This window comes from Actimicrobium sp. CCC2.4 (assembly GCF_034347385.1).
Taxonomy (GTDB): domain Bacteria; phylum Pseudomonadota; class Gammaproteobacteria; order Burkholderiales; family Burkholderiaceae_D; genus Actimicrobium.
Map to the genome: position 1 here is coordinate 3,678,019 of NZ_CP133777.1, position 57,671 is coordinate 3,735,689.

Consider the following 57,671-nt stretch of genomic DNA (forward strand, 5'->3'; position numbering starts at 1 on the left):
ATCCGGCCGGCCGGCAGCGATGCGCAAGTCCGCATGCCAGCGTCCGGTCTGCATCCAGAGTACCGTCGTCGTCGTGTCATGCACGCCCGGCGCTACCAGCAAGGACCGTTGCCATACTCCACGGTAGCGTTCCGGTACCGGTGCGCTGATTACCATCAGGCGCACCAGTCCGGAAACGCCGGCAGGCTGCGATAAAACGCAAAGTCATGATTCGGCCAGACCTGTGCGCCCTCGCTGGCGCCAAGCCGCTTGAGCTTGCGGATGCTGGCAATGGCCTGGTCATAATTGCCTTGCCAGCAGCCGCCGGGAGCGACTTCGTCATCGAGGTTTTCCATCAGGTCGGCGGCGTCGCCGGCCAATAGCACCGGCGGTCCTTTCGGCAGTTCGATCCACATCGACATGTGGCCGGCAGTGTGACCCGGCGTGCTGATGGCGCGCACGCCGTCGCACAGGTCGTATTCGCCCTCGGTCACTTTGAGCGGACCGTGACCGACAAAATCATCGGCAAAACACGCGACGTCCTTGCCGGTCATCGCGGCCGCCAGTTCATCTTTCTGGACATGCACTTCGGCACCGCAGCCGCAGCGTTTGAGTTCACCCAGCCCGCCCGCATGATCAAAATGCAGATGCCCGAGGAAGACCACATCGATATCGGCCGCCGACAAACCCAAGCGCGCGAGGTAGGCCGGGATGCGCTGCTCCCCGGTCATCACCGGTGCGCCGAACTGGAAGGTGTCGGGGTTGTAGTACTGCGCGCACAGCGCCGGATCATTGATCTTGCTGTGGTCGCAACCGACGTCGTACAGGATGCGGCCATTGCTGGTTTCGATCAGGTAGGCAAGGATGGGCGCGTCGATCAGCTGGCCGGCACCGCGGCCGTGCGTCGAGATCGTTTTGTCGTAGCGATGCGTGGCCGTCAGCAGCGGCCAGAGCTTGTTGACGCGGGTCATGCGCCCTCTCCGGCTGGTGTCATGAACTCGGCCCGCACCGCCGCGGCGATGCGGGTGGCGACGTCGTCGGCCATCAGCTTGCCCTTGCCGGCGGTCGCACCACGCGCCGACGACAGCACACCCGAACCCGGCACCCAGTGCGTATGGGTCGGGTACATGTCGTACGGCGGAAAGTCGGCCGGCGGCTCGTCGGGCAATTTATCCAACTGCACCAACTGCGGAAAGTAGTGCAGCATCATCGAGGTTTCCATCACCGCCGCATGTTCGAGCGCGAAGCCTGGAAAGCCATCCGGGAAGACGCCGGCCAGTGTCGCCTCGGTCAGGAAATCCCAGTACTCCAGCCGCATGATGTTCAGTGTCGAGGCCGGGCCGAGCCGGCGACGTGCCAGGTCGATGCCTTCGATCAGGAACCACTGGTTTTCGTAATGACCGGACATGACCACCACGTTGCGCACGCCATGCCGGCCCAGCTCGGCCAGCAAGTCGCAGGTGATCGCCGACAGCGTGCTGCCATCAAGGCTGGTGGTGCCCGGAAAATGCTGGCCGCCGCCGCACTTCGGCTGCGACTTGTAACCGTAATTGATGGTCGGCGCGACGATGCCGCCGACTTGCTCTGCGACGCTGTGCGCAACCGCCGCAGCCAGCAAGGCATCGGTGCCCAGTGGCAGATGCGGTCCGTGCTGCTCGAGTGCGCCGACCGGCAGAAATACGACCGCGTGCGGATCGCGCAGGCGTTCTTCGTAGGCGATCCAGCTTAGGTGATCCATTTGTACGTGTGACATGCGTGATTTTCTCCGTGTCGGTTGACGTCCGTGTGTCCCTTTAATTCGTCGCTTCCATCAGCGTGGCCGCGATGATCATCGCGCCGCCCAGGCATTCTTTCTGGCTCAGTGATTCGCCGCCCAGCCAGAGTGCCGACAGTACCGCCACCAGCAGTTCGGTCACCTGCAGGATCGCGGCGCGGCTGGCCTGCACGTGCGTCACGCCGTAGCTAGTCATCAGCGTGCCGCCTAGCAGCCAGCCAAACGCGAACAGCACCAGCCAGCCCCACACCGGCCACGCGACATCCGGCACTTCAGGCACTGAAAACAGCAGTGCCACGACCGATACCAGCGCACAACCGACGAACGACACCAGCGCCCGACTGGCCAGCGGAATCCGCCGCGCCTTGCGGTTGGCGATGCCGGCGGCGGTGTAGGCAAAGCCGGCTACCAGCGCCATGATGTCGGCAATCGACAGCGCCTGCCGGAACGCCTCGGCCCCGCCGACGATGACGAACACGCCACCCAGCGACAGCGCCACCGCCAGCAGCCGGCGCGGACCGAGCCGCTCTTTCAGAAACAGCGCGCCGCCGATCGCACCCCATGCCGGCAACAGGTAAAACAGCAGCATCGCGCGCACCACCGAACCCATCGTCAGCGCCGCCGTGAAGGCCATGTTGGCCACGCCAAAACACAGTCCGATCAGCAGCAACCAGCGCAGCTCGCCGCGCCAGTGCGCGCGCTCGCGCCAGATCACCGGCAAGGCCACCAACCCGACCAGCGCATACGCGGTCAGGCCGATCAGATGCGCACCGATGCCGACGCCGGCAAAAAAATGCAGCGGCCACCAGGCCAGTCCCCAGATCAATCCGCTCGCCATCAGCGCCGCAACGGCCCCCGGTGCATCGCGCTGTGCGCTGATCGGCAGCGTCGTCATAGCATCAGGGCTCCACCATTCGGACTGAGCATCTGGCCGTAATAAAAGCGCGCAAAATCACTCGCCAGAAAGACCGCGGTCGCCGCGATTTCGTCGGCTCCGGCGGCGCGTGCGGCCGGGATCGCCAGCTCCTTGGCGCGCCACTCCGCACTGATCTGGTCCAGCGACAGCATCGCCGTATCGGTCGGTCCCGGCGCAATGCCATTGACGCGGATGGCCGGCGCGAATTCACGCGCCAGCGATTTGGTCAGGCCGACCACGCCGGCCTTGGCCGCGCAGTAGGCAGTGAACCCGGCGCGACCGAGATAGGCCAGCTCGGACGCCACATTGATGATGCAACCGCGACCGCGCGGCTGCATGTTGCGCAAGACCGCCTGGCTACACAAGAAGACCGATTTCAGGTCAACCGCGATGACGTGGTCCCATTCATAGTCGGCGATATCAAGGAAGGGTTTTTCGAGCAGGATGCCGGCGTTGTTGACCAGGATATCGATAGGCCCGAGCTGCCACTCGACCGCTGCGACCATGCGCTGTACCGCGGCGCCATCGGTGACATCGGCGTCAAAGGCGCGCGCATCCCCGCCGAGGCTGTCGAGCACGTCGGCCATCAGCGCGCCCTGGCCGAAGTGATTCAGTGCGACGCGTGCGCCGCTGGCCGACAGCGCTTCGGCAATCGCGCGGCCGATGCCGGTCGCGCTGCCGGTGACCAGCGCGACCTTGCCGGCGAGGTCTATCTTCATACGGCGGTCAGGAAGGACACGCCGGCCGCACCCAGAAAGCCATCGGCACGCCCGCTCACGTCGACCGGCAAGACCTGCCCGCAATCGTCAGCCAGAATGCGGCGCACCCGGTTCACATGAAAACTGCGCAACAGCAGCGGCACCGGAATGACTTGCGCATAGCGCACGTCATACAGTTCGCGGTGTAGTTGCGGCAAGCGGTGCCACGGCGCGATCGGCTTGTCGTGATGCGCGTTGTGATAGCCAAAATTGAGCCAGATCAGGTTGAGCAAGCGGTTGTCGAGACCGACGATATTGCTGAAGGTATTGGCTTGCTCGTAGGCCTTGTCGCGCAATTTATCGTTCGGCACCGGCGTGTCACCAAGGATCGGATAGGCATCGTAGGTGTGCTGAAAACAGTCACCGAAACGCAGCACGATCACGAACAGCAAATAGGCCGCGGCATACAGCGCCAGCGCGCTAGGCGAGTACCAGCCGAGGGCAATGAAGGCAGCAGCGCGCACCACAAAAATCGCGACAATGCGGGCGCGATCCTTGCCGCTTTTGTCAGCACCCTGACGAAACGGCAGCGCCATCACAAAGCCGCGCACTAAAAATTCAACCGCCGGAATATGCAGCCATTCCAGCGTCAGCACCAGCCCGCGTACCGGTGCCGATGCGCCCAGCAAATAGGCTTTCACATCAAAGGTGACGACATCGGCGCGCTCGACATGGTGGCGCATGTGCTTGCGGCGCAGGTTATCAAACCGGGCATAGCAGGCACCATTGATCCAGCTCATGCCGGTGCCCCAACGCATGTTGGTGCTGGCGACCTTGAAGATGGTCAGGTGCGCGAATTCGTGGATGAAGTAGGCCGACCAGATCAGCGACTGCGTGGTCAGCAGGAAGCCGATGCTCTTGAGCAGCCAGCCGGGTTGCGTCAGCAACAGGATGCCCAGCGGGTAGCCGAGCAGCGTGAATGACAGCGCGGCGGTGTTGGGTAGCACACCGTCCGGGTAACGAAAAATCATGGAGGATCTCCTTGAGGGGATGGAGGCGCGGGCGCACGCAAAAGCACACGCTCGCGCGGCAAACAATTACTTCGCCTGCAGGCTTGTCACGAACTGCGCATCCATCGTCGCTTCGGTCGCCGGGATCTTGTCGATCTGGGCCTTGGCTTTCAGGATGCCGCCGATGATCTCGGCACTGGCGAAATACGAGGTGGTCTCTTTTGACTTGATGAAGGCTTTCGGCATTTCAGCGAGCGGGATGTTGTAGACGCCCGGCAGCTGTTCCTTGACTTCCTTGGCCGAGACGCCCATGAACTTGCCGATGATTTTGGCTGCGTCGTCCGGCTTGGCTTTCATGTAAGCCATACCTTCGAGGTAAGCCTTCATGATGCCGGTGATGTCCTTCGGGCTGGCCTTGATGAACTTGTCATCGAACACCAGCACGTCGGCAATCAGGCCCGGTGCATTTTTGGACGAATAGACCACATGGTATTTCTTGCCGCCGCCCTGCTTCAGGATTTGCGACAGGCTGGGCTCGTAGGTCACGCCGATCGGCATCTGGCTCGACACCATCGCCGCCGGCACCGACTCCGGCGTCATGTTGACCGGGGTGATGTCATTCATGCTCAGGCCATTGCTGGTCAGCGCGTACGACAGCAGGAAGTCCGATGGCGACAGCGGATTGAAGCCGACTTTCTTGCCCTTGAAGTCACTGACCTTGGTAATCGCCATCGACGCCACGATCGCATCGCCGCCGTTCGAATAATCGATCGGCATCACGACTTTTTGCGGCATGCCTTTGGCGACCTGGCCGATCACCTGGTCATAGGTCATCATCGCGCCCTGTACCGATCCGCCGGCCAGTGCGGCCGGAATCAATGCTGGATCCGAGAACACCTGCAGCTTGACTGACAAGCCCTGCTTCTTGTAGAGGTCGAGCGCTTCGGCAATATAGAACGGGCCGTAGCCGATCCACACGACGGTGGCAACATTGAGCGTGGCCGGAGCAGCGAAAGACAGGCTGGAGGTGGCGGCGAGTACGGCAGAAACGGCAAACGGCAAAAGGGTACGGGTCGCTAAACGCATGGAAGACTCCTGGTCGGTGGATGGGCGTACGGAGAGAACGATGTTCCAATGTTCTCCCGGGCTTTTATCCCTCCGTGGAGCCGCGTCAATTCGACAGGGCCGGAGCGCTCTCGGACCAGACACCGTTGCCATCACTGGCAAGGCCGGAACCCTAGCACTCCTGAGTCAGGTGATCTGCCATCGTTGTCGATGGCAGCTCGCTCTTCCCGCATGATTTCTATAGCAAGAGTGGTGCCAGTTAAAAAGACGGTGTAACTGCCGGATTAACGGGATTTTCACACCGGGATGGCGCATCGGGCACACGGCATCGTGACGGGTGCCCTGTTATCGACCGCCGGATGCACTGTCATCGCGCCGCGAGATACGCCAGCCACCCCCCATGCGCGCTGATATCGGCGGCCCCGGCAATCGCCTGCCCCTCGCAAACAAAGCCCTTGACCCAGCGTCCGCCGGCCAGTTCCAGCGAACCGATCGCCAGCGGTGCCGGCACGTCGGCGACAAATTCGCCGAAGCGGCGCAGCGGCAGTTCCCACACTTCGATCGCAATTGCGACGCCGTCCGCGCAGCGCTGCAGACCCGGTTTCGGTGGCGTCGTATTCGGCAATGCATACAGCCGGTACTGCGCGGCGGTCTGCGTGCTGGCGATGCGGCGGGCACCGCGTTCGGTCAGCTGCCAGTTCAGCGGCTGGCCCTGCAAATGCGCGCCGACCACGGCAAGCTGTATCGTCGGCTCGTTGAACGGCAATGGTGTGATCAGCGCGTCGGACGCATCCGGCAGCAGCCGTTGCGCGGCAGCCGCCAGCAACTGGTCCGAGCCACACGGGCCGACCAGCGTGATGCCGGCCGGCAGCCCATCAGCGCGCGCCACGGCCGGCACCGACAGTGCGGCCATGTCGAAGAAATTAACGAAGTTGGTGTAATACCCGAGTTCGGAATTGCGCAGCACCGGTTCGCGCTCAAGGTCGGCCAGCGTCGGCATCGTCGGCGTGGTCGGCAGCAGCAGGAAATCGTACGGGGCCAGCGCGGTTTCGGCGGCGCGGCGCAGGTCGGCCAGCCGGTACTGGCCATTGAAAGCATCGACCGCGCTGTAGTTCGCGCCCTGGCCGATGATGCCGGCTACCACCGGATTCATCTGATCCTTGTGTTCGGTAAAAAAGTCCCCGACGGCGGCCAGCCGCTCGGCCACCCACGGTCCGTAATACAGCAGCGCGGCGGCTTCCTTGAACGGCGTGTAATCGACCGTACCGAAGGTGCAACCGGGCAGCGCGCGCAGTTGTGCCAGCGTTGCCTCGAACGCCTGCCCGGCGGCGCTGTCACCAAAAAATTCCAGCACCGCCGGCAGCGCGATGCGCAGGCCGCGCTGCCGGATGCCGGTCATCGGCACGGCGCGCGAATAGCTGTCTTCGGCATCGAGGCCGGCAGCGACCTGCGTGACCTGCCACGCATCGGCCACGGTGTGGGCAAAAATCGACACGCAATCGAGCGTGCGGCAGGCCGGAAACACGCCGCGTGTGCTCAACAATCCACGGCTGGGCTTGAGCCCGACGATGCCGTTCAGGCCGGCCGGCACGCGGCCCGAACCGGCGGTGTCAGTCCCCAATGAAAAGCCGACCAGCCCGAGCGCAACCGCCACCGCCGAACCGGAACTGGAGCCGCCCGACACGTACGCCGGGTCGATCGCATTGCGCACCGCGCCGTACGGCGAACGGGTGCCGACCAGGCCGGTGGCGAACTGGTCGAGGTTGGTCTTGCCGATCAATAAGGCACCGGCCGCTTGCAGTTTTTCGACCACGGTGGCCGAACGCTGCGGCGTGAAACTGAATTCGGTGCAGCCCGCGGTGGTCGGCAAACCCAGCGCGTCGATATTGTCCTTGATCGCAAATGGCACGCCGAATAGCGGCATGCGCGCGAGCACTGCCGCGCCCTCTTCCTGCAACAGCGCATCCAGCGCGCGCGCCTGCGCCAGCAAGGCCTCATCAGCGACGCGGCTGATCCAGATTTCCGGCCGCTCGACCGTGGCGATGCGGGCCAGCACGCGTTCGATGCACTGGCTCGGCAGCAGCTTGTGCTGCGCGTACGCGGTGTGCAAATCAGCCAGGGTAATGGCAGGAAGAAGGGTGTCGGTGGTCATGGGCAGCTCTCGCAAATTCGGTAGAAAAATGGTCCGGCACAGACCGGACCACGGGGCATTGCACGTGCTTTTAGAAACCGTAGCTGAGCGAACCGAGCAGCTGGTTCTTTTGCTTCACGCCGAACCGGTTTTCACCGGCGACGATGCCTTGCAGGCCCCAGGTCACGCCGGTGGCAGCGATCGGCTGGGTGATGCTGACGGTCAGATGACGGAAAGCCCCTGAACTGGGTGCGCCACCGCCGAAGCAGCCATTGACCGAGAAGCTCTGGCCGGCCGGGCAACCGGTGTTGGACAGCGTGTCGACGGAGCCAAGGTACTTGCCCTGCTTTTTGTACGAGTAATAGCCCAGCGAACTGTTGAGCGTGATCTCGTAAGGCAGCACCTTGATGTAGTTCAGGGTCCAGTAGGTGTCGCCCTTGTTGCCCCAGACAACATCATTGAGCAGCGTTTGCGCGGCCACGCTGAAGTCGCCGTAGCTCAGGGCCAGTTTGGTTTCGAGCGCGTTGGCGTTCTTGCCGTTGAAGTAGACGTAACCGGTGCCGCCGACGGTGTAGCCGAACTCGCCGATCTTGCCGTTGTAGCCGCCGTAGATATCGTTCTCGATCGATTTGCCGGACTGGAAATTGGTGATCGCGCGGTTGGTGTACGACTCGCCCAGTTTTTTGTACGAGTAGTTGATCATCGACCCGAAATAGCCGGCATACAGGCCCGACGGATCGGACCAGTCGGCACCCCATTGCAGCACCGGCTTGTCGGACTCGGGCGCATCGGCACCTTCATTGCCGAAACCCGGCTTGCTCGGGCCGTAGGTGCTGGTGGCACCGCGCAGCACGTATTTGCTAACCAGGTCGATGTGGCCGGTCAATGGCGATGGTTCCGGCGCATCGGCGGCGAAGGCGACGCCGGCGAACAGGCTTGAACAGGCGATGGCGAGTGCCAGCGGACGATGGAGCGATGTGGTGCGTGACATGGTGATTCCTTTTTTTGAGTATTAGACCAACGTGGATTCCCTGCTATTTCACTACCGGTGCTGCTTTGTAAAACTGTTCTGCTACCTACCAAAATTCAAGATCCTGCAACCTGCGGCACTCCGTGGGCCGTTCACGGGGTCAGAGTAATTTTCGCGATACTGCCTGCGAAAAAAAACTCTGACCCCATGAACTCTGCTGGTGCGGTCGCGCTGCAGTGCGCTTCGAAATCACCTCAAGTCGTAGGGTGCAATAACCGCAGGGCATTGCACCAAATGCCCCGGCTCGGCATGCCGATTCCGGCCACCTCAAGCCGCCTCCCGCAACACAGCAATGTGCTGCCCTGCGCCCACCGGCGTGCCCTCCCCGACCAGCCATTCGCCAAGCACGCCTGCGCGGGTGGCGGTCAGCGGGATCTCCATCTTCATCGACTCGAGGATCGCCACCGTGTCGCCGGCCGCCAGCATCGCGCCCGGCTGCGCGACGATCTTCCAGACGCTGCCCGGCACCACCGCACTGAGGTAATGACACCCTGCCGGTAGCTCGCCCTGCTCGGCCGCACCGGCCAGCGCTTCTTCGCTGACCCAGTTGGACTGGCCGCTGCTGCGCCAGCGCTCGCGCTCGTCCTCGAACGCGGCCTGCTGCTTCTGCTTGAACGCGCCTATCGATACCTGCTCGTCGACCAGGAAGCGGTTGTAATCGGCCAGCGAAAAGGTGGTCTCTTCGATCTTCACGTCGAAGCGCCCGAGTGGAAAATCGCGCCGGTGCTCCAGCAGCTGCGCTTCGCTGACTTCATAAAACTTGATCTGGTCAAAAATGCGCAGCAGCCACGGCTTGCCATCGCGGAAGCTGTCGGTCTGGCGGTAGCGGTTCCACATCTGCACGGTGCGGCCGACGAACTGATAGCCGCCCGGTCCTTCCATGCCATACACGCACAGATACGCGCCGCCGATGCCGACCGCGTTTTCCGGAGTCCAGGTACGGGCCGGGTTGTACTTGGTCGTCACCAGCCGGTGGCGCGGATCGATGGGCGTAGCCACCGGCGCACCGAGGTACACATCGCCCAGACCCAGCACCATGTAGCTGGCCTTGAAGACGACGTCATAGACCTCGCACACGGCCTCCAGGCCGTTGATGCGCTGGATGAAATCGATATTGCTCGGGCACCACGGCGCGCCGGGGCGCACGGTGGTTTCATATTTGCGGATCGCCAGTTGCGTCTGGCTGTCGTTCCAGGCCAGCGGCAAATGGACGATGCGCGAACGCACCACCATGTCCTCGACCGACGGCAACGCGGCGATCAGTGCATCGAGCAGCACGACCAGCCGGCTGACCGGCAACTGACGGTGATCGAAATGCACTTGCAGCGAGCGGATGCCCGGCGTCAGGTCGATCACGCCGGCCAGCTGCGCCAGCTCGATCGACTGCATCAGCGCATGGACCCGGAAACGCAGATTGATATCGAGTACCGCATCGCCGAATTCGATCAGCAGGTAGTCATCACCGGCACGGCGAAACACCAGCGTCGTGCCGTCCGGCAGTGCACCGGTGCGCAGGATGGCTGGCAACTGACTGCCGGCTTCGCTGTGCGGCGGCACAAACACCGGTGCCGGTACCGACACCGCATCAAACACGCTCTCCTGCGCGACCCGCAGCGCGGCCGCGTCGACATCCGACACCCGCACGAAGCGCACCGTATCGCCCGGCTTGAACTGGCCGATCTTCCACAGATCAGCCGAGACGATTACCGCCGGACAGACAAAGCCGCCCAGGCTCGGACCATCCGGGCCGAGGATCACCGGCATGTCGCCGGTGAAGTCGATAGACCCGATCGCATACGCGTTATCGTGGATGTTCGACGGATGCAGGCCGGCTTCGCCGCCATCGGTGCGGGCCCAGCGCGGCTTCGGTCCGATCAGGCGTACGCCGGTGCGGCTGGAATTGAAATGCACTTGCCAGTCGGTGCCGAAGAACACCGTCACGTCGTCATCGGTAAAGAAATCCGGCGCGCCATGCGGACCGTAATGGACCGCGACTTCCCATGCCGAACCGTAGACCGGCACGGCCGTTGCGGGCAGCACATTCTGTACAGGCTCCGCCGCAAACAGCTTCAGCACATCGCCACTACGCAGCGCCCGGCCGCCGTGGCCACCGAACTGGCCGAGCGTGAAGGTGGCGCGACTGCCGATGTATTGCGGTGTATCGATACCACCGGCGAAGGCCAGATAGCCGCGCACGCCGGCACCTTCGACGGTGCCGCAGCGCAGTGTTTCGCCGGCACGCAGCGGATGCGCCTGCCAGTTGGCCAGCGCGCGCGTGCCATCGGGACCGCTCGCGCTCGCGCCCATGTCGGCACCGGCCAGCGCAATCAGGCAATCGCTATTAAAGGCCAGCGTCGCGCCTTGCAGCGTCATCTCGAGCGTGGCCGCGGTGCCGTCATTGCCGAGCAAATGGTTGGCAAACCGATGCGCATACGCATCCATCGGACCCGACGGCGGAATCCCGACCGCCCACAAACCAAGCCGCCCCGGATAATCCTGCACCGTGGTCTGAATGCCGCCCTCGATGACATCGACAGTGCGCGGGTGATACGGCATCGCGGCCAGCATGCCGGTGGTCTGTTCGCCATCCCGGAACACCGGATAGCCGAGGATATTGGCGAGGTAGTCGAGGTTGGTCTGGATGCCATCGATGCGGCTGTCCTGCAAACCGGCGACGAGCGCGGCAATCGAGCCAGCACGCGTGTCGGTTCGAATAATCAGCTTGCCCAGCAACGGGTCGTAATACGGGCTGACCGTGATGCCGCGTTCGATCCAGGTATCAACCCGCAGCGTATCGGCGAACACGACGCCGGTCAGCACGCCCGACGAGGGCTGGAAATTTTTGGCCGGGTCTTCGGCGTAGACACGCAACTGCATCGCATGGCCGGACGATTGCAGCGTGTGCTGGGCCGGCAGCACGAAGTCATCGGTGGCAGCGCGGATCATCCATTCGACCAGGTCGACACCGAACACTTCTTCGGTGACGCCATGTTCGACCTGCAGACGGGTGTTCACTTCCAGAAAATAAAACGCGCCGCTGTCAGCATCGAGCACGTATTCGACGGTGCCGGCGGAGCGGTACGACAGCGATGCGGTGAGGCGCACGGCGGTCTCGGCCAGCGCCGTGCGGGTGGCGTCGGACAGGCCCGGCGCGGGTGTTTCCTCGATCACTTTCTGGTGGCGTCGCTGCACCGAGCAATCGCGCTCGCCGAGCGACACCACACCGCCGCGACCATCGCCAAAAATCTGCACTTCGACATGGCGCGCATGCTCGACGAATTTTTCGAGGTAGATGCCGCCGTTCTTGAAATTGTTTTCCGACAGGTGCTTGACCGAGGTGTAGGCCGCTTCCAGTTCCTGCGCATCGCGGCACAGCCGCATGCCGATGCCGCCCCCGCCGGCGGTACTTTTCAGCATGACCGGATAGCCGATCTGCGTGGCCGAGCTCAACGCCTGCGAGACGTCATCAAGCAAACCGGTGCCGGGCAGCAGCGGCACGTTGGCTTGCTGCGCCAGTTCACGGGCTGTGTGCTTGAGGCCGAAGGCGCGCAGTTGATGCGGAGTCGGGCCGATGAAGACCACGCCGGCAGCGGCGCAGGCTTCGGCAAATGCCGCGTTCTCACTCAGGAAACCGTAGCCCGGATGGATCGCTTCGGCACCGCTGGCGGTGGCGGCAGCGAGCACCTTGCCGGCATCGAGGTAGCTTTGCGCCGCCGGTGCCGGACCGATGCAGATGGCTTCGTCGGCCAGCCGCACATGCAGCGATTCGACATCGGCTTCCGAATAAATGGCGACCGACAAAATACCCATGCTGCGGGCGGTGCGGATGATGCGGCAGGCGATTTCGCCGCGATTGGCAATGAGGATTTTTTTGAACATGGCGAAGTCAGTCCTGTGCATCCCAGATGACAAAGCGCACCGGGGTCGGGTTGTAGGCGTTGCAAGGATTGTTCAGTTGCGGGCAGTTCGACACCAGCACCAGCACATCGGCATCGGCGCGCAGTTCGACATATTTGCCGGGTGCCGACACGCCATCTTCGAAGGTCAGGCCGCCCTCGGCGGTGACCGGTACATTCATGAAGAAATTGATGTTCGGGACGATGTCGCGCTTGCCCATGCCGATGTCGGCATGCGCCAGCGCCAGCAGGTAATTGTCGCGACAGCTGTGCATGAATTTTTTCTGCGCCGCATAACGCACGGTGTTGCTCTCGGCCGCGCAGGCACCGCCTAGCGTGTCGTGGCGACCGCAGGTATCGGCCACGATGGTCAGCAAAGGCCGGCCACGGTTCGACATCAGCACGGTGCCGGTGCTCAGGTAAATGCCACCTTGCGCCTGCATCGTGTCGGTCATGCTGTAGCGCTCGGCGGTGTCGCTGGCGTTATAAAAAATCGTGTCGACGGCCTGGTTGCCTTCGAGGTCGATGATGCGCAGGACCTGGCCGCGCTGCATCGCCTGCAGCCACGGTTCGCCGGCGGGTTGATAGACATCGAGGATGGCGGTGGTGGTGTCGCGCGGGCTTTCGCACAGGGTTGTCATGGTCATCTCCTTAGCGGGTCGTCAGTTCGGTATTGGTGTAGCCGCGGCCGTTTTCGGGACACGACAGGCGGCACGGATCGTCGGCACCGGCGGGGCCGGAAGTGTAGGCGACGACGCTTATCTTGCGCGGCGCGTAATCGGGATTCGGGTCCAGCGGATGGGGTGCGCTCGACAGCGCGACCAGCGTGTCCATCTCGAAGCGCAGCTCGACCAGATCGCCGGCTTTGCTGTTATCGGGTACGAACACAAAGCGGCCATCGGCATCGACTGCGACCTTTGAAAACAGATTGATGTTCGGCACCAGATCACGCAAACCCAGCCCCCATTTGCCGATCTCGACCAGCAGGCTGTCCTGGCCGTTGCGGTACATCGCATTGCGGTGTTCCTGGTAGCGATGCGCGCCAAACTTTGCGAGTACCGAGGCGGCTGTCGAGACACCGCACAGCGGGTCGTGCCAGCCGACCGTGTCCAGCGGAATCGACGCGAGGATATTGCCCATGTCCGAATACAGCACATGGCCGGCCGTCAGGTGCGCGGTGTGCTGGGCTTTCAGCGTATCGGGCACGTTCAGGCGTTCGAGGCGTTCATCGGCGCGGTACAGCAGCACCGCCATGTTGGCACCACCGTCGAGGTCGGTGAAACGCAGCGTGGTGCCGCGCTTGACCTTGTACGACCAGTGGCCGCCGCCGGGGAAGGTTTCGTTCCAGAGGATGTTTGATGCTTGCAGGTCGTGGGTCATGACAGGTCTCCGGTGAGCGATGTGGTCTCGGCAATACGGGTGAGTTTTTCGAGCTGGCCGAAATCGGTCTTGATGCCCGAGGTCTCGCGGATGCGCGCCAGGATCTGGCGCTTCAGTGCGACGAATTCCGGTGCGAGCTTCAGGTCTTGCTGGCGATCCAGGCCGAATGGCACGTCGATGATCGAATCGATGCGGCCCGGCCGTGGCGCCATCACGACCACGCGCTGGCCGAGGTACAGCGCTTCCTCGGCATCGTGGGTGACGAAGATGACGGTGGTTTTTTCGAGCAGGTACACATGGCGGATCAGGTCGTGCATCACTTCGCGGGTCTGCGCATCGAGCGCGCCGAACGGCTCGTCCATCAGCAGCACGTCGGGCCGGACCATCAGTGCGCGGGCAATCGCGACGCGCTGCTGCATGCCGCCCGACAGTTCGGCCGGGTAGGACCCGGCGACGTGGCCCAATCCCATCAGCGCGATGAGCGCATCGGCGCGACCGCTGGCGACTTCGACATCGTTCGAGCTGGCGTTCTTGCAGTGAAATTTCAGGCGACGGCAGAACTTGATGTTTTCGAGGACGGTCAGCCACGGGTACAGGCTGTAACTCTGGAACACCATCGCGCGGTCGGGACCGGCACCGTCGACGTCATGGCCGTTGCAGAGGATGTCGCCATCGGCATATTCTTCAAGGCCGCCTATGGTACGCAACAGCGTCGACTTGCCGCAGCCGGAAGCGCCGACCAGCGTGACGAATTCGCCGGCGGCGATGTCGAGGTCGATGTGCTGCAAGGCGTGGGTCAGCCGGTCGCCGGCACCATAGAACTTGTCGAGACCGCGGATACGGATTTTTGGAGGAGTGGTGTCAGTCATGGCGTCATTTCCCGATGTAGTGCCAGCCAAAGCAGCGGCGATGCAACCAGCGGAAGGTTTGGTCGGTCAGCAGGCCGATCAGGCCGATGAGCAGGATGCCGGCAAAAATCTTGTCGGTCTGCAGGAAGCGCTGGGCTTTCAGGATCGAGAAACCGAGGCCGGAATTGGCAGCCACCAGTTCAGCCACGACCAGATAGGTCCAGGCCAGTCCCATGGTCTGGCGCAGCGTGTCGAGCATGGCCGGACGGGCTGCCGGAATCAGCACCAGGCGCACGATTTCGCTATTGGTCGCGCCCATCGTGCGGGCCGCTTCGACCGGCTGGTTCGGTACCCGTGCGATGTCCTCGGCCAGCATCAGTACCATCTGGAAAAAGGTGCCGACGAAGATCACGGTCAGCTTGGCGCTCTCGTCGATGCCGACCCACAGCATGATCAGCGGGATAAAAGCGACCGCCGGCAGGTAGCGGCTGAAGTCGGTCAGCGGTTCCAGCAGCGCGCGCACCGGCGCATACGTACCGATCATCACGCCAATCGGAATGGCCAGGATCGCCGACAACAGAAAGCCGCCGAACACGCGGCCGATGCTGATGCCGACATCGCTCATCAGGTCGTCATTGAGCAGCCAGTCAAGGCAGCGCCGCAGCACCAGTTCGGGCGTCGGCAGGAACACCGGATCGATGCGCCCGCTGGTCGACAGGATCAGCCAGAACAGAAAGGGCAGCAGGAATCCGGTGATCGCCAGTGCCACGACAATACGGTGCGGCAGCTGGCCGCGCACGGCCCAGCTGGAACGGCGGTTACGGATGTGCTTTTTGGCGGGGAGCTCAGGCATGCGCACCCCGCTGAAGGATAAGGCGGGCGCGGCACAGGGCGGGCAAAGAAAAAAAGAAGGGCATCGTGCAGCTCCAGGAGTCAGAAAAAAGTCGGAGAGGCGAGCGATCAAGATCGAACGCAGTTCGACTGTGATGGCCTCCCGGGCTTTTATCCCTCCGTGTAGCCGCTGCGGTTCGCTTGCACGATGTCGCACCGGCCGGCTGCTCTCGGACCAGACATGTCGTCGTTGACACTGACGACACCGGAACCCTAGCGTCCATGCTCGAGTTGCAGTGTTGGCTGCTTCTCTCGTTGCATTGGTACTAGCAACTATGGTGCCAGCTGTTTTGGCGGTGCGATCGGGACGATGGATGACGCTGCGTCGCAGATCGGACCTGCCTTGGTGCACGGAGGGCAAGAAGCGCACCGTTTGCGCGCCTTTGCACCGTCGGCGACACCACCCGCAACATAGTTGCTTAATTGAATTAAAAACACTATTGGCGCGCGTTTATCTGTTACCTTGACCTGTGTATTTCCCCAAAGCACGAAGGCGGCAGGGGCAGCCAGGGCTACCGAGCAAACGACTTCATGCGACATCTCCAGATTCATTTCAGTGCTTCATTGTCCGCGAGGTCGTGCATCCGTTTTGCCCGCACGCTTGCCGGCGTCATGCTGTTCCTGATATTGCCCGTCCTGCTGCCGGCCACCGTCAACGCCGGCACCCCTCTGATCGTCGATAGCGAACAGGACTACCCGCCTTTTTCTACCGGCATGACCGATGACACGGCCGGCGGTTTCACGGTCGATCTGTGGAAAGCCGTGGCCGACGAAGCCGGCTTGCCGTACATCCTGCATGTCCAGCCGTTTCATCAGGTGCTGAGCGAATTTCGTGCGGGCAAGGCCGATGTACTGATCAACCTGGCCATCTCCGACGAGCGCCGCCGCTTTGCCGATTTCACGGTGCCGCATGTGATCGTCAACGGCGCGGTTTTTGTGCGCAAGAACACCAGGGGGATCAGCAGCGAAGACGACCTCGCCGGCAAATCCGTCATCGTCGTCAACGGTGATCTGGCACACGACTATGCGGTCACGCGCGGCTGGGAAAAGCAGCTGGTGCTGGTCAATACCGCTGCGGCCGGCCTGCAACTGCTGGCCTCGGGCAAGCATGATGCGATGTTGCTGAGCAAACTGACCGGCATGCAGACACTGCACACCCGGCGGCTGAGTAATCTCGAAGCCCTGAAATTCCCGGCCGGCTTTGCGCAGCGTTTTGCCTTTGCGGTCCACAAGGGCGAGCCGGAATTGCTGGGCCGGCTCAATGAAGCGCTGGCCGTCACCAAATCCAACGGCATCTACGATGCGCTGTACCTGAAGTGGTTTGGCGTCTATGAAGTGCGCGAGCTGCGCCTCACCGATTACCTTGGCACTCTCATTACAACGCTCACGCTGCTGGTGCTGGGAGGCGGCATCCTGTTCCATCGCCGGCAACTCGAACGCGCGCGCGCCAAGAACAAATACCGCGACCTGTATGACCAGTCGCCCGACATGTTCGTGACGGCCGATCCGATCACTGGCAATGTCATCGACTGCAACCAGACGCTGCTCGACATGACCGGGTACAGGCGGCACAGTATCGTCGGGCAGAGCGCGCTGAAGCTGTGCAACACCGGCAGTCGCGCACTGGCCCGCAGGACGTTCGAACAATTCCTTGCCACCGATGACATGCCGTATCTCGAACTGCAATTGCGCTGCCGCGATGACCGCATTATTGCTGTCGTGGTGTCGGCATCGACCGCCTTCGATGACGCGGTAGTGGCGGTCACGCAGCACCGCTTGCTGCATCTGGTCCTGCATGACATCACCGATCGCAAGCACGCCGACGAAGACCGGCGCATTGCCGCTACCGCCTTCCATTCGCACGAAGCGATGATGATCACGGATGCGCATTTCGTGATCCTGCGGGTCAATTGGGCCTTTACCGAAATGACCGGCTACAGTGACGCCGACATCCTCGGCAAGACGCCATCCATCCTGAAATCAGGACGCCATGACGCGGCGTTTTTTGCAGCGATGCACGACAGCATCCTGCGCGACGGCACGTGGCGCGGCGAGCTCTGGAACCGGCGCAAGAATGGCGAACTCTATCCGGCGTGGATGAGCATCACCGGCGTGCGCGGCACCGACGGCAGGATCACTCACTACGTCAGTGCGCAAAGCGATATCACGCTGCGCAAGGCCGCCGAAGAAGAAATCAGCCACCTGGCGTTTTTTGATGCGCTCACCGAATTGCCGAACCGGCGCTTGCTGATGGAACGTTTGCGGCGCGCGCTGGCGACCAGCTTACGCAGCACGCGTGAGGGCGCGCTGATGTTTATCGATCTCGACAACTTCAAGCTGCTCAATGACAGCCTCGGCCATGACAAGGGCGATCTGCTGCTGCAGCAAGTCGCCCGTCGGCTGTCGGGCTGCCTGCGCGACAGCGATACCGTGGCACGCATAGGCGGCGACGAATTCATCGTGCTGCTCGAAGAACTCAGCGAACAGTCCGTCGCCGCTGCCCTGCAAGCCGAAGGGATCGGCGAAAAAATCCTCGCTACGCTGAACGCGCCCTATGACCTGGATGGCCATGTGCATCACAGCACGCCAAGCATCGGCGTGACGCTCTTCGGCGAGCACAAGGACAACGCCGCCGAACTCCTGAAACGCGCCGACCTCGCCATGTACCAGGCTAAGGCGGCCGGCCGCAATACGCTGCGCTTCTTTGATCCGAAGATCCAGGAGCAGGTGACTGCCCATGCGAAGCTGGAAGCCGAACTGGGCCAGGCCTTGCTGCAGGACGAATTTGTGCTGTATTACCAGGCCCAGGTGGACCGCGACCGCCGCCTGATCGGCGCCGAAGTGCTGGTGCGCTGGCAGCATCCCCATCGCGGTATCGTGCCGCCGGTCGAGTTCATTCCACTGGCCGAACAGACCGGCCTGATCCAGCAGCTCGGACAATGGGTGCTCGAGACCGCCTGCCGCCAGCTGATCGCGTGGGCCGGCCATCCGGCCATGGCGTCCTTGACGATCGCAGTCAATGTCAGCGCCTGCCAGTTCCAGCGGCCCGATTTTGTTGCGCAGGTGCTCGCAGTGGTCGCGCGCACCGGTGCCAATCCACAGTTGCTGAAGCTCGAAATCACCGAGAGCCTGCTACTCACCGACGTCGAAGACATCATCAACAAAATGACCGCGCTGCAGGCCCATGGCTTGAGTTTTTCGCTGGATGATTTTGGCACCGGTTATTCATCGCTGTCATACCTGAAGCGGCTGCCGCTCGACCAGCTAAAAATAGACCGCTCATTCGTGCGCGACGTGCTGAGCGATCCGAACGACGCCGCCATCGTGCGTACCATCCTCGCGCTGGGCCACAGCCTCGGGCTGTCGGTGATTGCCGAAGGGGTGGAAACCGAAGCCCAATGCGATTTTCTGGCCGCACTGGATTGCCACGCCTATCAGGGATTCCTGTTCAGCCGGCCACTGCCGCTGGGGCAATTCGAGGCGCTGGCGGCGCGCCAGGAAGCCGGCGTGGCGGCGCTCGAATGAACCTGGCGTGACGGGCAATGGTGGCATCGGTGGTACTTGCGGTTGCCGCAACGGCGTTATGCGCTTTGCGCTTATGATACGCACCGGCCGCGCCCGCAGCCCCTTAATCTCACGAATCCTGCCTCATGTTCCAGCTCCCGAAAACCGCTACCGCCCCATTCTGTCCCTCCGAAGTCGCCGGTACGGTCTTCGTCGCCAGCACCGACTCGTTCTGGAAAAAAATCTCCCGCTTCGCCGGTCCCGGCCTGCTGATTTCGGTCGGCTACATGGATCCCGGCAACTGGGCCACGGCCATCAATGCCGGCTCGGTGTACGGTTACAGCCTGCTGTTCGTGGTGGTGCTGTCGAGTCTGGCGGCAATCGTGCTGCAATGCCTGAGCCTGCGACTGGGCATCGCCAGCGGCAAAGACCTGGCGGTGCTGTGCCGCGAACACTATTCGCCGCCGGTCGCCTTTGTGCTGTGGATACTGGCCGAGATCGCCATCATCGCCTGCGATCTGGCCGAGGTACTCGGCTGCGCGCTGGCGTTCAAGCTGTTGATCAATGTGTCGCTGCCGGTCGGGGTCTTGCTGACGGCCTTCGACACACTGCTGATCCTCGGCCTCAAGGGCAAGGGATTCCGCCAGGTTGAAGCCATCGTGCTGGCGCTGATCCTGACGATTGCCGGTTGCCTGTTCACGCAGCTGGTGTTCATCAATCCCGACTGGCAAGCGGTGCTGCACGGCGCCATCCCGTCGATCGATGCGCTGTCGACCAGCGATGCGCTGTACCTCGCCATCGGCATCCTCGGTGCCACCGTGATGCCGCACAACCTGTATCTGCATTCATCGATCGTACAGACCCGGCGCGTCGCCAAGGACCACGAGAGCCAGCGCCAGGCAATCCGTTTTGCCAGCCTCGACACGGTGGTGTCACTGATGCTGGCGCTGCTGGTCAATGGCGCGATCCTGGTGCTGGCCGCGGCCGCCTTCCATGCCACCGGCAATACGTCAGTGACCGAAATCGACCAGGCCTATCATTTGCTCGATCCGATTGCCGGTACCGCAGCGGCCGGTATCCTGTTCGGTTTGGGCCTGCTGGCAGCGGGCCAGAGTTCGACCTTCACCGGCACGATTGCCGGCCAGGTCATCATGGAAGGCTTCCTGAAACTCAAGATCGCCTGCTGGAAACGGCGCGTCATCACCCGCGGCCTGGCGCTGGTGCCGGCCTTCATCGGCGTGATCGTGCTGGGCGAGAACTCGGTCGGACGCTTGCTGGTGCTGAGTCAGGTGGTGCTCAGCATGCAGCTGCCGTTCGTAATGTATCCGCTGCTGCGGCTCACCGGCCGGGTAGACGTAATGGGAAAATTCGTCAATGCGACGTGGCTGAAAGTGCTGGCGTGGTCGCTCTTTACGGTGATCTCGGCGGCCAATGTGTGGCTGGTGCTGCAGGCGTTCGGGGTGGGCTGACGGCGGTGCTCCGGAGGATGGTGCAATGCCCTGCGGTTATTGCACCCTACGGTCCTGCAGTTATTGCACCGAATGCCACGCTCGCGTAGGGTGCAATAACCAACGGGCATTGCACCAGATGCACCGGAAACCACTGCCAACACCGCCGACGCCTAAACCCGCTCGATAATCAGCGCAATCCCCTGCCCGACCCCGATACACATCGTGCACAACGCGTACCGCCCCTGCGTCTGATGCAACTGATTGATCGCCGTCGTGACCAGCCGCGCACCGGACGCACCGAGCGGATGGCCGAGCGCGATCGCACCACCATTCGGATTGACGCGCGGGTCGTCATCCTGCAAGCCGAGGTCGCGCATGACCGCCAACCCCTGCGCGGCAAAGGCTTCGTTCAATTCGATCACATCCATCTGGTCCAACGTCATGCCGGCCTGCACCAGCACCTTGCGCGTGGCCGGTGCCGGGCCGATGCCCATGATGCGCGGCGGCACGCCGGCGGTGGCCATCGCGATCACGCGGGCTTTCGGCACCAAGCCGTTTTTCAGCGCGGTACGCTCGTCGGCCAGCAACAGCGCGCACGCACCATCATTGATGCCGGAGGCGTTACCGGCGGTGACGGTGCCGTCCGGACGGACGATGGGCTTGAGCTTGGCCAGCGCTTCGGCGGTGGTGGCGCGCGGGTGTTCATCCTGCGTGATGATGAGCGGTTCGCCATTGCGTTGCGCCAGCGTGACCGGCGTGATTTCGGCATCAAAAAAGCCCGAGAACTGCGCCGCCAGTGCCTTGCGTTGCGAGTTCAGTGCCATCCGGTCTTGCGCGGCGCGGTCGATACCGAATTCGGTCGCGACATGTTCGGCGGTCTCTGGCATCGAATCGACGCCGTACTGGGTTTTCATCAGCTTGTTGATGAAACGCCAGCCGATGGTGGTGTCGAACAATTGCGTGTCGCGGGCGAACGCGCTGCCGGCCTTGCCCATCACGAACGGTGCGCGGCTCATCGATTCGACGCCACCGGCGATCATCATGCCGGCCTCGCCGGAGCGGATCGCGCGGGCGGCGGTGCCGATCGCATCGAGACCCGAACCGCACAGCCGGTTGATCGTCGCACCCGATACGCCCACCGGCAAGCCGGCCAGCAGGGATGCCATGCGCGCGACGTTGCGGTTATCTTCGCCGGCCTGGTTGGCACAACCGAAGAGCACGTCATTGACTTGCTCCCAATCGACCGATGGATTGCGCACCATCAGCGCGGCCAGCGGGATGGCGCCGAGGTCGTCGGTACGGATCGTGGAGAGGCCGCCGCCGTAGCGGCCGAAGGGGGTGCGAATCGCATCGCAGATGAAGGCTTGAGTGAACATGATTATCCCTGGAGAAATACCGTGAATCGAAGTGCCGGCGGCGTCGCCACCGCACATCGCCCCACCGTACCAGAACCCGTCGCTTAAAGCTGAATGAAATGTTCGCGGTAGTAGCGCAGCTCTTCGATCGATTCAATGATGTCGGCCAGCGCCGTGTGCTTCTGGTGCTTCTTGAAACCACTGGCCAGTTCCGGCTTCCAGCGCTTGCACAGTTCCTTGAGCGTGGACACATCGAGGTTGCGGTAGTGGAAAAACGCTTCGAGTTTCGGCATGCCGCGCGCCATGAAGCGGCGATCCTGACAGATCGAGTTGCCGCACATCGGCGATTTACCAGCCGGCACGTAGTCTTTCAGAAAGGCGATCAGTGCAGCTTCGGCATCAGCTTCGGTGACGGTCGAGGCCTTGACCCGTTCGATCAGCCCTGAACGGCCATGCGTCCCCTTGTTCCAGTTATCCATGCCATCGAGGGCGGCGTCGGACTGATGGATCGCAAACACCGGACCCTGTCCAAGGATATTGAGGTTGGAATCGGTCACGACCACAGCGACTTCGATGATGCGGTCGGTCTCCGGATCCAGACCGGTCATTTCCATGTCGAGCCAGACCAGGTTGAATTCATTGGTGCGCAGTGGCGTTGCTATTTCCGGTGCCGTTTGCGGCTCAGTCGGTTGTGACATAATCGTTTCCCTTCGCGTTGGCATTTTTCAGCGGGCCATTTTCTCACAGGAAAAGCATGGGTTCATTCGGGTTTTCAATTTTGTTTGTCTGCGTTTTACTGCTCACGGTGGCGCTGCGCTTCTGGCTCGCGACACGCCAGATCCGGCATGTCGCGCGCCACCGCAACACGGTGCCGGAACAGTTCGCCGCCCGCATCCCGCTGGCCTCGCACCAAAAGGCGGCCGACTACACGATTGCCAAGACGCGCTTCGGTCTGCTGACGTTAATGGTCAGCAGCACCGTGCTGATCTGCTTCACGCTGATGGGTGGCCTGCAATTGCTGTCAGTGCTGGTGGTGCAGGCAACCGGTCCGGGCATGCTGTACCAGATCGTGTTGCTGGCCGCCTTCGCACTTATTGCCGGCTTGATCGACCTACCGCTCGATTACTACAAACAGTTCGTGCTGGAACAGCGCTTCGGTTTCAACAAGATGACGCCCGGTCTGTTTTTTGCCGACATGGTCAAGGGCGGTCTGCTCGGCGCGGCCATCGGCCTGCCGCTGGTGTGGGTGATCCTGATGCTGATGGAACAATCAGGCGCACTGTGGTGGTTGTATGCGTGGCTGGTCTGGAGCGGCTTCCAGCTGTTGATGCTGGTGCTGTATCCGACCGTCATCGCACCGCTGTTCAACAAGTTCACGCCGCTGGCCGACGAGAGCCTGAAGACCCGCATCGAAGGCCTGATGCAGCGCGTCGGTTTTGCCTCGCAAGGCTTGTTCGTGATGGATGGCTCGAAGCGCAGCGCGCATGGCAATGCGTATTTCTCGGGCTTCGGCGCGGCCAAGCGCATCGTCTTTTTTGATACCTTGCTGTCGCGTCTGGCACCTCCGGAAATCGAAGCGGTGCTGGCGCATGAACTGGGCCACTTCAAGCTCAAGCACATCATCAAGCGCATCGCGATGATGTTTGCGCTGTCGCTGGCTTTCCTGGCGCTGCTCGGCTACCTGAAAAACCAGGTCTGGTTCTACAACGGCCTGGGTGTCGAGCCTAGCCTGTTCATCAGCAATGATGCGATGGCACTGATCCTGTTCATGCTGGTGCTGCCGGTCTTCACGTTCGTGTTCGGGCCGCTGACCTCGATCAGTTCGCGCAAGCACGAGTTCGAAGCCGACGCCTTCGCCGCTACCCACACCGACGGGCGCGACCTGGTCTCGGCGCTGGTCAAGCTGTACGAAGACAATGCGTCGACGCTCACGCCGGACCCGCTGCATTCCGCGTTTTATGACTCCCATCCGTCCGCCACCATGCGGATCAACAAGCTGCTCGCCGGCTCAACAAGGTGAACCCTATGACTCTGACTGACCTGCTCGAAAAAAAATGCCTGCCTGGCGTGACCGCCCTGCCTCCTGCCGAGGTCGATACGCTGCTCGCCCTGATCGATACCTGGCACCTTGCCGATGGCAAGATCGTGCGCGCTTTCGACTGCAAGAATTACTACGACACGCTGTCCTTCATCAATGCAATCGCCTACGTGATCCATGCCGAAGACCATCATCCGGAACTGGTCGTGACCTACAACCGCTGCATCGTCAAGTTCGACACCCACTCGGTCAATGATGGTCGTGGCGGTTTGTCGATCAACGACTTCGTTTGCGCGGCCAAGATCGATGCGATTTTCCAGCAATCGTTTTCCTGACCGATGGCCAAACTGCCTGAACTGACCGCGCTGATTGACGCCACCATCATCGCGGCCCATGGCCGTCACTATCTGGCGCACGCCGATGGCATCAAGCTGCAATGCGTCACACGCGGCAAGAAAAGCGATGTCGCCGTCGGCGATGTCGTGCGCGTGGCACTGACGTCGCCCAACCAGGGCGTGATCGAATCAATCACCGAACGCAAGTCGCTGCTGTACCGTTCGGACCAGTACAAGTCCAAGCTGCTGGCGGCTAACGTCACGCAATTATTCATTGTGGTGGCGACCGAACCGGGTTTTTCGGACGATCTGGTATCGCGCTCGCTGGTCGCCGCTGAAGCCGCCGGCGTGCAAGCACACCTGATCCTCAACAAAATTGACGTTACCGAATCGCTGCCGAAGACCCGCACGCGGCTGGCGCAATATGCGCGGCTCGGTTATCCGGTCCATGAAGTCTCGGCACGCGCCGCACCGGACGCCGCGGTGGCCACGCTGGGGCCGCTGCTGCAGGGCCAGTCGACGATTTTGATCGGCCAGTCCGGCATGGGCAAGTCATCGCTGATCAACCTGCTGGTGCCGGATGCCGACATCGCCGTGCGCGAGATTTCTGCCGCGCTCGATACCGGCAAGCACACGACAACCTTCACGCGGCTCTACAACATCGGCGACACGTCGACCGCGATCATCGATTCGCCGGGCTTCCAGGAATTCGGTTTGTACCATCTGTCGGAGGGCATGCTGGAGCGCGCCTTCCCGGAATTCGAACCGTTGCTGGGAAAGTGCAAGTACTACAACTGCCATCATCTGACGGAGCCTAGCTGTACGGTACTGGCGGCGCTAGCTGCCGGCGAGATCCTGCCTTACCGGCACGCGCTGTATGCGCAATTACTGCATGAGTCGTCGCAGACCTTGTATTGAGCTGCAGCTGCTCGGTTGAGAATAGTCAAAGGCGCACAAGACGGTGCGCCTTTAACAAGCTCAGGCCGATCGGTTGCCTGATTGCCGCCCGGACCGGACCGTTTCCCGGTTACTCGTCAGCAGCCCATCGAAACGGCTTCTCCCCGCCCCTATCCTTTATAATTCACGATTCCCTTTTCGGCACCCGGCAGCGTTCCATCGTCGTTTTCAACTATGACCATCAAACATTTCCTGCAGTTTTCCGACTTCACGCTCGCCGAGTTCGAGTACATCATCGAGCGCACCCGCTTCATCAAACACAAGTTCAAGAAATACGAGCCCTACCATCCGCTGCTGGACCGCACGCTGGTGATGGTCTTTGAAAAGAACTCAACCCGTACCCGCCTGTCCTTCGAAGCCGGCATGCACCAGCTCGGCGGCGCAGCGATTTATCTGAACACGCGCGACAGCCAGCTCGGGCGCGGCGAACCGGTCGAGGATGCGGCGCAAGTCATGTCGCGCATGTGCGATGTGATCATGGTGCGGACCTTCGGCCAGGACATCATCGAACGCTTCGCGGCCAATTCGCGTGTGCCGGTGATCAACGGCCTGACCAATGAATACCATCCGTGCCAGGTGCTGGCTGATGTGTTTACGTTCATCGAACAGCGTGGCTCGATTGCCGGCAAGACCGTGGCCTGGATCGGCGATGCCAATAACATGCTGTATTCGTGGCTGCAGGCGGCCGACGTATTTGGCTTCCATGTCAACGTTTCCACGCCGGCCGGCTACGATATCGATCCGGCGCTGGTCGCCGACAACAACACCCATTACACGCTGTTTGCCAAGCCGGCCGATGCCTGCGACGGCGCGCATCTGGTGACGACCGATGTCTGGACCAGCATGGGTTACGAAGAAGAAAACAACGCCCGCCTGAAAGCCTTCGATGGCTGGATCGTCGACGCCGCCAAGATGCAGCGCGCGCAGCCCGATGCACTATTCATGCATTGCCTGCCCGCGCATCGCGGCGAAGAGGTCAGCGCTGACGTCATCGACGGCCCGCAATCGGTGGTCTGGGACGAAGCCGAAAACCGGCTGCATGTGCAGAAAGCCTTGCTCGAATATCTGGTCGTCGGCCGCGTCTGAACCGGCCCGAAAGCGACCGCAGCAGCACCACCAACCAACATTGTTGATCCAAGGAAGAGAAAAAAATGAGCGATATCAAAAAAGTCGTGCTGGCCTATTCCGGCGGCCTGGACACCTCGGTCATCCTGAAATGGCTGCAGGATAACTACCAGTGCGAAATCGTCACCTTCACCGCCGACCTCGGCCAGGGCGAAGAACTCGAACCGGCGCGCCAGAAGGCACTGAAGTTCGGCATCAAACCCGAGAACATCCACATCGATGATGTGCGTGAAGAATTCGTGCGCGACTTCGTCTTCCCGATGTTTCGCGCCAATACCGTCTACGAAGGCGAGTACCTGCTCGGCACCTCGATCGCGCGTCCGCTGATCGCCAAGCGCCTGATCGAAATCGCCCGCGAAAGCGGCGCCGACACGATCTCGCACGGTGCCACCGGCAAGGGCAATGACCAGGTCCGTTTCGAACTCGGCGCGTATGCGCTGATGCCGAACGTGAAGATCATCGCGCCATGGCGCGAATGGGATTTGCTGTCACGCGAGAAGCTGCTGAAGTACGCCGAAGACGCCGGTATCGCCGTCGACATGAAACACAAGAATGGTGGCGCGCCGTACTCGATGGATGCCAACCTGCTGCACATCAGCTTTGAAGGCCGTCACCTCGAAAACCCGAGCGCCGAAGCCGAAGAAGCCATGTGGCGCTGGACCGTCAGCCCGGAAGCGGCACCGGACCAGGCCGAGTACCTCGACGTCGAATACGAAAAAGGCGACATCGTTGCCTTGAACGGCGTACGCATGACGCCAGCCGTCGTGCTGACCGAACTCAACCGCGTCGGTGGCAAGCACGGCATCGGCCGTCTTGACCTGGTCGAAAACCGCTACGTCGGCATGAAGTCACGTGGCTGCTACGAAACTCCGGGCGGCACCATCATGCTGCGCGCGCACCGCGCGATCGAATCAATCACGCTGGACCGCGAAGTCGCGCATCTGAAGGATGACCTGATGCCGCGTTATGCCTCGATGATTTACAACGGTTACTGGTGGTCGCCCGAGCGCGTAGCCCTGCAGACACTGATCGACCACACGCAGCAATGCGTCAATGGCTGGGTCCGCCTGAAGCTGTACAAGGGCAACGTCATCGTCGTCGCGCGCGACTCGAAGACCGACTCGCTGTTTGACATGCAGATCTCGACCTTCGACGAAGACGGCGGCGCCTATAACCAGGCCGATGCCGGCGGCTTCATCAAGCTCAACGCCTTGCGCATGCGCATCGCGGCGATTGCACGCGAAAAACGCGGCGCCTAAAAACCCCCGCCAAACAAAGCGGCCTGCGGGCCGCTTTTTTCTCATCCACATTTTGAAAGCGCCACCATGTCCGACCAATTCGAGAACGTCACTGTCAACAAACAAGCCAACCTGTACTTCGATGGCAAGTGCGTTTCGCACACCATCATCTTTGCTGATGGCACCAAGAAAACCCTGGGCGTGATTTTCCCGTCGACGCTGACCTTCAACACCGGCGCGCCGGAAATCATGGAAATCAACGCCGGCAAATGTCGCATCAAGCTGGCAGGTCAAAGCGAATGGCAAACCTTCGAAGGCGGCCAGCGTTTTGACGTGGCCGGCAATTCCAGCTTTGAGATCGAGACGATCGAGACGCTGGATTACGTCTGTCATTTCGGTTAGGGGTCTGCCTGGCGGCCGTGCTGCGCGACATCGCCATACATCAATCTGTCCGATTGATTAGACAAGATCGCTTTGTTTGTCTGACTAATCGGACATCAATACTTTGTCCTCCCTCCAGCACGTTCATCCACCATCCGGGTTGATCAAACTTCCGTCGTCTAATACGCCGCCGTATAAATCGCCAACGCATCCGCCTCAGTCATCGCCCGCGGATTATTCGCCAGCAGCCGCTGCTGCTGCATCGCATCGGCCGCCAGCATCGGCAAGTCTGCGAGTGCGACACCGACATCACGCAAACGCCGCGTGACATGGGTGGCGATGGCGATGCGATCCAGATGGGCGATCAGCGCAGCGGTTTTGGTATCGGCATCGGCACCTGCCGCCATCGGTTCGGTGACGATCCAGTCAGCGATGTCGGCATACAAATGCGCGGCAACCGGCGCATTGAAGCGCAGCACATGCGGCAGCACCAGCGCATTCGACAAGCCATGCGGCACATGAAAATGTCCACCCAGCGGATACGCCAGTGCATGCACCGCCGCCACCGGCGCGTTCGAAAAGGCCTGTCCCGCCAGCGTCGCACCGAGCAGCATCGCTTCACGCGCAACGCGGTTGCTGCCATCGGTGCAGGCGGTGACGATGTGGGCTGACAGCAGCGTCAGCGCCTTTTGCGCCAGCATGTCCGACAGCGGATTTTTCAGGCGCGCGCTGGTGTAGGCTTCGATCGCATGGACCATCGCATCGATGCCGGTAGCGGCAGTAGCGGCCGGCGGCAAGCCCAGCGTCAGTTCGGCATCGAGCACCGCGAGGTCGGCAATGAGCAAGGGTGACACGACCCCGCTCTTGGTGGTGGCGCCGGTCGTCACAATCGAAATCGCGGTCACTTCGGAACCGGTGCCGGCCGTGGTCGGCACCTGTACCAGCGGCAGGCGTGGACCGGCGACGTTGCCGATGCCGTACATGGCGTCCAGCGGCTGGGTCGAGGCCACCAGCACCGCGATCAGCTTGGCCACATCCATCGACGAGCCGCCGCCCAGCCCGACCACCAGCTCGGCACTACCGTCACGCGCACGCTGCGCGGCAGCCAGCACGACATGGTCCGGCGGATCGGCGACAACGTCGTCGATCACCTGCACCGCAAAACCGGCCGCAGCAAGGCTGGCCAGCGTCGGTGCGAGCAAGCCGCTGCGATGCAGGAAGCCGTCGGTGACCAGGCACAGACGGGTCGCGGAAAAACGCTTGCGCAGCAGTTCGCCAAGCTTGCGGGCCGCACCGAATTCGACGATCAGTGCGGGGACGGTGGTGAATTCAAAGGCAATGCTCATGCAGTTATCCTGGTAATTGTTCTGGAACGCGGGGTCAGGCGCGGATCGGATGACGACGTCAACCTGCAGCAACGAATGACTATCGAGGCAAAAGAGAAAGCGACCCCCATTGTCAGCTGCAACGCCGCCCTTGGCAACGCCGCCCTCACCCTGTTTCCAGCATCCCCGCCATCACCTCGGCCCGCACGCCCGGACTGAACAGAAACCCCTGCATCTGGTCGCAGCCCATCTGCGTCAACTGGTCACGTTGCACCGCCGTCTCGACACCTTCGGCAACCACGTGCAATTTCAGCGCATGGGCTAGCGAAATGATGGTCGTGACGATAGCCAGGTGCTCGGCGCTGGTGGTCATCGCGTTAATGAACGAGCGATCAATTTTGAGCGTATCAATCGGCAGGCGCGCCAGATAACCGAGTGACGAATAGCCGGTGCCGAAGTCATCGATGGCGACCGTCATCCCGGCCTCGCGCAAAGCCACCAGCTTGTCGCGCGCGAGATGCGAACCGGCGTCGTCCATGAACAGACTTTCGGTGATTTCGATCTCGAGTTGCGGACACGGGTGTAGTACCTGGATGGCCAGCACGCGGGCGACAAAGTCTTTTTCGCGGATCTGCAGTTGCGAAACATTGACTGCGATGCGCGGTACCACCAGCCCTTGCTCCTGCCAGCGCACGCATTGCCGGTGTGCTTCGGCGATGACCCAGATGCCGACTTCGACAATCAGGCCGGTATCTTCCAGCACCTGGATGAACTGGAATGGCGAGACCAGCCCGACGCCCGGTTCGTCCCAGCGGATCAGCGCTTCCATGCCGGCGATGCGACCGCTGCGCAGATCAACCTTGGGCTGGTAGTGCAGCACGAACTGCTGCTCGGCCAGCGCGCGGCGCAGGCGATTTTCGAGCGATAGTTTTTCAGCGGTACGGGCATTCATTTCGGTGGTGTAGAACAGGTAGCGCACCTTGGCCGCGCGCGCATCCTTCATCGCCGCTTCGGCATTGCGCAGCAAGCTGTCGCTGTCGCTGCCATCGTTCGGGAACAGCGCAATACCGGCGCGTACCGACAAGCTGATCGACTTGTCGGCCATGTGCAGCGGCTCGCCCAGCGCGCTGGCAAGATCGCCTTCGAGCAGGTGTACGACGTCGGTTTCGCTGCGGTAGTCCTTGAGGACAAAGGCAAACGAATCGGCACCGATGCGCGCCAGGTAACCGGCATCGGGCAGATGGTCACGCAGACGTTGCGCCACTAAGCGCAAGACCTCGTCACCGGCAGCGCGGCCGTAAGTGTCATTGATATGGTGAAAGCGCTCGACGTCGATCAGCACCAGCGCGATACGTTCGGCCGCGACCGAGGCATCGTACGGCAGCAGCAGCGCAACGCGGTCAAGAAACAGCGCCCGGTTGGGCAGACCGGTGAGCGCATCAAAATACGCCAGATAGTTGATCTGCTCTTCCTTGTCGATGACGGCATGCGAAAACGAAATATCGGCCGCCAGTTCGGCCAGCAGATGCTGTTCTTCCTCATTGAAGGCATCACGCTCGCAGGACAGCAGGGCCAGTACGCCAAAGGCTTGCTGGCCGATCATCAGCGGCACCACGAAGGCGGCGCGATACCCGCGTTGCAGGAATTCGTCACGCATGGGCGCAGCAGGATCGTCGTGTTGCAGATCGTTGCTGACCACACCGCGTTTGCTGCGCAGCGCCCGGCCAACCAGCCCCTGGCCATTGAGTAACGTCTCATCGGCACTGAAATCGAGGATCTCGAGAAACGCCGGGTCGACACCCGCCCAGGCTACCGGCTTTACTGCCAGCGTGACCGGATCGAGCAGACCGACAATGGCGCTGGCGAAGCGACCCTGCTCGTGCGCGATGCGGCAGGCAGCGTCGAGCAGCATCTGCTTGTCGTGCACCCGCAGGATGACCGAATTGATGCTGCCCAAAATGGTCCGGATACGCGTCATCCGCGCCAGCCGTTCTTCCTGCGCCTTGCGCTCCGACAGGTCGCGTATCACGCTCGATATGCAACGACCTTCGACGGTCTGCAAGGGGCTGAGACTGACTTCGGCAGGAAAGCAGCTACCGTCGCCACGCCGGGCAATCACTTCGAAGCTGATACTGCTGCCCGGCGCAGCCTTGCTGTCCGGCAGCGCGGTATGCCAGTGCGGGAACGCTGCGGTCGCCAGCATCGTACCGTCGGTGCCCAGCATCGCGCTACGCGGATAACCGAACAGCGCTTCGGCCTGCGCATTGACGATGTCGATGCAACCGCGCTGGTCGAACACGACAATCGCGTGCGGCGCATATTCGATGAGGTCCCTGAACCGCGATTCGGCATGCAGCCGCGCAGCACGGCCACGCGCCTCGTCGATGGCACGCAGCACCGCCGACGGCAGCCGCTGCAGATTGGTCTTGAGCAGATAGTCGATCGCGCCGCGCTTGAGCGCCTCGATCGCGGTGTCTTCGCCGATCGTGCCGGATATGAAGATGAACGGCACCGCCGGATGCGATGCAGTGGCCAGCGCCAGCGCACTGAGACCATCAAAATTGGGCAGCGAAAAATCCGACAGGATCACGTCCGGCGTGCCATGCGCCAGCTGCGCGACAAAGTCGGCCCGGGTCTCGACCCGCACCGCCTCGACCACCAGCCCGGCCCGGCGCAGCGCGCGCAGGATCAGCTCGGCCTCGGTAGCGACATCTTCGAGCAGCAGAATTCTCAGGGGATGGGTCATCGGGATCGGCTCATGCCGGCACCTTGTTGACCAGCATCCAGTAAAAGCCCGTATCGCTGATGACCTTGTCAAAATCAAAGGTATCGACCGGCTTGACGATGTAGCTGTTGGCGCCCAGCCGGTAGCTCTCGACCATATCGCGTTCTTCGGCCGAGGAAGTCAGCATGACCACCGGGACGGCATGCAGCTCCGGGTCGGCGCGGATGCGGCGCAGGACTTCGATGCCATCGACTTTCGGCATCTTCACATCGAGCAGGACCAGCTTCGGCTTGCCGCTGGCGGTACCGGCAAAGGCACCCTGATGGAACAGGAAATCGATCGCCTCGCTGCCATCCTTGACCCAGATCAGGTTGTTGGCCAGGCCGCGCTTGCGCAACGACCGCATCGTCATTTCGGCATCGGTGGCCGTGTCTTCGGCGAGCAGGATGTCGACTTGCTGGAACGTGTTCATGGAATGCTCTCCTGCTTTGGTAATGCAAAATAAAATGTCGCGCCCTGATCCACCACGGCCTCGGCCCAGATACGGCCGCCGTGCCGCGTCACGATGCGCTGGGCAATCGCCAGACCGACGCCGGTGCCGGGAAACTGGTCAGCCGAATGCAGGCGCTGAAATACGCCAAACAGCTTGCCGTAATATTGCATGTCGAAACCGACACCGTTGTCCGCGATGCTGTAGACGGTTCCGGTGAGGGTATCGATACCGCTAATCCGGATCACCGGCTGGTCGCGCATCGCGCTGTACTTGACGGCGTTCGAGAGCAGGTTAACCCAGACCTGCTGCAGTAAGGCAGGGTCGCCAACAGCACGCGGCAGGTTACCGATTTCGATCTGCACCGGCACCTCCTCCCCGTCACGCCGCACCAGCCGGATCGCGGTATCGACCACCGCCCGCATGTCGATCCGCTCCTGCTGCATCGCCTGCCGGCCGAACCGCGAGAATGCCAGCAAGTCATCGATCAGGTCGCCCATGCGCTTGCTGTTGTCGCGGATGACCGCCAGCAATCGCAGGCCTTCGCTGTCGACCCGGTCACCGTAATCCTCTTCGAACATGCGCGCGTAACCGGACACCGCCCGCAACGGAATACGCAAATCATGTGACACCGAATAGCTGAAGCTTTCCAGTTCCCTATTGGTGGCTTCGAGCTGGCAGGCCCGCTGCATGAGCACGTTGTTGGCCTCGGCCAGCGCAATGTCGGCGCTGCGGCGCTTGCGGTTTTCGACCCGCAGTAACAGGAATGCCGCGCCGCTGATGAGCGCGCCGGTCAGTGCACCCAGCGCCACCAGCAGGCTGGCGCGGGCGGCGCTGTCGGCAGCGGCGCTCTCGCGCTCGGCCAGCAAGGTCTGCCCTGCCGCGGTCATGCGCTGCGCCTGCGCGCGAATCCGATTCTGGATCTGATCGCCGGCACCGCTGGTGACCAGGTCCATCGCCGCGCCGGCATCACTGCGCCGGGTCTGCACGACGCGCGCGCCTATCGCCAGCGAGGCGTGCGCCAAAGTCGCCAGGGTCGCCAGGTCGCGCAATGGCGCCGGCTTGCCGGCCATCAGTCCATTGAGCTCGGTCAATTGCAACGGCAGCGCATCGATAGCGGCGCGATACGGAACCAGGAAAGTCTCGTCACCGGAAATGACGTAGCCGCGTACGGCGCTTTGCGCATCGGTCATCAGGGCACTGATCCCGTCGATACGGTTGATCACATCATTGGTGTGCACCACGATGGCCGCCCGCTGCTTGAATTCGCGCATGCTCGATAGCGAGACGACTGTCGTCAGCGTCAGCGCCAGTAGCGTCGACACGATCCCGACAACTGCCAGCGACGGCACAGGAAAACGCGGTGCATATGCGGCCATCGGGGTCGGGTCTCCAAGTCCAATGCGGTTCGACATGAACCGGCAGGGTTACAGCCAGACAACTTAACATTTTTTTCTACTCCGCAGTAGCACGATCGCGCCAAAGACCGGACGGCCTCAGACGAATATCGGTTCCGGCTCGAGCTGCACGCCAAAGCGCTGCAGCACATCGGCCTGGATGGCCAGTGCCAGTTGCAGCACGTCGGCACCGCGTGCACCGCCCAGATTGACCAGCACCAGTGCCTGCTTGTGATACACGCCGGCAGCACCGAGCGCGCGTCCTTTCCAGCCGCACTGGTCGATCAGCCAGCCGGCTGCCAACTTGGTGCTGCCGTCGGCTTGATCGTGGCTGACCAGCGCCGGATGGTGCGCCAGCAGCGCATCACGCGTCGCGCGCGACACCAGCGGGTTCTTGAAAAAACTGCCGGCGTTGCCGATGACGGCAGGATCCGGCAACTTGCGTTGCCGGATCGCGATGACGGCATCGCTGACTTGCTGCATATCGGGCGCGGCGATCCCGGCCAGCGCGGTGGCCAGTTCGGCATAGCGCAAGTCGGCAACCCAAAGCCTTGGCAACGTGAAGGTGACATCAAGGATGACGGCGCGATCGCGCCAGCCGTGTTTAAAAATACTGTCGCGATAACCGAACCGGCAAGCGGCACGGTCGAGCGTGAAGACGCTGCCGCTGTCGAGATCAAACGCCGTCAACGCATGGAAGTGGCGTTCGACTTCAACGCCATAGGCGCCGATGTTCTGGATCGGTGCGGCGCCGACAGTGCCGGGAATCAGCGAGAGATTTTCCAGCCCGCCCAGCTGGCGTGCCAGCGTCCACAGCACCAGTGCATGCCAGCCGGTGCCGGCGGCGGCGCGCACCAGCGTGCGCTGCGCATCCTGCCCGACGATGTCGATACCACGGCTGCAGCTGTGCAGCACCAGGCCATGGAAGTCGCCGGTCAGGACGATATTGCTGCCGCCGCCAAGGACCAGTCGCGGCAGACGCCGCAGCGCCGGATCGGCAAGCAACGCGGCATGCAGCGCATGCAAATCGTCGACCCCGCGCACCGGCAGGCACAGGTCGGCGACCGCATCTATGCCAAAGGTATTGTGGGTGCGCAGCGAAAAATTCGGCAGCAGTGTCGGCATCGGGAGCAGGGAAGGTGGCATGCGTGCAGTTTACCCATGCATCACCATAGCCACCTGTTTTTTTGTCCGTTAAAATGGCCATCAGCCCGGGAAATGGCTGACGCCATTTCTCCATCAGATCCTCTGCATCGCTGCACCATCGACCCCATCAAGGAAAACACCATGCCGTCATTCGACGTTGTCTCGGAAGCCAATATTGTCGAAGTCAAGAACGCCATTGACCAGTCCAACAAAGAAATCACCACCCGCTTCGACTTCAAGGGCAGCGACGCCCGCATCGAACAGAAAGAATTCGAACTCACCGCCTATGCCGATGCCGACTTCCAGTTGAGCCAGGTGCGCGATGTCCTCAATAACAAACTGGCCAAGCGCAATGTCGACCTGCGCTTTCTGGACCTCGGCAAGATCGAAAAAATCGGTGGCGACAAGGTCAAGCAAGTCATCAAGATCAAGAACGGCATCGAGACCGACGCCGCCAAAAAAATCGTCCGCCTGATCAAGGATAGCAAGATGAAAGTCCAGGCCAGCATCCAGGGCGATGCAGTACGCATTACCGGCGCCAAGCGCGACGATCTGCAAGCGGCGATGGCGGCACTGCGCAAGGACGTGCCGGAATTGCCGCTCGAATTCAACAACTTCCGCGACTGAGCCATCATCGGCACCGGCCATCCTGACGCACCCGCGCGCAGCAGTTTGCGCATCACCTCGCGCGTCATGCAGCGATGGCTGCTACTGCTGTTGTGCATTGCCACCACCGGCATCCACGCCGAATCGATCGGCCTGGTCGGACTATTTCCGGGCAAGGCTGTCCTCGTCATCGATGGTAGAGCACCCCGCACTTACGCCGTAGGCAGCATGGTCGCCGATGGCGTGCGCCTGACCGGCGTCAGCGACACCAGCGCGACGCTCGACGAACACGGCAAGCGCCAGCTGCTGGCCATCGGCACGCATTTCAGCCGCGGCCAGTCGCAAGGCGCCCCCAGCATCACGCTACAGGCGGACAGCCGCGGCCATTTCATGGCACAGGGAATGATCAATGGATTGTCGATGCCGATGATGGTCGACACCGGGGCCAGCATGGTGTCGATGTCGGCGCAGGATGCGCGCCGGCTGGGGATTGATTACCAGCGTGGCCAACGGATGTTCTCGAACACGGCCAACGGCGTCGTGCCGGTGTTTCTGGTACGCCTCGACACCGTCAGGATTGGCGATCTCGAACTGAACGGCGTTGACGGCCTGGTCCAGGAACAGGGCTTGCCGTTTGCGTTGCTCGGCATGTCGTTCCTCAATCGCACGGTGATGCAGCGTGATGGCCAGCAAATGGTGCTGACCAAGCGCTACTGATCAACCCGTCAAACTTCGCGGACCTTGCCCAGGCGACGCTGGCGCACCGCCTCGGCCAATCCCTCCAACACACCCACGCTGTCGTCCCAGCTGATGCAGCCATCGGTCACCGATTGGCCGTAGACCAGTTCCTTGCCGGCGATCAGATCCTGCCGGCCGGCCACCAGATGCGACTCGATCATCAGGCCCATGATGCGCTCGTCGCCAGCGGCGATCTGTGCAGCGATGTCGGCACAAACCGGGATCTGATTGGCCGGGTTCTTGCTGCTGTTGGCATGGGACGCATCGACCATCAGGCGCGCCGCCAGGCCGTTGGCAGCGATTTCCTTGCAGGCCTGGTCGACACTGGCTGCATCGAAGTTCGGGGTTTTTCCGCCGCGCAGGATGATGTGGCAATCTTCATTGCCATTGGTCGAGACAATCGCCGAATGGCCGCCCTTGGTCACCGACAGGAAATGATGCGAGTTCGATGCGGCCTTGATCGCATCGATGGCAATCTTCACATTGCCGTCGGTACCGTTCTTGAAACCGACCGGGCAGGACAAGCCCGACGCCAGTTCGCGATGGATTTGCGATTCGGTGGTGCGGGCGCCGATGGCACCCCAGCTGACCAGGTCGGCGATGTATTGCGGGCTGATCACGTCGAGGAATTCGGTGCCGGCCGGCAGGCCCAGCTCATTGATTTCCAGCAGCAGTTCACGCGCCATCCGCAAGCCATCGTTGATGCGGAAACTGTTATCCATGAACGGATCGTTGATCAGGCCTTTCCAGCCGACCGTGGTGCGCGGTTTTTCGAAATACACCCGCATCACGATTTCGAGTTCCCCGGCAAATTTCTTGCGCGCCTCAACCAGCAGGCGGGCATATTCGAGGGCGGCTTTCGGATCGTGGATAGAGCAGGGTCCGATGACGACCATCACGCGGTCGTCCTGGCCATGCAGGATGCGGTGTAATGCCGTGCGCGAATCGGCAGCGACGGTGGCGGCATGCTCGGAGCAGGCGAACTCGCGGATCAGGTGCGAGGGGGGAGTCAGTTCTTTCATTTCTCGAATGCGCAAATCGTCTGTGCGGGGCATGGTGTTCTCCAGTCTGGAAAGATAAATCGTATGAAAATCCGGAAATAAAAAAACCGCCATCGCTGGCGGTTTTTAAGGAATCTGGTTGGTTACGCTGTTCTTGCTTTTACGTGTACCTTCCGCATTTCCACCGCCTTCGGGCTGGAGTCGCTAAAGTAAAAATAAAAGAAAAAGTGGCGTGATGGCATGAGGTCGCAAGCTTTGGTTGATGACTATTTTTAGTTTAACGATAGTGCAGTAAAACATCCGGCTTGGCAAGCGCGGTGGCGGGTTAATTTTACGAACAGCGGTCGACGCTAGGCCGTCCCGCCCACCGTCACCCCATCGATACGCAAGGTCGGCTGCCCGACCCCGACCGGCAGGCTCTGCCCATCCTTGCCGCAAACGCCGACACCGCTGTCGAGCCGCATGTCGTTGCCGACCATCGAGACCCGGTTCAGCACGTCCGGTCCGTTACCGATCAGCGTCGCGCCCTTAACCGGATAAGTGACCTTGCCGTCTTCGATCATGTACGCCTCGCTGGCCGAGAACACGAACTTGCCGTTGGTAATGTCGACCTGACCGCCACCGAAATTGACCGCATACAAACCGTGTTTGACCGAGGCCAGAATTTCGGCCGGATCCTTGTCGCCGCCCAGCATGTAGGTGTTGGTCATGCGCGGCATCGGCAGGTGCGCAAACGATTCGCGTCTGGCATTGCCGGTGACCGGCATCTTCATCAGGCGCGCGTTCATCGTGTCCTGGATATAGCCTTTCAGGATGCCATCCTCGATCAGGGTCGTGCACCGGGTCGGATTGCCTTCGTCGTCGATATTGAGCGAACCGCGCCGGTCGGCAATCGTGCCGTCATCGACCACGGTGACGCCTTTGGCGGCGACCCGCTCGCCTATCCTGCCGGCGAAGGTGCTGGACCCCTTGCGATTGAAATCGCCTTCGAGGCCGTGACCGATCGCTTCATGTAGCAGGATGCCGGGCCAGCCGGGACCTAGCACAACCGTCATCGGACCGGCCGGTGCCGGCCGGGCGTCGAGATTGACCAGCGCCGCGTCGACCGCTTCGGTAGCGTAACTTTCAAGTACCGCATCCGTAAAATAGCCATAGCCGAAACGCCCGCCACCGCCCGCCGAGCCGGTTTCGCGGCGGCCATTCTGTTCGGCGATCACAGTGACCGAGAGCCGCACCAGCGGCCGGATATCGGCAGCCAGCACGCCATCACTGCGCAGCACCAGCACGACATCGTATTCGGCAGCCAGGCCGGCCATCACCTGCACGATGCGCGGGTCGCGCGCGCGCGCCATGCGTTCGATCCGTTCGAGCAAGCGCACCTTGCCGGCAGCGTCCAGCGAGTCCAGCGGATCGTGCGGCAGATACAAATCCCGCCCACCGGCCGGCTGATGCGTGCCGGCGACCTTGACCTTGCCGGCGCCCTGGCGCGCAATCGTGCGCGTCGCGGCAGCGGCTTCCAGCAAGGCGACTTCGGAGATCTCGTCGGAATACGCAAAGGCGGTCTTGTCGCCCGACACCGCCCGCACGCCGACTCCCTGGTCGATCGAAAAACTGCCGCTCTTGACGATGCCTTCTTCCAGGCTCCAGCTCTCGCTTTTGGTCGACTGGAAATACAGGTCGGCGTAATCAACCTTGTGGGTGAACATCGTGCCGATGGCCTTGAGCAGTTTGCCCTCGTCGAGACCGAACGGCGTCAGCAGCACGTCGCGCGCTACGGCCAGGTTGGAAAAATTCGGTACGAACAGGTTCATGGGGCGGGGACTTTGCAGATGACGGGGGAATGGATCGGATCAGAGACGGCGGTGCTGCAGTGCCGGCAAACTGGCGCGCACCTCTGCAAGATAACTGGGTTCGACCTGGCCGAATACAAGTCCTTCGCCTTCGGGCAGGACATCGCAGATCTTGCCCCAGGGATCGATCAGCATGCTGTGGCCCCAGGTACGGCGACCGTTTTCATGGCGACCGCCCTGCCCTGACGCCAGCACGTAACACTGGTTTTCGATGGCGCGGGCGCGCAGCAGGATTTCCCAGTGGGCCTGGCCGGTCGTATAGGTGAACGCCGCCGGCACCACGATCAGTGCACAGCTGCCCATCGCCCTGTACATCTCCGGAAAGCGCAGGTCATAACAGACCGACAGCCCGACCCGGCCACAGGGCGCATCGAAGGTGGTGACGTCGGCACCGCGCGCGATCGTGCGGGCTTCATCGTAGGCTTCGGCACCGCTGGAAAAACTGAACAGGTGGATCTTGTCGTACCGCACTACCAGTTCGCCGGCCGGGTTGTAGACCAGCGTGGTATTGCGGATCTTGCCGGCCTCGGCTGCCACCATCGGCAGCGTGCCGCCGATCAGCCAGATGCCGTGTTCGCGCGCCATGCCGGCCATCGCCTGCTGGATCGGACCGCCATCGACGACTTCGGCCAGCGCGATCTTGTCGGTCTCGTGCATGCCCATCACCGGCCAGTACTCAGGCAACAGTACCAGCTGCGCGCCGCGTGCGGCGGCGTCTGCCACCAGTCGCGCGGCGGCTTTCAGGTTTTGTGCGACCGATGCCGTCGAGACCATCTGGATTGCGGCAATCGGGAAAGGCGCGCTCTGTGGCGATTGATTGTTCATGGCTTATCCTTTTCGGGCGGGCTTGTCTGATGCGGGTGCCGGCTCAACCGGCGCACCGGTCTTGCGATCGAGCTTGGTCACCAGCGGATCTTTCCAGGGACCGGTGATCGCGTACTCGAAGGTGAACGCGCGCATCAGCGGGTCGCGCAGGAACAGTTGCGCCAGGAAGGAGCCTACGCCTATTACCGGGTTCACCGCCAGCGCGTAGACCACCGACGCCGCACCAACATTGATTTCCGGCAGGACGGCGACATGCAGGTTTTGCGTCTCGGCAGCAAAATTTACCGTACCGTCAAGCAGCACCGTCGCGTTCACGCTGCGCATCTTGAAATTGCTGGTACTGGCGACGCCATGCGCGATGGCGGCATTGGCATTGATACCGTCGAAGGCAAAGCCTTCCGAAAACACGTCGCGAAAATCCAGCGTCAGCCGGCGCGGCAGCGATTGCAGGCTGAGTACACCAAGCAGTTTGGCCGCACCCGGGTCGACCTTCAGGAATTGTCCGGCGGCCAGGTCAAGCTGGATCTGGCCGCTCAAACTCGGAATGTCGAGCGAAAAAGGGACACCATCCCAGGTCAGGTCGCCTTCCATCTTGCCTTTTCCACCGCGCAAAACGTTGTCGAACCCGAACCGGGCCAGCAATTTCCCGGCATCGGCGATTTCGAGGGAGTAGACCAGATGGCTGTTGCTGTTGCCGGCAACGCTGGTGAACTTGCCGCTGGCCGTGAGCGCGCCGTCCGGATTGGCAATCGACAGCTTGCTGATGCGCCATTCGCTGCCGGTGGTGCCGGGCACATTGTTGGCCAGCAATTCGACCCGGCCAAACGGCTTGCCGACCAGCTGGAAATTCTCGGCGATGATATCGAGTGCCGGCATTTGCGTGGCAGTGTCCTTGTCTTCCAGCAGGTCGGTGACCTGGGTTGCCGCCGACTGCGGAATGCTCAACATCGACAAGCGTGCCGTGACCTTGCCGAGACCGCGTCCGGAGGGCGCTTCGACCCAGGTCAGATAGCCGGATGCCTGGCCGGAATCGATATTGGCTTGCCAGACGTTTTTCAGCCGCGACATGCCGACCACCACGTTGTCGAGCTTCTTGCCGGAGATGATCAGTTCGGTCGCACGGGCGGCCATCACGTCAGGTTCGATGAACTGGGCCAGATCGATGTCATCCGCAGCAACCGGCATCACCGCGACCTCACGTGGTTTTTCGGTCGTGCTCACCGACGACACCAGCGCCCGCCAGTCGTCGATGTTGAGCGTGCGCAGGCTGACATTAAGATGCAGGCCCTCGTCCGGTTCGGGCGGTGGCGAATTGACACCGATACCGCCCTGCACCACGCGCCAGGCGGCATGTTTTTCTACTGCCCGGGTGCGCAGATAGCGCGCAGAGACGGCGCTGCCGATCGATAGCTTGATGGTTTCGCGCAACTTGGGCGTGCCGTCGGACGGCAAATCGGTCATCTCGAAACGCAACGGCAAGCTGTCAGCCGCGCTCTTGCGCAGCGGTGCCGGCAAGTCGAGGGCGATTCCCTGCAGACTGGATTCGACGATGACTTCCGCCAACTGTTTTTTGACGCTGATGGTGGCGCTGTAGCGGCTGGTGCCGGAGATCTTTTGCAGCAGGCGCTGCAGCGCTGCATCGGGATAGTTTCTGCGCAAGCCGTCTGCCGTGACGCTGCCATCGGCCTTGACGATGATGTTGCCATCCGGCTGGGAACCGCCGGTGATGCTGGTTGGCGCGCCAAGAAAGCCGGCCTTGACGCCATTGAGCGTGAAGCCTTTTTCATTGAATTCGAGCTTGCCGGTGGTCTGGCCCAGCAGCGGTATGGCATTTTGCAAGGTCACGTCATTATTGAGAAATTGCAGCGTGCCGGTGACCTTGGCATCGATCATGTGGTCCAGCGGCAAGCGCAGCTTGAGCGCCAGTCTGGCCTGACCGGCGGCTTTGGTGTCGTCGGTAAAGTGCCCTATCCACTCGAGTACCGGACTGGCATTGACGTAACGCACCATGTCCTGCAATTTGCCATTGGCTTCGCCATCGATCTCGAGTTGCGGGTCCGGCGATAGCAAGTCAGGTACCACCGCCCTGACCTTGGCCAGTGCGACCTCTTGCGTCGACGCACTGTCGGCGCGAATGTCCAGCCGGGTCCGGTCGATGCTGAGCGTACCGTGGATTTTTTCGAGTAAGGGCCACAGCGGCGCCTTGCCGTCGGGACCGAAGAAACCGGGGTCGTACAGCATGGCGCCGTTATCGATTTTGGCGCTGACGGTGAAGATGCCTTTGGGCTTGTCGGAGGGCCGGTTGGCAGCGAACGGAAATTCGGCCAGGTCGCCCTTGAGCCGGACCACGACATCCCTGGCCTGACCCTGCTGCAGCGCGCCGGTCAGCCAGGTCCGCAGCGGCCCCGGGGTCTGCAGCGGCAGGTAGCGGGCCACCCGGTTGATGTCGAGCGAAGCGATATTGGCGGTCATGTCGATCGTGCCCGGTGCCGCATCATCAGCCAGCAACGAGATCAGATGATTGCCGCTGGCCTTGACCCGCAAGCCGTCCTGCACGACGTCGAGCTGATCGACCTGCAACAGTAACTGGTCATTGCTCTGGAATGCCCAGCGCGATTGCATCGTCAGCTGCTCGAACGGCACCACAGGATCGGGCAGGTATCCGGGCAGGCGCACCGTGAATTGTTTTGCATCCAGATTGAGCGTGCCGCGCCGCTCGGAGGCGTCGATGGACCCGCTCAGGTTATCGAAACCCGGAATCGCGGGTACCGCAGCGAGCGCCGGACTGCCGGCCGAACGTGGCTGCGCAGCCCGGGCCGGCTGGGCGCTCAGGCTCAGGCCGGCGAACTTGCCCTTCACGCTGTAGGTCGAGATGGCCGGATACGCGCCTTGCCAGCTGGCCTGGAAATCCTGCAACTGACCGCGCGGTGCGAAGTCGGCCAGCATCTGCTGTTGCGCGGCCGGCAGCGGCAGGCGTTCGACCAGACTGGCCAGTGTGGCAAGGTCGAGCAAGCGGGCCTCGATCTGGAATTTTTCCGGCGCGGAGGCTGTCGCAGCGGTGTAGGTTTCGGTAATCGTGGTCAGCGGCAGTTGCAGGCCATCCTCGGTCTCCATCGAAAAATCCGTCAGTGCAATAGTGTGTCCGTGCACGCCGAAAGTCGGAATACCGATAGCCGTTCTCGCATTGAGTGCTTCGCGCACCGCAATGCGACCGCTGGCACGCTTGAGGTTGAGCGGCTGGAGATCCGGGCGCAAACGGGTGGCAATCCCGGCGACATCCAGATCGGCGGTCAGGTTGACGACGCGGGCCCGGTCGATATTGAGCCAGGCCCGCACCGATCCGCGCGCGCTTTGCACATCAACCGGAAAATCGACCCAGGTTTTCCAGGCGGCCAGGTCGGCCTCGCGCAAATCGGCATACAGTTCGCCGCGCCACTGACGCGCATCGGAAACGGCGTTACCAAAGTGCGGATGGCTGAAAGTGGCGCGCACATCCAGCGGCGCGGCCAGCGTGGCTGGCGGCACCGCCTTGAACGCGACCTGATGATCGTGCCAGCTGTTGCGCAACGTGAAGTCGACCTGCTGCAGGATCAGTTCCGGTGCGCCGCGTTGCTGATCGATCCAGTGAATCCGGCCGGCGCGGATGACGATTTCGTTTTGCGCCAGAATCCAGTCGGCCGCGGCACTGTCGCCCGGCTTGCCGCTGTCGATGGCGATGCCGGCGACCAGGAAGCGGCCCTGCGGATCGCGCACGATATCGATGTCGGGCTGGTCGAGTGCCAGCCGGCGCAACCGCAGGTCGGCCACGGCCAGACTCCACCATGACAGCGTTGCTTCGACTTTGGGCAGGGTCAGTGCCGCCTCGCCGCGCCGGTCGTGGATCACGACATTGGCCAGCGTCAGGTCCGGATACAGGCCGCGCCACGTGGCTCCGATGGTGCCAATGCTGACCGGCTGGCCGAGCGCCCGGCTAGCCAATTGTTCGACCTCGGGCTTGTATTGGTCAATGTTGGGTAAAACCAGGAAGCGCAGCAGCAGGAAGATCAGGCAGAGCAACAGGTACAGCCCCAACAGCAGCTTGAGCAACGCACCGAGCGTGTGGTAGGTGGCGATATTGAGGTAACGATAGCCGCGCTGGCAGGCGGGCCAGAAGGCGCGCCAGCGGGTGACAAGGCGTCGGTCGACCGGGGACGCCGGCGCTGAATCGAGGAGCATCAACGGACTGGACCGCGCATGCCCGGCGAGCGGCTTCGCATAGAATGAATAAAATGTCCGTCGTGAATCACAAGTCGTCGCACCCTTCCTGAAAATTTCTCTACACCATGACCAATTCCAGTTTGACCAGCACCAGCGTTACCGGTTCGGCGGCAAATGACGCTTCCGGCTCCCGCTTTCTTGCGCGCTGGCTGGCAGCTGATCCGGCCCGCGCCGGCCAGCTTGCCGATCTTGCCGGATTATCCCTGAGCCCATCCCTGTTTGCGCGCTTATTACAAAAAGAAATCGCCGCCGGTTTGCCTCTGCCGCGCGCCATGCGCCGCCTGCGCAATCTGCTGCTGGCGACGCTGATCTCGCGTGACCTCGCCAGTGGCGGAGACTTGCCGCAAGTGGTCGACACGATGACCGCTTTTGCGGAGTTCGCGCTGCAAACCCATGTCGCGGCACTGACCGCCGAACTGCAGGCGCTGCACGGCGTACCCACCGGCGAAGAGAGCGGCTTGCCGCAAGCGCTGATCGTGCTGGGCATGGGCAAGCTGGGTGGCGGCGAACTCAATGTTTCGTCAGACATCGACCTGATCTTTGTGTATCCCGAAGACGGCGAGTCGCAAATAGCATCGCCACAGCAACGCAGCCTGTCGAACCACGAATTCTTTATCCGCCTGGGCCGGCGGCTGATCGGCGACCTGTCCGAAATCACCCAGGATGGATTTACTTTCCGGGTGGACATGGCGCTGCGGCCCAACGGCAATGCCGGCCCGCTGGTGGCCAGCATCAACATGGTCGAAGAGTACCTGATTGTGCAGGGCCGCGAATGGGAGCGCTACGCGTGGATCAAGGCGCGCGCGGTGTGCGGTGCACCGGCCGATATCGAAGCGCTCGAACGGATCGTGCTGCCGTTCGTCTACCGGCGCTACCTCGACTTCGGCTCGATCGATGCACTGCGCAACATGCATGCGCAGATCCGCGCCGAAGTCACGCGGGTCGAGGCATTGCATCCGGAGCGCAGCAACAACGTCAAGCTGGGTCGCGGCGGCATCCGCGAAATCGAGTTTCTGGCGCAAGTGTTCCAGCTGATCCGCGGTGGCCGTGATGCCGACCTGCGGGCGCGGCCTACCCGTGCGATCCTGCGCGCGCTGGCCGACAAGCAATTGCTGGAACCGGACGTGGTCGATCAGTTGCTGGATGCCTATACTTTTTTGCGCAACCTCGAACATCGCCTGCAATACCTCGATGACGCCCAGACCCACACCCTGCCCGCCGGCGATACCGACCGTCTGACCGTCGCGCGCATGATGGGCTTTGCCGATACCGCCGGTCTGCTGGCCGAACTGGCCCTGCAGCGACAGCGCGTATCAAGCCAGTTCGATGCGATGTTTGCCGACAAGGAGGCGCAGGCCGACAGCAAGCACGCCGTGCATCCCGACATCCATGCGGCGCTGGCCGCCGTCGATCCGCTCGACGCGATCGAAGAACATCTGGTCACGCTGGGGTTTAGCGAAGCCCACGAAGCCGCGCGCCGCCTGCTGACGACCTGGCAATCCGCGCGCCTGCAAGCGCTGCCCGAAAACAGCCGCAATCGGCTGCTGGCGCTGGTCAATGCCGCGCTGCCGCTGCTGGCCGACTGCGGCGCGACGCAATTGATCACACTGCACCGGCTGCTCGATTTCATGGAAACCGTGGCCAGGCGCGCCGCCTATCTGGCGCTGCTGACCGAGTATCCGCGCGCCTTGCAGCGCGTGATCCGCATGATGAGTACCAGCGACTGGGCCGCCAAATACCTGACCCGCCATCCGATCCTGCTCGATGAATTGCTCGACGATCGCACGCTGCGCGCCGCGCCGGACTGGCCGGCTTTCCGCCTCGAATTGCAGCGCCAGCTGGCCGCCACGCCGGGCGACACCGAACGCCAGCTCGATACGCTGCGCGAAATGCATCATGCGCAAACCCTGCGCCTGCTGGCGCAGGACATCGAGGGTGACCTCAGTGTCGAGCGGCTGGCCGATCACCTGTCGACACTGGCCGATATCCTGGTCGACCAGACCGTGCAGGCGGTCTGGAACACGCTGCCGCAGCGCCATCGCGCGGTGCCGCAATTTGCGGTGATTGCCTATGGCAAGCTGGGCGGCAAGGAGCTGGGCTATTCATCGGATCTGGATGTGATTTTTTTGTATGACGACGACGACCCGGAGGCACCGGCGCAATACGCGAAGCTGGCACAGCGCTTCATCACCTGGATGACCAGCCACACGCCGGCCGGCATCCTGTTCGATATCGACATCGCGCTGCGTCCCGACGGTGCCAGCGGTCTGCTGGTCTCGACCATCGCGGCCTTCGAAAAATACCAGCTGAAATCGGCCTGGGTCTGGGAGCACCAGGCACTGACACGCGCACGCTTTTGCGCCGGCGATGTCGACATCGGCCAGCGCTTCGAATTACTGCGGCTTGACGTGCTGCGCCAGCCACGCGATGCCGGCCCGCTGCAACAGGAAGTCCGGTCCATGCGCGACAAAATGAACCGCGCCCATCCTGCCCGCGAGCGCCAGTTCGACCTCAAGCAGGATCGCGGCGGCATGATAGACATCGAATTCATTGTCCAGTACCTGATCCTGCTGCATGCCTCGGCATCGCCGCAGCTGACCGATGACATCGGCAATATCGCGCTGCTGAAACTGGCCGGCGAACTGGGCCTGATCGATGCCGCACTGGCCGACGCCGCCGCCAATGCCTACCGGACTTATCGCAAGCTGCAGCACCATGCCCGCTTGCAAGGCGAAGAGCAGGCGCTGGTCGCTCCGGAACGCCTCACCGCCGAAGCACTGGCCGTGCGGCAGCTCTGGACCAGCGTATTCGGCGAGGACAAGACCTGAGCTGCGTCAGTTCACGACGCCCCGGATTGCATCAGCGAGGCACCGAAACGCTCGAAGCGTGGAATGAAATGTCGTTCGGCATCCAGTGAGAACGCGACGCGCCCGACCCGTCCGGTGATCGCCGCGCGCTTGATGAAGCCGAGATAGCGTGAATCATGGCTGTTATCGCGGCTGTCGCCGAGCATCAGGTAGTGGCCGGTCGGCACCTGCATCGGACCGAAGCTGCGTAGCGCGCCGGCCCGTTCGGGCATCAGCATGATGTTGCGCTGGCTGCCGAGTATCCGTTCATCCAGCACGACCTGGCTGCCCTGGTAATCGGGCGTGATGCGGGTGGCAACCGCGCCGGTTGCCGTGACATACGAGGCCTGCACGCCATTGAGGTAGAGCACGTCATCGCGCATTTCGACGGTATCGCCCGGTAAGCCGATCAGCCGCTTGACCAGTCGCGTGCCATCGTCGGGCGACGAAAACGTCACGATGTCGCCGCGCCTCGGGTCGGCAATATGCGCGATGACGATATCGGTGAACGGGACTTTCAGGTCGTAGGCAATCCGGTCGGCGATGATGCGATCACCGATCATCACCGTCGGGTACATGGATCCGGATGGCACCGAATACCAGTCGGCAATCGCGCTACGGAGGAACACCATGCCCGCCAGGAAAATCAGCACACCGCGGTGATTGTTCAGCATTTTTTTTATCGCGAGCATCATTGTTAGTCCGGTAAATCGAAAGTCGATTGGCGAGTATGTCGGTAGATTTTTGACGACTGATTGACGCTCCGCAAGCGACTTACGGTTGCCGCCCCAACTGTCTGTTTTCGCCACAGCTGGGTTAATTCGACTATTATCGAAACATGGAAACCAAAACTGCCGTCACTGCCCTTGCCGCCCTCGCCCACGATTCCCGTCTGGCGGTCTTTCGCCTACTGGTGCAGGCCGGTCCTGCCGGACTGGCCGCCAGCCGGATCGCCGGACAATTGGCCATCCCGCCCTCCTCACTCTCGTTCCACCTGAAAGAATTGAGCCATGCCGGCATGGTCACCGGCACGCAGGATGGCCGCTCCATCATTTATGCCGCGCAATTCGGCACGATGAACGACCTGCTCGCCTATCTGACCGACAACTGCTGCGGCGGCACCGCCTGCAGCCCCTGCAACCCGACTTCCATTGCTTCCAAGGAGTGCCCGTGAGCATCACCATCTATCACAATCCCGACTGCGGTACCTCGCGCAACACGCTGGCGCTGATCCGCAATAGCGGCGTTGAACCCACCGTGATCGCCTACCTGACCGACCCGCCGGCACGCGACGTGCTCGCCGGCATGATTGGCGCTGCCGGCCTGACCGTGCGCCAGGCCATCCGTGAAAAAGGCACGCCGTATGCCGAACTCGGTCTCGATGATCCGGCTGTCACCGACGACGCCTTGCTCGTCGCGATGCTGGCCCATCCGATCCTGATCAACCGGCCGTTCGTCGTCACGCCGCGCGGCGTGCGCCTGTGCCGGCCATCCGAACTGGTGCTCGAGATCCTGCCGGATGCGCAGCGTGCCGCCTTCAGCAAGGAAGATGGCGAAGCCGTCGTCGATGCCAGCGGCAAGCCGGTCCGGTCATGACGTCGGACCTGCCCAACATCAGTGCTGCGCACCTGGCTTTGCCGGCGCTGGACCGGCTCGAGCCAGCCACCCGCGCGACCCATGCGCCCCGCATCCTGCTGCTGTACGGCTCGTTGCGCGAACGCTCGTACAGCAAGCTGCTGACGCTGGAAGCGGAGCGCCTGCTGCAGCATTTCGGGGCCGAGACACGGGTCTTTGATCCGCACGGTTTGCCGATGGTCGACAGCGTCGCGCCGGATCATCCGAAGGTGCAGGAATTACGTGCGCTGTCGCAATGGTCGGAAGGCCAGGTCTGGTGCAGCCCGGAACGGCATGGCACGCTGACCGGCATCTTCAAGTCGCAGATCGACTGGCTGCCGCTGGAGCTCGGGGCGTTGCGCCCGACCCAGGGCCGCACGCTGGCAGTGATGCAAGTCAGCGGCGGCTCGCAATCATTCAATGCGGTCAATGCACTGCGGGTGCTGGGGCGCTGGATGCGCATGGTGACGATCCCGAACCAGTCATCGGTGGCCAAGGCGTATGAAGAATTCGACGAGGCCGGTCGCATGAAGCCGTCGGCGTATTACGACCGGCTGGCCGACGTGATGGAAGAGCTGGTCAAATTCACGCTGCTGGTGCGCGACCGGTCGGATTATCTGACTGACCGGTATAGCGAGCGCAAGGCGTTTCAGGGGTTGCCGGAGAAGTTGTGACCTAAGGTCAGCGCCACTTGTTCTTCTTGCTACGGTACTCATGCTGCAGTACCAGCCTGGTCGCACCGACCAGTGGGCTCAGCCCCAGCACCAGCTGCGTCAGCACATGTCCAGGCAAGAGCCACAGCGACGCCACCGGCGCAGCCACTTGCGTCGCTGCTGAAATCAATGGCGCGACCCATTCGGCTTCTTCGGTCACATCCAGCAGCACATCGCCATCGCCATTCGTATGTAAAAAAATTTCGCCGCCTTCGGACAGATCAAAACACACACCGGGACTGTTGACGGTCTGCTTGCGAATCACCGCATGCAGGTCGCGGTTGAGGTTATCGATCCAGAGCTCGACATCGGCGATGGTTTCCAACGGTGTCCAGGGAATCGCTTGCAGCGTGGCGCCGGCGCGGTCGTCGTCGAAATCATCCATGGCGGAAGACGGTTTGAATCGGTGTCATTGTGAAATCTGGAAAAGCCAGCGCGATGCGCTCAAGGCGTCATTATCGTGCAACAAGGTGACCTGTGGGAAACGCTTGCCAACGAAAGCCGTCTCGCCAGACGTCCTGTGATCGGTTTGGCAGCTCATTTTAAATGAACAAATTTCGATGATTTCCTTCATATCTCTGTTTTTTTGAATATATTTCGATGACACTGAACAAATCCCGATGAAATAGCCAGTCGAACTACCCCCGAGAAACTCCACCATGAAAAAAATTGGCTATGCCCGGTTGATTGACTTGCTGGATCTGCAGGTCCGGCCATTGACGCAAACAGCGTCGACGTCGAGCGCCATCAACAAACGCCAGGACACTGCCGACACGATTCTTTTTCCTGACGGTGTGGTGGTGACGGATACGCCATTGGGTCAGCTTGAATTTGCGCTGCGTCATGAAGGCGTCAACCTGGAAGTGATCGATGCCGCATTCGAAAAAATGGCGCCATCGCTGCTCATTGCGCGCATCAGGGCAAACCCGAACAGCGAGCCGATACGTCGCGCCTGTTTTTTGTGGGAATGGATGCACGGTGCGACCCTCGATGCGGGCTGCATTACCACCGGCCGCTATGTGGATCTGTTCCCGCCGGAGATCTATGCGGTCGCCGCCAACCCGATCAAAGCACCGGCATTTCGCGTCAACAACAATGCACTGGGCAATCCGGATTTCTGCCCGGTAGTGAAGCGATCAACCCTCGCTCACGCCGACGAGATGCTCACCCTGTTACGACAACTTCCTGCCCTGATGTCCGGCGACGATAGTGCCGCGCTGTACGCGCGAGCGGTACGCTTTCTCTATCTGTCCGAAACACGCAGCAGTTTTTCGATCGAGCGCGAGATACCTGATGCGAACAGGGAAGAACGTTTCGTCGCATTGCTGTCACGCGCCGGAGAGCAGGAGCGCGTCACCGAAGACTGGCTGGTGATGCTGCAAAATGCGGTCATCAAAGACAGCTATGGCAAGGAGCCGTCGTATCGGACGAAGCAGAACTGGCTCGAAGACAGCGCCGGAAGAATGACTTTTTTACCGCCTCCGCCAGACGATCTCGGCAAGCTCATGCGCGGCTGGACGACATTCGTCAACGACCAGCGCAGCGGCATCGACCTCTCGATCAAAACAGCCTGCGCGGCCTTCGGCTTTGTGTATATGCACCCGTTCATGGATGGCAACGGACGACTGCACCGCTTCATGATCCACCATGTACTGCAACGCTCCGGATTGTTACCCGACAGCCTGGTGCTGCCTGTCTCGGCGAGCATCGCAAAAGATGAGCTGGCTTATCTGGACGTGCTGTCCGGCTTTTCAAAACCGGTCACGCGACTTTGGCGCTATCGTCGCACCGACCAGGCGCCGCTGATCGACAGCAGTCCCGGCGCACGGCCCTACCGGTACTTCGAAGCTGACCGCGAAGTCGCGTTCCTGCAAGAAATGATTCAGGCCACGATCCTGACCGAAATCCCCAACGAGCTGCGCTACCTGCGCGGCTACGATGCGGCATTTTCAGAACTGGATGCCACCTTTGATTTGCCCCGCTCGGACATCAGCAAACTGATCCGCATGATCCACGGCAATGACGGCGTGCTGTCAGCGACCAAGCGCAAGCAATTTGCCCACTTGCCCGAGGCGGTCATCGACCAGGTCGAACGCATCGTGCGCGCTGCTTTTCCGGAAGACGCGCAACCGGTCAAGCATAGCAAGCCATCTTAAACAAGCCAACGTCATCACCCGGTAACCTTGCGCCGCTACCATGACGTCTCCCGCAAGGCCGACCTTGCATTGCGGGCTGCACTGATGTGAAGAGCACAGGCACTACCGTAGCTGGCGGTCGGGAAACATACCAGCACCAATAAAAAAACGCCCCGAACCTCGGGGCGTTTTGCATGGAGCGACGTGAATTACTTGGCCGACATCAGCGCGACAGTCGTGTCGAGCATGCGGTTCGAGAAACCCCATTCGTTGTCATACCAGGACGATACTTTGACCAACCGGCCCGACACTTTGGTCAGCGTCGAATCGAAGTTGCTCGATGCCGGGTTGTGGTTGAAGTCGACCGATACGAGCGGCTCGGTCTGATACGTCAGGATGTCTTTCAACGCGCCTTCGGAAGCGGCCAGCATGATGGCGTTGACTTCGTCGACGGTGGTGTCGCGCGCTGCGATGAACGACAGGTCGACGATAGAGACATTGATCGTCGGCACGCGGATCGCGTAGCCATCGAGCTTGCCATTGAGTTCCGGCAGCACCAGGCCGACCGCAGTCGCCGCGCCGGTCTTGGCAGGAATCATGCTGCTGGTGGCCGAACGGGCACGACGCAGGTCTTCATGCATCACGTCGGTCAGGACCTGGTCGTTGGTGTAGGCATGCACAGTCGTCATCAAGCCGTTGACCAGACCGATCGTGTCGTTCAATGGCTTGACCAGCGGGGCCAGGCAGTTGGTGGTGCACGAGGCGTTCGAGATCACGGTATCGGTGGCCTTGAGCACGTGCTGGTTGACGCCGAAAACGATAGTGGCGTCGACATCCTTGCCGCCCGGGGCGGAGATGATGACTTTCTTGGCGCCGCCTTTCAGATGGGCCGAGGCTTTCTCTTTGGTGGTGAAGAAGCCGGTGCATTCGAGCACGACGTCGACGTTGAGCTCGCCCCATGGAATTTCGGCAGGATTGCGCTGCGCGAAGACGCGGATGCTGTCGCCATTGACGATCATGGTGTCGCCTTCGACGACGACGGTGCCCGGGAACTTGCCGTGGGTGGTGTCGTAGCGTGTCAGGTGAGCGTTCGATTTGGCATCGCCGAGGTCATTGATGGCGACGATCTGGATGTCATTTTTTTTGCCGCCTTCGTAATGTGCGCGAAGGATGTTGCGGCCGATACGGCCGTAGCCGTTGATTGCGACGCGAATAGTCATGCTGCTTCTCCTGAGAACAAAAAAATTCTGTCAAAAAGTGCGAGGGTCAAATCATTAACTCGTCAAATCAGTGCGGCGAAAACAGACTCAGATCACGCCAGCCGTAACCTGCTTCAAGCAGGTCGATGCCATCCCAGTTGTAGGCTTGCTCGACCAGCAATTCGGCCTGGCGTTTTTCAAAGAACTGACGCGCAATCTTGTTTTGCGAAATCACCCAGGTGATCAGTCCACGTGCGCCTTGCGCCTGCTGTGCCTGCGCCACCATTGTCACGAGCCGGCTGCCGATGCCCTGGCGTTGCAGGTCGGGAATCAGATAGATCGCGGCCAGTTCGGCATCGAGGCCGAACTTCTGTTCGTCGAGCATTTTGCCTGCTGCAAAACCGACCACGTCGCCATCGAGTTCGGCGACAAAGACCGAGGTCTTGGCCGACGCCGCGCTCAGCACGCGATACCACAAGTGCATGCTGTCTTCGACTTCCATGCTGTCGAGGTACTCGTCGGGCATGATGCCACGGTAGGCCTTGCGCCAGCTATCGATACGCACCATGGCGATGCCTTCAGCATCGTCCGGCGTCGCTACCCGCAAAAAAGTCGCGTCTACCGCGTTCAAGCGAGCGTCCGCTGTACTGCCGCGACAACGTTCTCGACGGTGAAGCCGAAGTGCTTGAACAGCGCCGGTGCCGGCGCCGATTCGCCGAAGGTATCGATGCCGATGACTTCGCCTTCGAGGCCGACGTACTTGTACCAGAAGTCAGTGACACCAGCTTCAATGGCCACGCGCGGCAAGCCTTTGGTCAGCACGCCGGCCTTGTAGGCAGCGTCCTGGCGATCGTACACATCGGTGCTCGGCATCGACACCACGCGTACCGCCACGCCGGTTGCCGCCAGTGCATCGGCGGCCTTGACGGCCAGTTCGATTTCGGAACCGGTGGCGATCAGGATGGCTTTGGCATCAGCGGCATCGCGCAGGATGTAGCCGCCGCGCGCGATGTCAGCGACCTGTTGCGCGCTACGTTCCTGATACGGCAAATTCTGGCGCGAGAAAATCAGCGTGCTCGGACCATGCTGGCGCAGCACCGCTTGCTGCCACGCGACGGCCGATTCGACGGTGTCGCACGGACGCCAGTTATCCAGGTTCGGGATCAAACGCATGCTCGAGACATGCTCGACCGATTGATGGGTCGGGCCATCTTCGCCCAGGCCGATCGAATCATGCGTGAACACGAAGATCGAACGGATCTTCATCAGCGCGGCCATGCGCAAGGCATTGCGGCTGTAATCGGAAAAAGTCAGGAAGGTTGCGCCGAACGGGATGTAGCCACCGTGCAGCGTGATGCCATTCATCATCGCGCTCATGCCGAATTCGCGCACGCCGTAGTTGATGTGGTTGCCGGGCTGGTCGGCACGCACGGCGATGCATTCTTTCCAGTTGGTCAGGTTCGAGCCAGTCAGGTCGGCCGAACCGCCGAGAAATTCCGGCAGCACTTGCGCATAGGCCTGAATGGCGTTCTGGCTGGCCTTGCGGGTGGCGATGGTTTCTTTCTTCTCGACGCAGGCAGCGATGTAGTGCGCGACGGTCGCGTCGAAATTGCCCGGCAATTCGCCGCTCATCCGGCGCAGCAGTTCGCCGGCCAGTTGCGGATGACGCTCGCTGTAGGCTGCAAACAGGGCATCCCATGCGGCCTGGCGCGCGGCACCGGGCAGCTTGGCATCCCATGCGGCATAGACTTCAGCAGGGATCTCGAACGGTGCCGACTGCCAGCCGATCGCTTCACGCACGGCCGCGATTTCTTTGTCGCCGAGCGCGGCACCATGGACCTTGTCGGAGCCTTGCAGGTTCGGCGAGCCTTTGCCGATAACGGTCTTGCAGCAGATCAGGGTCGGCTTGTCGGCCAGCTTGGCGGCGGCGATCGCGGCCGAGACGGCGGCGACATCATGGCCATCGACGGCGGCAATCACGTTCCAGCCATAAGCATCAAAACGCTTCGGGGTATCGTCGCCAAACCAGCCGGCGACATTGCCATCGATCGAAATACCGTTATCGTCGTACAGCACGATCAGCTTGGACAGGCGCAGCACGCCGGCCAGCGAACAGGCTTCGTGCGAAATGCCTTCCATCAGGCAGCCATCGCCGACGAAAGTATAGGTGTGGTGATCGACGACATCGAAACCAGGCTGGTTGAATTCGGCCGCCAGCAGTTTTTCGGCGAGTGCCATGCCGACCGCGTTGGTCAGGCCCTGGCCGAGCGGGCCGGTAGTGGTTTCGATGCCGGGGGTGACGTCGACTTCGGGGTGACCCGGGGTCTTCGAATGCATCTGGCGGAAATTACGCAGCTCGTCCATCGGCAAGTCGTAGCCGCTCAGGTGGAGCAGCGCGTAATGCAGCATCGAGCCGTGACCGTTCGACAGCACGAAGCGGTCGCGATTAATCCAGCGTGGATCGGCCGGGTTGTGACTGTAATGCTGCGACCACAATGCCACGGCAATATCGGCCATGCCCATCGGCATGCCCGGGTGGCCGGAGTTGGCCTTCTGGACGGCGTCCATTGCCAGCGCGCGGATCGCGTTGGCCATCGTGTTTGTGGTTTGCAATGAAGTCATCGTGATCACATGAAAAATGAGGGTGAGATGCTGCGGGCGAATTGTCTCTCGGACTGGCCGGACAAATTGACGTACAGGCATCGGCAGGAAGCCGGCATTTTACCAGACCGGTACCGCCAAGTATCGATAAACGCCGCCAACTCCGCGATCCCGCCCACGGTGGCGCTGGCCGATCCGGGTGACATGGTGCAGACTCTGCGGCATTGCTCCATCCACAAGGTCTTTCATGCCCCGATTCCATTGCCCGCTGCCGCTCGCCATCGGCGACGTCCTGGTCCTGCCCGACAATGTCGCGCATCACATCCAGGTCATCCGCCTGCAGGCCGGCAGCATGGTCACGCTGTTCAATGGCGATGGCAACGAGTACGTTGCCACCCTCACCCTGCTGGAAAAAAAGCGCGTCACCGTTGAGGTCAAGACCTGCACCGCACGCTCGGTCGAATTGCCCTACGCGATCACGCTGGCGCAGGCGCTGCCGGAGGCCTCGAAAATGGACTGGATCATCGAGAAAGCAGTCGAACTCGGTGCCGCCGGCATCCAGCCGCTGTCGGCCCAGCGCTGTGTGGTGCGCCTGTCGGCCGAGCGTGCCGAAAAGCGCCAGCTGCACTGGCAGGGCATCATCGTCAGCGCCAGCGAACAGAGCGGTCGCAACCGGCTGGCGCACCTGGCACCGGTGACTGACTTCAGCCGCTGGATCGCGCAGCAGGACATCCACAAACGTATTTTGCTATCGCCGCGTGCTGATCAGTCGCTGGCCGACTGGGCGCGCCACCAGCCGCCGCAGGCAGTGACGCTGCTGATCGGACCGGAAGGCGGCTTGAGTGACGACGAAGAAAATCTGGCCATCGCGCACGGTGCGATTGCGCTGTCGATGGGACCGCGGGTGCTGCGCACCGAAACCGCCGGTCTGGCGGCGCTGGCCATGCTGACCGGTGCGTGGGGCGACAGCACGTAGGGTAGGCACAGCGCGCGCACCAGCAACCCTTGGTACGCCACGTTTGTCATGAGTCAGTCAGCGTCCGGTAATCGGTACGTCATCTTCCCGTCTTAAGCTGCGCGCAGATTGAACATCTCAATCGCCACCAGGGAAAATAAAAAATGACTTGCCAGCTTATTCGTCGTGCCTTACCCGCCAGCTTTGCGCTCACCCTGCTGGCTTGCGCGGTCAGTTCCGCGTTTGCCGCGGACGACACTACCGAGACCCAATCGAGCACCCGCGTCCAGGTCATGGCCTCCAAAGTGACTGCCGCGATGATGGCACCCAGCCAGACTTCGCTGGCCGCGACGCAGCCGCAATCGGTCATCAACCGGTCGTTCATCGAGAGCTCGGTCTCGCCGGTGAGCGATTACACCGCGATCACCGCAATTGCCCCGAGCGTCACCGGCGGTATCTCGGCTAACGGCCCCGGCCTCGGCGAAGCCAAGAACGGCTTGCGCGGATTCAAGGATGGCGAATTCAATGTCACCTTTGATGGCATTCCGTTTGGCGACACCAACGGCGCCACGCACCACTCGACCGCTTACTTTCCGGCCAGCGTGATCGGTGGCGTCGTGGTCGAGCGCGGACCCGGCAAGGCGAGCGACTTCGGCCAGGCGACCTTCGGCGGTTCGGTCAACCTGCAATCGCGCGAAGTCTCGGCGCGCCAATCGATCGCGCCGTTTGCGGCCTATGGCACCTGGAACACCAAGCTGATCGGCACCCGTGTCGATACCGGCACCCTCGCTGATCTGGGCGATGCCCGCATCGCCTTCAATGTCCAGCGCCTCAGCAGCGATGGCGCCCGCACGTTCAGCGCCGTGCAGGGCGACAGCATCATGTTCAAGCTGGAGAAGCCGCTCGGCAGCAATACGCTGCTGACCGTCAACACCAACTACAACAAGAACTACTACTACCAGGCCGACAAGGACAATGGCCTGACGATGGCCCAAGTGGATCTGTACGGCAAAAATTACGCGCTGAGCAATGACCCGACCAAGGCTAATTTCTATGGCTACAACCGGGCCGACAAGACCACCAACCTCAATTACATCCGCCTGCAAAGCGAACCTGGCAACGGCTGGGCAATCGATAACAATCTGTATCACTACAATTACACCAACACCACGCTGGCAGCCGACAGCGGCAACCTGCCCGGCGTTGGATTCGGCAGCGTCGTCAATGCCAACGGCAGCAAGCTGGC

At 61.8% G+C, this 57,671-nt stretch carries 47 protein-coding genes and 2 riboswitches (2 of these 49 only partly in view); of the genes, 17 read left to right on the plus strand and 30 right to left on the minus strand.

Annotated features, from left to right (window positions below):
• From RHM62_RS16935 to RHM62_RS17000, 14 genes are all read right to left on the minus strand, one after another.
• A protein-coding gene (locus tag RHM62_RS16935; protein WP_322123219.1) for a hypothetical protein crosses the window boundary here: on the minus strand, positions 1-165 show its start. 585 nt of this gene lie to the left of the window's left edge; only the first 165 of its 750 coding nucleotides appear in the window; its start codon is at positions 163-165; its stop codon lies off the left edge, out of view.
• Positions 156-950 carry an N-acyl homoserine lactonase family protein gene (locus RHM62_RS16940; RefSeq protein WP_322123220.1) on the minus strand — a complete coding sequence of 265 codons (795 nt, stop codon included), beginning with the start codon at positions 948-950 and terminating at the stop codon, positions 156-158. Before RHM62_RS16940 ends, RHM62_RS16935 begins: the two co-directional genes overlap by 10 nt.
• Positions 947-1,732, minus strand: a complete 786-nt coding sequence (locus tag RHM62_RS16945) for a creatininase (protein ID WP_322123221.1) — start codon at positions 1,730-1,732, stop codon at positions 947-949. The genes RHM62_RS16940 and RHM62_RS16945 overlap by 4 nt, the downstream gene beginning before the upstream one ends.
• 40 nt (positions 1,733-1,772) lie before the next feature.
• Positions 1,773-2,648, minus strand: coding sequence for a DMT family transporter (locus RHM62_RS16950; RefSeq protein WP_322123222.1), 876 nt, complete (start codon positions 2,646-2,648; stop codon positions 1,773-1,775).
• On the minus strand, positions 2,645-3,388 hold the full coding sequence (locus RHM62_RS16955; protein ID WP_322123223.1) for an SDR family NAD(P)-dependent oxidoreductase: 744 nt from the start codon (positions 3,386-3,388) through the stop codon (positions 2,645-2,647). Before RHM62_RS16955 ends, RHM62_RS16950 begins: the two co-directional genes overlap by 4 nt.
• Positions 3,385-4,398 (minus strand): fatty acid desaturase, encoded by a 1,014-nt coding sequence (locus RHM62_RS16960; RefSeq protein ID WP_322123224.1) that lies wholly within the window; start codon positions 4,396-4,398, stop codon positions 3,385-3,387. The genes RHM62_RS16955 and RHM62_RS16960 overlap by 4 nt, the downstream gene beginning before the upstream one ends.
• Before the next feature lie 66 nt (positions 4,399-4,464).
• Positions 4,465-5,463: an ABC transporter substrate-binding protein gene (locus tag RHM62_RS16965; RefSeq protein ID WP_322123225.1), complete on the minus strand. Its 999-nt coding sequence runs from the start codon at positions 5,461-5,463 to the stop codon at positions 4,465-4,467.
• Between the two features lie 51 nt (positions 5,464-5,514).
• Positions 5,515-5,629, minus strand: a riboswitch (guanidine-I (ykkC/yxkD leader).
• Between the two features lie 180 nt (positions 5,630-5,809).
• Positions 5,810-7,594: an allophanate hydrolase gene (gene atzF, locus RHM62_RS16970; protein ID WP_322123226.1), complete on the minus strand. Its 1,785-nt coding sequence runs from the start codon at positions 7,592-7,594 to the stop codon at positions 5,810-5,812.
• Between the two features lie 70 nt (positions 7,595-7,664).
• Positions 7,665-8,564 (minus strand): TorF family putative porin, encoded by a 900-nt coding sequence (locus RHM62_RS16975; protein ID WP_322123227.1) that lies wholly within the window; start codon positions 8,562-8,564, stop codon positions 7,665-7,667.
• Positions 8,565-8,870: 306 nt separating this feature from the next.
• On the minus strand, positions 8,871-12,482 hold the full coding sequence (gene uca / locus RHM62_RS16980; protein ID WP_322123228.1) for an urea carboxylase: 3,612 nt from the start codon (positions 12,480-12,482) through the stop codon (positions 8,871-8,873).
• 7 nt (positions 12,483-12,489) lie between these two features.
• On the minus strand, positions 12,490-13,146 hold the full coding sequence (locus tag RHM62_RS16985) for an urea amidolyase associated protein UAAP2 (protein ID WP_322123229.1): 657 nt from the start codon (positions 13,144-13,146) through the stop codon (positions 12,490-12,492).
• 4 nt (positions 13,147-13,150) lie between these two features.
• Positions 13,151-13,879: an urea amidolyase associated protein UAAP1 gene (locus RHM62_RS16990; RefSeq protein ID WP_322123230.1), complete on the minus strand. Its 729-nt coding sequence runs from the start codon at positions 13,877-13,879 to the stop codon at positions 13,151-13,153.
• Complete coding sequence (locus RHM62_RS16995; RefSeq protein ID WP_322123231.1) at positions 13,876-14,748, minus strand: ABC transporter ATP-binding protein; 873 nt, start codon at positions 14,746-14,748, stop codon at positions 13,876-13,878. The genes RHM62_RS16990 and RHM62_RS16995 overlap by 4 nt, the downstream gene beginning before the upstream one ends.
• 4 nt (positions 14,749-14,752) lie before the next feature.
• Complete coding sequence (locus RHM62_RS17000; RefSeq protein ID WP_322123232.1) at positions 14,753-15,580, minus strand: ABC transporter permease; 828 nt, start codon at positions 15,578-15,580, stop codon at positions 14,753-14,755.
• A gap of 136 nt (positions 15,581-15,716) precedes the next feature.
• Positions 15,717-15,846, minus strand: a riboswitch (guanidine-I (ykkC/yxkD leader).
• A 303-nt stretch (positions 15,847-16,149) separates the two neighbouring features.
• Between RHM62_RS17000 and RHM62_RS17005 the strand changes: the two genes are divergently transcribed.
• Positions 16,150-19,143, plus strand: coding sequence for an EAL domain-containing protein (locus tag RHM62_RS17005; RefSeq protein ID WP_322123233.1), 2,994 nt, complete (start codon positions 16,150-16,152; stop codon positions 19,141-19,143).
• 125 nt (positions 19,144-19,268) lie between these two features.
• Positions 19,269-20,591 carry an Nramp family divalent metal transporter gene (locus RHM62_RS17010; RefSeq protein WP_322123234.1) on the plus strand — a complete coding sequence of 441 codons (1,323 nt, stop codon included), beginning with the start codon at positions 19,269-19,271 and terminating at the stop codon, positions 20,589-20,591.
• 152 nt (positions 20,592-20,743) lie between these two features.
• Here the strand turns inward: RHM62_RS17010 and pcaF are convergent, their stop codons facing one another.
• Both pcaF and orn read right to left on the minus strand, forming a co-directional pair.
• The gene (gene pcaF / locus RHM62_RS17015) at positions 20,744-21,949 is read right to left on the minus strand and encodes a 3-oxoadipyl-CoA thiolase (RefSeq protein ID WP_322123235.1); all 1,206 of its coding nucleotides are present in this window, start codon (positions 21,947-21,949) and stop codon (positions 20,744-20,746) included.
• 83 nt (positions 21,950-22,032) lie between these two features.
• Entirely contained in the window at positions 22,033-22,626 is a 594-nt protein-coding gene (gene orn, locus RHM62_RS17020) for an oligoribonuclease (RefSeq protein ID WP_322123236.1), read from the minus strand.
• 56 nt (positions 22,627-22,682) lie between these two features.
• Between orn and RHM62_RS17025 the strand changes: the two genes are divergently transcribed.
• The 6 genes from RHM62_RS17025 (at position 22,683) to RHM62_RS17050 (ending at position 28,023) form a co-directional block, all read left to right on the plus strand.
• Positions 22,683-23,948, plus strand: a complete 1,266-nt coding sequence (locus tag RHM62_RS17025; RefSeq protein WP_322123237.1) for a M48 family metallopeptidase — start codon at positions 22,683-22,685, stop codon at positions 23,946-23,948.
• A gap of 5 nt (positions 23,949-23,953) precedes the next feature.
• The gene (locus RHM62_RS17030) at positions 23,954-24,301 is read left to right on the plus strand and encodes a 4a-hydroxytetrahydrobiopterin dehydratase (protein WP_322123238.1); all 348 of its coding nucleotides are present in this window, start codon (positions 23,954-23,956) and stop codon (positions 24,299-24,301) included.
• A 3-nt stretch (positions 24,302-24,304) separates the two neighbouring features.
• Positions 24,305-25,219: a ribosome small subunit-dependent GTPase A gene (gene rsgA, locus RHM62_RS17035; RefSeq protein WP_322123239.1), complete on the plus strand. Its 915-nt coding sequence runs from the start codon at positions 24,305-24,307 to the stop codon at positions 25,217-25,219.
• 213 nt (positions 25,220-25,432) lie between these two features.
• Entirely contained in the window at positions 25,433-26,344 is a 912-nt protein-coding gene (gene argF, locus RHM62_RS17040; protein WP_322123240.1) for an ornithine carbamoyltransferase, read from the plus strand.
• Positions 26,345-26,409: 65 nt separating this feature from the next.
• A complete protein-coding gene (locus tag RHM62_RS17045; protein ID WP_322123241.1) occupies positions 26,410-27,642 on the plus strand; it encodes an argininosuccinate synthase in 1,233 nt (410 codons plus the stop codon).
• 66 nt (positions 27,643-27,708) lie between these two features.
• Positions 27,709-28,023 carry a pyrimidine/purine nucleoside phosphorylase gene (locus RHM62_RS17050; RefSeq protein ID WP_322123242.1) on the plus strand — a complete coding sequence of 105 codons (315 nt, stop codon included), beginning with the start codon at positions 27,709-27,711 and terminating at the stop codon, positions 28,021-28,023.
• A gap of 158 nt (positions 28,024-28,181) precedes the next feature.
• Here the strand turns inward: RHM62_RS17050 and RHM62_RS17055 are convergent, their stop codons facing one another.
• The 5 genes from RHM62_RS17055 to murB all read right to left on the minus strand — a co-directional run bounded on the left by RHM62_RS17055 (position 28,182) and on the right by murB (position 35,085).
• Positions 28,182-29,348, minus strand: a complete 1,167-nt coding sequence (locus RHM62_RS17055; protein WP_322123243.1) for an iron-containing alcohol dehydrogenase — start codon at positions 29,346-29,348, stop codon at positions 28,182-28,184.
• Positions 29,349-29,493: 145 nt separating this feature from the next.
• Entirely contained in the window at positions 29,494-32,073 is a 2,580-nt protein-coding gene (locus RHM62_RS17060; protein ID WP_322123244.1) for an EAL domain-containing protein, read from the minus strand.
• Between the two features lie 10 nt (positions 32,074-32,083).
• The gene (locus RHM62_RS17065; RefSeq protein ID WP_322123245.1) at positions 32,084-32,524 is read right to left on the minus strand and encodes a response regulator; all 441 of its coding nucleotides are present in this window, start codon (positions 32,522-32,524) and stop codon (positions 32,084-32,086) included.
• On the minus strand, positions 32,521-33,921 hold the full coding sequence (locus tag RHM62_RS17070) for a sensor histidine kinase (protein ID WP_322123246.1): 1,401 nt from the start codon (positions 33,919-33,921) through the stop codon (positions 32,521-32,523). The genes RHM62_RS17065 and RHM62_RS17070 overlap by 4 nt, the downstream gene beginning before the upstream one ends.
• Before the next feature lie 117 nt (positions 33,922-34,038).
• Positions 34,039-35,085: a UDP-N-acetylmuramate dehydrogenase gene (murB, locus tag RHM62_RS17075; protein WP_322123247.1), complete on the minus strand. Its 1,047-nt coding sequence runs from the start codon at positions 35,083-35,085 to the stop codon at positions 34,039-34,041.
• Positions 35,086-35,226: 141 nt separating this feature from the next.
• Between murB and RHM62_RS17080 the strand changes: the two genes are divergently transcribed.
• Positions 35,227-35,712: a YajQ family cyclic di-GMP-binding protein gene (locus RHM62_RS17080; RefSeq protein ID WP_009667629.1), complete on the plus strand. Its 486-nt coding sequence runs from the start codon at positions 35,227-35,229 to the stop codon at positions 35,710-35,712.
• A gap of 45 nt (positions 35,713-35,757) precedes the next feature.
• Positions 35,758-36,408 (plus strand): retropepsin-like aspartic protease family protein, encoded by a 651-nt coding sequence (locus RHM62_RS17085; protein ID WP_322123248.1) that lies wholly within the window; start codon positions 35,758-35,760, stop codon positions 36,406-36,408.
• A gap of 8 nt (positions 36,409-36,416) precedes the next feature.
• On the opposite strand, the gene aroG is transcribed toward RHM62_RS17085, so the two are convergent.
• From aroG to RHM62_RS17105, 4 genes are all read right to left on the minus strand, one after another.
• A complete protein-coding gene (gene aroG, locus RHM62_RS17090; protein WP_322123249.1) occupies positions 36,417-37,484 on the minus strand; it encodes a 3-deoxy-7-phosphoheptulonate synthase AroG in 1,068 nt (355 codons plus the stop codon).
• Between the two features lie 296 nt (positions 37,485-37,780).
• On the minus strand, positions 37,781-39,241 hold the full coding sequence (gene tldD, locus RHM62_RS17095; protein ID WP_322123250.1) for a metalloprotease TldD: 1,461 nt from the start codon (positions 39,239-39,241) through the stop codon (positions 37,781-37,783).
• 39 nt (positions 39,242-39,280) lie between these two features.
• The gene (locus tag RHM62_RS17100; protein ID WP_322123251.1) at positions 39,281-40,105 is read right to left on the minus strand and encodes a carbon-nitrogen hydrolase family protein; all 825 of its coding nucleotides are present in this window, start codon (positions 40,103-40,105) and stop codon (positions 39,281-39,283) included.
• 3 nt (positions 40,106-40,108) lie between these two features.
• Entirely contained in the window at positions 40,109-44,320 is a 4,212-nt protein-coding gene (locus RHM62_RS17105) for a YhdP family protein (RefSeq protein WP_322123252.1), read from the minus strand.
• Positions 44,321-44,427: 107 nt separating this feature from the next.
• Between RHM62_RS17105 and glnE the strand changes: the two genes are divergently transcribed.
• Positions 44,428-47,190: a bifunctional [glutamate--ammonia ligase]-adenylyl-L-tyrosine phosphorylase/[glutamate--ammonia-ligase] adenylyltransferase gene (glnE, locus tag RHM62_RS17110; protein WP_322123253.1), complete on the plus strand. Its 2,763-nt coding sequence runs from the start codon at positions 44,428-44,430 to the stop codon at positions 47,188-47,190.
• An 11-nt stretch (positions 47,191-47,201) separates the two neighbouring features.
• Here glnE and lepB read toward each other — a convergent pair whose 3' ends face one another.
• A complete protein-coding gene (lepB, locus tag RHM62_RS17115) occupies positions 47,202-47,900 on the minus strand; it encodes a signal peptidase I (RefSeq protein WP_416172337.1) in 699 nt (232 codons plus the stop codon).
• Positions 47,901-48,046: 146 nt separating this feature from the next.
• Here lepB and RHM62_RS17120 point away from each other — a divergent pair, with 146 nt between their 5' ends.
• From RHM62_RS17120 to arsH, 3 genes are read left to right on the plus strand one after another with little or no spacing between them, the layout of a single operon-like run.
• Positions 48,047-48,382 carry a metalloregulator ArsR/SmtB family transcription factor gene (locus RHM62_RS17120; RefSeq protein WP_322123255.1) on the plus strand — a complete coding sequence of 112 codons (336 nt, stop codon included), beginning with the start codon at positions 48,047-48,049 and terminating at the stop codon, positions 48,380-48,382.
• A complete protein-coding gene (gene arsC, locus RHM62_RS17125) occupies positions 48,379-48,804 on the plus strand; it encodes an arsenate reductase (glutaredoxin) (RefSeq protein ID WP_322123256.1) in 426 nt (141 codons plus the stop codon). The genes RHM62_RS17120 and arsC overlap by 4 nt, the downstream gene beginning before the upstream one ends.
• A complete protein-coding gene (gene arsH / locus RHM62_RS17130; protein WP_322123257.1) occupies positions 48,801-49,496 on the plus strand; it encodes an arsenical resistance protein ArsH in 696 nt (231 codons plus the stop codon). Before arsC ends, arsH begins: the two co-directional genes overlap by 4 nt.
• 7 nt (positions 49,497-49,503) lie before the next feature.
• Here arsH and RHM62_RS17135 read toward each other — a convergent pair whose 3' ends face one another.
• Complete coding sequence (locus RHM62_RS17135) at positions 49,504-49,920, minus strand: hypothetical protein (RefSeq protein WP_322123258.1); 417 nt, start codon at positions 49,918-49,920, stop codon at positions 49,504-49,506.
• Between the two features lie 274 nt (positions 49,921-50,194).
• On the opposite strand from RHM62_RS17135, the gene RHM62_RS17140 reads away from it, so the two are divergent.
• A complete protein-coding gene (locus RHM62_RS17140; RefSeq protein WP_322123259.1) occupies positions 50,195-51,691 on the plus strand; it encodes a Fic family protein in 1,497 nt (498 codons plus the stop codon).
• Between the two features lie 188 nt (positions 51,692-51,879).
• On the opposite strand, the gene gap is transcribed toward RHM62_RS17140, so the two are convergent.
• The 3 genes from gap to tkt form a co-directional block, all read right to left on the minus strand.
• Positions 51,880-52,890, minus strand: coding sequence for a type I glyceraldehyde-3-phosphate dehydrogenase (gene gap / locus RHM62_RS17145; RefSeq protein ID WP_322123260.1), 1,011 nt, complete (start codon positions 52,888-52,890; stop codon positions 51,880-51,882).
• Positions 52,891-52,957: 67 nt separating this feature from the next.
• Positions 52,958-53,500 (minus strand): GNAT family N-acetyltransferase, encoded by a 543-nt coding sequence (locus RHM62_RS17150; protein ID WP_322123261.1) that lies wholly within the window; start codon positions 53,498-53,500, stop codon positions 52,958-52,960.
• Entirely contained in the window at positions 53,497-55,491 is a 1,995-nt protein-coding gene (gene tkt / locus RHM62_RS17155; protein ID WP_322123262.1) for a transketolase, read from the minus strand. The genes RHM62_RS17150 and tkt overlap by 4 nt, the downstream gene beginning before the upstream one ends.
• Before the next feature lie 226 nt (positions 55,492-55,717).
• Here tkt and RHM62_RS17160 point away from each other — a divergent pair, with 226 nt between their 5' ends.
• Together RHM62_RS17160 and RHM62_RS17165 are read left to right on the plus strand one after the other, a co-directional pair.
• Positions 55,718-56,446 (plus strand): 16S rRNA (uracil(1498)-N(3))-methyltransferase, encoded by a 729-nt coding sequence (locus RHM62_RS17160; protein WP_322123263.1) that lies wholly within the window; start codon positions 55,718-55,720, stop codon positions 56,444-56,446.
• A 143-nt stretch (positions 56,447-56,589) separates the two neighbouring features.
• Positions 56,590-57,671: the 5' end (the start) of a TonB-dependent receptor gene (locus RHM62_RS17165; protein WP_322123264.1), read on the plus strand. It continues 1,156 nt past the right edge of the window; the window shows 1,082 of its 2,238 coding nt (coding positions 1-1,082); its start codon is at positions 56,590-56,592; its stop codon lies off the right edge, out of view.

Excerpts from the sequence above, each read along its gene's own strand:
- RHM62_RS17055 (WP_322123243.1), bottom strand. The coding sequence starts at position 29,348 with ATGAGCATTGCCTTTGAATTCACCACCGTCCCCGCACTGATCGTCGAA.
- orn (WP_322123236.1), bottom strand. The coding sequence starts at position 22,626 with ATGTCACAACCGACTGAGCCGCAAACGGCACCGGAAATAGCAACGCCA.
- argF (WP_322123240.1), top strand. The coding sequence starts at position 25,433 with ATGACCATCAAACATTTCCTGCAGTTTTCCGACTTCACGCTCGCCGAG.
- rsgA (WP_322123239.1), top strand. The coding sequence starts at position 24,305 with ATGGCCAAACTGCCTGAACTGACCGCGCTGATTGACGCCACCATCATC.
- gap (WP_322123260.1), bottom strand. The coding sequence starts at position 52,890 with ATGACTATTCGCGTCGCAATCAACGGCTACGGCCGTATCGGCCGCAAC.
- RHM62_RS16960 (WP_322123224.1), bottom strand. The coding sequence starts at position 4,398 with ATGATTTTTCGTTACCCGGACGGTGTGCTACCCAACACCGCCGCGCTG.
- murB (WP_322123247.1), bottom strand. The coding sequence starts at position 35,085 with ATGCCACCTTCCCTGCTCCCGATGCCGACACTGCTGCCGAATTTTTCG.
- RHM62_RS17070 (WP_322123246.1), bottom strand. The coding sequence starts at position 33,921 with ATGGCCGCATATGCACCGCGTTTTCCTGTGCCGTCGCTGGCAGTTGTC.
- RHM62_RS17065 (WP_322123245.1), bottom strand. The coding sequence starts at position 32,524 with ATGAACACGTTCCAGCAAGTCGACATCCTGCTCGCCGAAGACACGGCC.
- atzF (WP_322123226.1), bottom strand. The coding sequence starts at position 7,594 with ATGACCACCGACACCCTTCTTCCTGCCATTACCCTGGCTGATTTGCAC.
- RHM62_RS17050 (WP_322123242.1), top strand. The coding sequence starts at position 27,709 with ATGTCCGACCAATTCGAGAACGTCACTGTCAACAAACAAGCCAACCTG.
- pcaF (WP_322123235.1), bottom strand. The coding sequence starts at position 21,949 with ATGTTCACTCAAGCCTTCATCTGCGATGCGATTCGCACCCCCTTCGGC.
- RHM62_RS16975 (WP_322123227.1), bottom strand. The coding sequence starts at position 8,564 with ATGTCACGCACCACATCGCTCCATCGTCCGCTGGCACTCGCCATCGCC.
- RHM62_RS17030 (WP_322123238.1), top strand. The coding sequence starts at position 23,954 with ATGACTCTGACTGACCTGCTCGAAAAAAAATGCCTGCCTGGCGTGACC.
- aroG (WP_322123249.1), bottom strand. The coding sequence starts at position 37,484 with ATGCCCCGCACAGACGATTTGCGCATTCGAGAAATGAAAGAACTGACT.
- RHM62_RS17120 (WP_322123255.1), top strand. The coding sequence starts at position 48,047 with ATGGAAACCAAAACTGCCGTCACTGCCCTTGCCGCCCTCGCCCACGAT.
- tldD (WP_322123250.1), bottom strand. The coding sequence starts at position 39,241 with ATGAACCTGTTCGTACCGAATTTTTCCAACCTGGCCGTAGCGCGCGAC.
- RHM62_RS17140 (WP_322123259.1), top strand. The coding sequence starts at position 50,195 with ATGAAAAAAATTGGCTATGCCCGGTTGATTGACTTGCTGGATCTGCAG.
- RHM62_RS16955 (WP_322123223.1), bottom strand. The coding sequence starts at position 3,388 with ATGAAGATAGACCTCGCCGGCAAGGTCGCGCTGGTCACCGGCAGCGCG.
- RHM62_RS17025 (WP_322123237.1), top strand. The coding sequence starts at position 22,683 with ATGGGTTCATTCGGGTTTTCAATTTTGTTTGTCTGCGTTTTACTGCTC.
- RHM62_RS16950 (WP_322123222.1), bottom strand. The coding sequence starts at position 2,648 with ATGACGACGCTGCCGATCAGCGCACAGCGCGATGCACCGGGGGCCGTT.
- lepB (WP_416172337.1), bottom strand. The coding sequence starts at position 47,900 with ATGCTCGCGATAAAAAAAATGCTGAACAATCACCGCGGTGTGCTGATT.
- RHM62_RS16965 (WP_322123225.1), bottom strand. The coding sequence starts at position 5,463 with ATGCGTTTAGCGACCCGTACCCTTTTGCCGTTTGCCGTTTCTGCCGTA.
- RHM62_RS16985 (WP_322123229.1), bottom strand. The coding sequence starts at position 13,146 with ATGACCATGACAACCCTGTGCGAAAGCCCGCGCGACACCACCACCGCC.
- uca (WP_322123228.1), bottom strand. The coding sequence starts at position 12,482 with ATGTTCAAAAAAATCCTCATTGCCAATCGCGGCGAAATCGCCTGCCGC.
- RHM62_RS17045 (WP_322123241.1), top strand. The coding sequence starts at position 26,410 with ATGAGCGATATCAAAAAAGTCGTGCTGGCCTATTCCGGCGGCCTGGAC.
- RHM62_RS17005 (WP_322123233.1), top strand. The coding sequence starts at position 16,150 with ATGCGACATCTCCAGATTCATTTCAGTGCTTCATTGTCCGCGAGGTCG.
- RHM62_RS17010 (WP_322123234.1), top strand. The coding sequence starts at position 19,269 with ATGTTCCAGCTCCCGAAAACCGCTACCGCCCCATTCTGTCCCTCCGAA.
- RHM62_RS17100 (WP_322123251.1), bottom strand. The coding sequence starts at position 40,105 with ATGAACAATCAATCGCCACAGAGCGCGCCTTTCCCGATTGCCGCAATC.
- glnE (WP_322123253.1), top strand. The coding sequence starts at position 44,428 with ATGACCAATTCCAGTTTGACCAGCACCAGCGTTACCGGTTCGGCGGCA.
- RHM62_RS17060 (WP_322123244.1), bottom strand. The coding sequence starts at position 32,073 with ATGACCCATCCCCTGAGAATTCTGCTGCTCGAAGATGTCGCTACCGAG.
- RHM62_RS16990 (WP_322123230.1), bottom strand. The coding sequence starts at position 13,879 with ATGACCCACGACCTGCAAGCATCAAACATCCTCTGGAACGAAACCTTC.
- RHM62_RS17135 (WP_322123258.1), bottom strand. The coding sequence starts at position 49,920 with ATGGATGATTTCGACGACGACCGCGCCGGCGCCACGCTGCAAGCGATT.
- RHM62_RS16995 (WP_322123231.1), bottom strand. The coding sequence starts at position 14,748 with ATGACTGACACCACTCCTCCAAAAATCCGTATCCGCGGTCTCGACAAG.
- tkt (WP_322123262.1), bottom strand. The coding sequence starts at position 55,491 with ATGACTTCATTGCAAACCACAAACACGATGGCCAACGCGATCCGCGCG.
- RHM62_RS16940 (WP_322123220.1), bottom strand. The coding sequence starts at position 950 with ATGACCCGCGTCAACAAGCTCTGGCCGCTGCTGACGGCCACGCATCGC.
- RHM62_RS16945 (WP_322123221.1), bottom strand. The coding sequence starts at position 1,732 with ATGTCACACGTACAAATGGATCACCTAAGCTGGATCGCCTACGAAGAA.
- RHM62_RS17160 (WP_322123263.1), top strand. The coding sequence starts at position 55,718 with ATGCCCCGATTCCATTGCCCGCTGCCGCTCGCCATCGGCGACGTCCTG.
- arsH (WP_322123257.1), top strand. The coding sequence starts at position 48,801 with ATGACGTCGGACCTGCCCAACATCAGTGCTGCGCACCTGGCTTTGCCG.
- RHM62_RS17105 (WP_322123252.1), bottom strand. The coding sequence starts at position 44,320 with ATGCTCCTCGATTCAGCGCCGGCGTCCCCGGTCGACCGACGCCTTGTC.
- RHM62_RS17000 (WP_322123232.1), bottom strand. The coding sequence starts at position 15,580 with ATGCCTGAGCTCCCCGCCAAAAAGCACATCCGTAACCGCCGTTCCAGC.
- RHM62_RS17080 (WP_009667629.1), top strand. The coding sequence starts at position 35,227 with ATGCCGTCATTCGACGTTGTCTCGGAAGCCAATATTGTCGAAGTCAAG.